At 69.3% G+C, this 57,671-nt stretch carries 49 protein-coding genes and 1 pseudogene; 37 read left to right on the top strand and 13 right to left on the bottom strand.

Annotated elements, in window-relative coordinates:
* Positions 1 to 141 precede the first annotated feature (141 nt).
* Together ODJ79_RS38770 and ODJ79_RS38765 are read left to right on the top strand one after the other, a co-directional pair.
* Positions 142 to 1,767, top strand: coding sequence for a glycoside hydrolase family 27 protein (locus ODJ79_RS38770; protein ID WP_263028684.1), 1,626 nt, complete (start codon positions 142 to 144; stop codon positions 1,765 to 1,767).
* Between the two features lie 69 nt (positions 1,768 to 1,836).
* On the top strand, positions 1,837 to 5,838 hold the full coding sequence (locus ODJ79_RS38765) for a beta-galactosidase (RefSeq protein ID WP_263028683.1): 4,002 nt from the start codon (positions 1,837 to 1,839) through the stop codon (positions 5,836 to 5,838).
* A 1-nt stretch (position 5,839) separates the two neighbouring features.
* On the opposite strand, the gene ODJ79_RS38760 is transcribed toward ODJ79_RS38765, so the two are convergent.
* Positions 5,840 to 7,060, bottom strand: a complete 1,221-nt coding sequence (locus ODJ79_RS38760) for a cytochrome P450 family protein (protein ID WP_263028682.1) — start codon at positions 7,058 to 7,060, stop codon at positions 5,840 to 5,842.
* 536 nt (positions 7,061 to 7,596) lie between these two features.
* Here ODJ79_RS38760 and ODJ79_RS38755 point away from each other — a divergent pair.
* From ODJ79_RS38755 to ODJ79_RS38715, 9 genes are all read left to right on the top strand, one after another.
* Positions 7,597 to 8,973, top strand: a complete 1,377-nt coding sequence (locus ODJ79_RS38755; RefSeq protein ID WP_263028681.1) for an adenylosuccinate synthase — start codon at positions 7,597 to 7,599, stop codon at positions 8,971 to 8,973.
* Between the two features lie 29 nt (positions 8,974 to 9,002).
* On the top strand, positions 9,003 to 10,505 hold the full coding sequence (locus tag ODJ79_RS38750) for an FAD/NAD(P)-binding protein (protein WP_263028680.1): 1,503 nt from the start codon (positions 9,003 to 9,005) through the stop codon (positions 10,503 to 10,505).
* A gap of 72 nt (positions 10,506 to 10,577) precedes the next feature.
* Positions 10,578 to 11,447, top strand: a complete 870-nt coding sequence (locus ODJ79_RS38745; RefSeq protein WP_263028679.1) for a formyltransferase family protein — start codon at positions 10,578 to 10,580, stop codon at positions 11,445 to 11,447.
* Between the two features lie 82 nt (positions 11,448 to 11,529).
* On the top strand, positions 11,530 to 12,597 hold the full coding sequence (locus tag ODJ79_RS38740; protein ID WP_263028678.1) for a thioesterase domain-containing protein: 1,068 nt from the start codon (positions 11,530 to 11,532) through the stop codon (positions 12,595 to 12,597).
* 12 nt (positions 12,598 to 12,609) lie between these two features.
* Positions 12,610 to 13,908 carry an MFS transporter gene (locus ODJ79_RS38735; protein ID WP_263028677.1) on the top strand — a complete coding sequence of 433 codons (1,299 nt, stop codon included), beginning with the start codon at positions 12,610 to 12,612 and terminating at the stop codon, positions 13,906 to 13,908.
* Between the two features lie 9 nt (positions 13,909 to 13,917).
* Positions 13,918 to 16,965, top strand: coding sequence for an amino acid adenylation domain-containing protein (locus ODJ79_RS38730; protein WP_263028676.1), 3,048 nt, complete (start codon positions 13,918 to 13,920; stop codon positions 16,963 to 16,965).
* A gap of 20 nt (positions 16,966 to 16,985) precedes the next feature.
* A complete protein-coding gene (locus tag ODJ79_RS38725; protein WP_263028675.1) occupies positions 16,986 to 18,527 on the top strand; it encodes an amino acid adenylation domain-containing protein in 1,542 nt (513 codons plus the stop codon).
* Between the two features lie 60 nt (positions 18,528 to 18,587).
* Positions 18,588 to 19,379, top strand: coding sequence for a hypothetical protein (locus ODJ79_RS38720; protein ID WP_263028674.1), 792 nt, complete (start codon positions 18,588 to 18,590; stop codon positions 19,377 to 19,379).
* Between the two features lie 106 nt (positions 19,380 to 19,485).
* Positions 19,486 to 20,901, top strand: a complete 1,416-nt coding sequence (locus ODJ79_RS38715) for a GNAT family N-acetyltransferase (protein WP_263028673.1) — start codon at positions 19,486 to 19,488, stop codon at positions 20,899 to 20,901.
* A gap of 184 nt (positions 20,902 to 21,085) precedes the next feature.
* On the opposite strand, the gene ODJ79_RS38710 is transcribed toward ODJ79_RS38715, so the two are convergent.
* Together ODJ79_RS38710 and ODJ79_RS38705 are read right to left on the bottom strand one after the other, a co-directional pair.
* The gene (locus ODJ79_RS38710; protein WP_263028672.1) at positions 21,086 to 21,742 is read right to left on the bottom strand and encodes a response regulator; all 657 of its coding nucleotides are present in this window, start codon (positions 21,740 to 21,742) and stop codon (positions 21,086 to 21,088) included.
* Positions 21,739 to 22,878 (bottom strand): sensor histidine kinase, encoded by a 1,140-nt coding sequence (locus tag ODJ79_RS38705; protein ID WP_263028671.1) that lies wholly within the window; start codon positions 22,876 to 22,878, stop codon positions 21,739 to 21,741. Before ODJ79_RS38705 ends, ODJ79_RS38710 begins: the two co-directional genes overlap by 4 nt.
* A gap of 102 nt (positions 22,879 to 22,980) precedes the next feature.
* Here ODJ79_RS38705 and ODJ79_RS38700 point away from each other — a divergent pair, with 102 nt between their 5' ends.
* The 3 genes from ODJ79_RS38700 to ODJ79_RS38690 all read left to right on the top strand — a co-directional run bounded on the left by ODJ79_RS38700 (position 22,981) and on the right by ODJ79_RS38690 (position 25,529).
* Positions 22,981 to 23,703, top strand: coding sequence for an ABC transporter ATP-binding protein (locus tag ODJ79_RS38700; RefSeq protein ID WP_263028670.1), 723 nt, complete (start codon positions 22,981 to 22,983; stop codon positions 23,701 to 23,703).
* On the top strand, positions 23,700 to 24,467 hold the full coding sequence (locus tag ODJ79_RS38695; protein ID WP_263028669.1) for an ABC transporter permease subunit: 768 nt from the start codon (positions 23,700 to 23,702) through the stop codon (positions 24,465 to 24,467). Before ODJ79_RS38700 ends, ODJ79_RS38695 begins: the two co-directional genes overlap by 4 nt.
* Before the next feature lie 225 nt (positions 24,468 to 24,692).
* A complete protein-coding gene (locus tag ODJ79_RS38690) occupies positions 24,693 to 25,529 on the top strand; it encodes a helix-turn-helix transcriptional regulator (protein ID WP_263028668.1) in 837 nt (278 codons plus the stop codon).
* 37 nt (positions 25,530 to 25,566) lie between these two features.
* Here the strand turns inward: ODJ79_RS38690 and ODJ79_RS38685 are convergent, their stop codons facing one another.
* The gene (locus tag ODJ79_RS38685; protein ID WP_263028667.1) at positions 25,567 to 26,478 is read right to left on the bottom strand and encodes an NAD(P)/FAD-dependent oxidoreductase; all 912 of its coding nucleotides are present in this window, start codon (positions 26,476 to 26,478) and stop codon (positions 25,567 to 25,569) included.
* A gap of 55 nt (positions 26,479 to 26,533) precedes the next feature.
* Here ODJ79_RS38685 and ODJ79_RS38680 point away from each other — a divergent pair, with 55 nt between their 5' ends.
* The 3 genes from ODJ79_RS38680 to ODJ79_RS38670 all read left to right on the top strand — a co-directional run bounded on the left by ODJ79_RS38680 (position 26,534) and on the right by ODJ79_RS38670 (position 28,338).
* Positions 26,534 to 27,439: an AraC family transcriptional regulator gene (locus ODJ79_RS38680; RefSeq protein ID WP_317620742.1), complete on the top strand. Its 906-nt coding sequence runs from the start codon at positions 26,534 to 26,536 to the stop codon at positions 27,437 to 27,439.
* Between the two features lie 344 nt (positions 27,440 to 27,783).
* The gene (locus ODJ79_RS38675) at positions 27,784 to 28,170 is read left to right on the top strand and encodes a cupin domain-containing protein (protein ID WP_263028665.1); all 387 of its coding nucleotides are present in this window, start codon (positions 27,784 to 27,786) and stop codon (positions 28,168 to 28,170) included.
* 27 nt (positions 28,171 to 28,197) lie between these two features.
* A complete protein-coding gene (locus tag ODJ79_RS38670; protein WP_263028664.1) occupies positions 28,198 to 28,338 on the top strand; it encodes a hypothetical protein in 141 nt (46 codons plus the stop codon).
* Between the two features lie 98 nt (positions 28,339 to 28,436).
* Here the strand turns inward: ODJ79_RS38670 and ODJ79_RS38665 are convergent, their stop codons facing one another.
* From ODJ79_RS38665 to ODJ79_RS38650, 4 genes are all read right to left on the bottom strand, one after another.
* Positions 28,437 to 29,408 carry an LLM class flavin-dependent oxidoreductase gene (locus tag ODJ79_RS38665; protein ID WP_263028663.1) on the bottom strand — a complete coding sequence of 324 codons (972 nt, stop codon included), beginning with the start codon at positions 29,406 to 29,408 and terminating at the stop codon, positions 28,437 to 28,439.
* Between the two features lie 13 nt (positions 29,409 to 29,421).
* Complete coding sequence (locus ODJ79_RS38660; RefSeq protein WP_263028662.1) at positions 29,422 to 29,919, bottom strand: hypothetical protein; 498 nt, start codon at positions 29,917 to 29,919, stop codon at positions 29,422 to 29,424.
* Positions 29,916 to 30,704 (bottom strand): alpha/beta hydrolase, encoded by a 789-nt coding sequence (locus tag ODJ79_RS38655; protein WP_263028661.1) that lies wholly within the window; start codon positions 30,702 to 30,704, stop codon positions 29,916 to 29,918. The genes ODJ79_RS38660 and ODJ79_RS38655 overlap by 4 nt, the downstream gene beginning before the upstream one ends.
* Before the next feature lie 100 nt (positions 30,705 to 30,804).
* A complete protein-coding gene (locus ODJ79_RS38650; protein WP_263028660.1) occupies positions 30,805 to 32,187 on the bottom strand; it encodes an MFS transporter in 1,383 nt (460 codons plus the stop codon).
* 241 nt (positions 32,188 to 32,428) lie between these two features.
* Here ODJ79_RS38650 and ODJ79_RS38645 point away from each other — a divergent pair, with 241 nt between their 5' ends.
* From ODJ79_RS38645 to ODJ79_RS38605, 9 genes are all read left to right on the top strand, one after another.
* Positions 32,429 to 33,358: a helix-turn-helix transcriptional regulator gene (locus tag ODJ79_RS38645; protein WP_263028659.1), complete on the top strand. Its 930-nt coding sequence runs from the start codon at positions 32,429 to 32,431 to the stop codon at positions 33,356 to 33,358.
* Positions 33,359 to 33,455: 97 nt separating this feature from the next.
* On the top strand, positions 33,456 to 33,716 hold the full coding sequence (locus ODJ79_RS38640) for an SDR family oxidoreductase (RefSeq protein ID WP_263028658.1): 261 nt from the start codon (positions 33,456 to 33,458) through the stop codon (positions 33,714 to 33,716).
* Positions 33,717 to 34,026: 310 nt separating this feature from the next.
* Positions 34,027 to 35,679: an FAD-dependent oxidoreductase gene (locus tag ODJ79_RS38635; RefSeq protein WP_263028657.1), complete on the top strand. Its 1,653-nt coding sequence runs from the start codon at positions 34,027 to 34,029 to the stop codon at positions 35,677 to 35,679.
* Positions 35,680 to 35,734: 55 nt separating this feature from the next.
* On the top strand, positions 35,735 to 36,934 hold the full coding sequence (gene wecB, locus ODJ79_RS38630; protein ID WP_263028656.1) for a non-hydrolyzing UDP-N-acetylglucosamine 2-epimerase: 1,200 nt from the start codon (positions 35,735 to 35,737) through the stop codon (positions 36,932 to 36,934).
* 40 nt (positions 36,935 to 36,974) lie between these two features.
* Positions 36,975 to 38,234: an FG-GAP repeat domain-containing protein gene (locus tag ODJ79_RS38625; RefSeq protein WP_263028655.1), complete on the top strand. Its 1,260-nt coding sequence runs from the start codon at positions 36,975 to 36,977 to the stop codon at positions 38,232 to 38,234.
* Between the two features lie 64 nt (positions 38,235 to 38,298).
* Positions 38,299 to 39,015 carry a hypothetical protein gene (locus ODJ79_RS38620; protein ID WP_263028654.1) on the top strand — a complete coding sequence of 239 codons (717 nt, stop codon included), beginning with the start codon at positions 38,299 to 38,301 and terminating at the stop codon, positions 39,013 to 39,015.
* 32 nt (positions 39,016 to 39,047) lie between these two features.
* The gene (locus ODJ79_RS38615) at positions 39,048 to 40,244 is read left to right on the top strand and encodes an MFS transporter (protein WP_263028653.1); all 1,197 of its coding nucleotides are present in this window, start codon (positions 39,048 to 39,050) and stop codon (positions 40,242 to 40,244) included.
* 47 nt (positions 40,245 to 40,291) lie between these two features.
* Positions 40,292 to 41,470: an acyltransferase family protein gene (locus ODJ79_RS38610; RefSeq protein ID WP_263028652.1), complete on the top strand. Its 1,179-nt coding sequence runs from the start codon at positions 40,292 to 40,294 to the stop codon at positions 41,468 to 41,470.
* Between the two features lie 361 nt (positions 41,471 to 41,831).
* Positions 41,832 to 43,004, top strand: coding sequence for an RCC1 domain-containing protein (locus ODJ79_RS38605; RefSeq protein WP_263028651.1), 1,173 nt, complete (start codon positions 41,832 to 41,834; stop codon positions 43,002 to 43,004).
* Between the two features lie 24 nt (positions 43,005 to 43,028).
* Here the strand turns inward: ODJ79_RS38605 and ODJ79_RS38600 are convergent, their stop codons facing one another.
* Positions 43,029 to 43,430, bottom strand: a complete 402-nt coding sequence (locus ODJ79_RS38600; RefSeq protein WP_263028650.1) for a PPOX class F420-dependent oxidoreductase — start codon at positions 43,428 to 43,430, stop codon at positions 43,029 to 43,031.
* A 186-nt stretch (positions 43,431 to 43,616) separates the two neighbouring features.
* Positions 43,617 to 43,715 (bottom strand): annotated as a pseudogene (locus tag ODJ79_RS47315) (barstar family protein); the annotation flags it as partial.
* A 298-nt stretch (positions 43,716 to 44,013) separates the two neighbouring features.
* On the opposite strand from ODJ79_RS47315, the gene ODJ79_RS38595 reads away from it, so the two are divergent.
* The 3 genes from ODJ79_RS38595 (at position 44,014) to ODJ79_RS38585 (ending at position 45,094) form a co-directional block, all read left to right on the top strand.
* Positions 44,014 to 44,208, top strand: a complete 195-nt coding sequence (locus tag ODJ79_RS38595) for a hypothetical protein (protein WP_263028649.1) — start codon at positions 44,014 to 44,016, stop codon at positions 44,206 to 44,208.
* Positions 44,205 to 44,477 (top strand): hypothetical protein, encoded by a 273-nt coding sequence (locus ODJ79_RS38590; RefSeq protein ID WP_263028648.1) that lies wholly within the window; start codon positions 44,205 to 44,207, stop codon positions 44,475 to 44,477. Before ODJ79_RS38595 ends, ODJ79_RS38590 begins: the two co-directional genes overlap by 4 nt.
* Positions 44,478 to 44,590: 113 nt before the next feature.
* Complete coding sequence (locus tag ODJ79_RS38585; protein ID WP_263028647.1) at positions 44,591 to 45,094, top strand: hemerythrin domain-containing protein; 504 nt, start codon at positions 44,591 to 44,593, stop codon at positions 45,092 to 45,094.
* A gap of 254 nt (positions 45,095 to 45,348) precedes the next feature.
* On the opposite strand, the gene ODJ79_RS38580 is transcribed toward ODJ79_RS38585, so the two are convergent.
* Positions 45,349 to 46,260, bottom strand: a complete 912-nt coding sequence (locus ODJ79_RS38580; protein WP_263028646.1) for a hypothetical protein — start codon at positions 46,258 to 46,260, stop codon at positions 45,349 to 45,351.
* Positions 46,261 to 46,333: 73 nt separating this feature from the next.
* Here ODJ79_RS38580 and ODJ79_RS38575 point away from each other — a divergent pair, with 73 nt between their 5' ends.
* The 8 genes from ODJ79_RS38575 (at position 46,334) to ODJ79_RS38540 (ending at position 55,035) form a co-directional block, all read left to right on the top strand.
* Complete coding sequence (locus ODJ79_RS38575) at positions 46,334 to 47,011, top strand: hypothetical protein (protein WP_263028645.1); 678 nt, start codon at positions 46,334 to 46,336, stop codon at positions 47,009 to 47,011.
* A gap of 101 nt (positions 47,012 to 47,112) precedes the next feature.
* Positions 47,113 to 47,667: a gamma carbonic anhydrase family protein gene (locus tag ODJ79_RS38570; protein WP_263028644.1), complete on the top strand. Its 555-nt coding sequence runs from the start codon at positions 47,113 to 47,115 to the stop codon at positions 47,665 to 47,667.
* A gap of 263 nt (positions 47,668 to 47,930) precedes the next feature.
* Positions 47,931 to 48,119, top strand: a complete 189-nt coding sequence (locus tag ODJ79_RS38565; protein ID WP_263028643.1) for an AMP-binding enzyme — start codon at positions 47,931 to 47,933, stop codon at positions 48,117 to 48,119.
* 139 nt (positions 48,120 to 48,258) lie between these two features.
* Positions 48,259 to 49,677, top strand: coding sequence for an endo-1,4-beta-xylanase (locus tag ODJ79_RS38560; RefSeq protein WP_263028642.1), 1,419 nt, complete (start codon positions 48,259 to 48,261; stop codon positions 49,675 to 49,677).
* 85 nt (positions 49,678 to 49,762) lie between these two features.
* Positions 49,763 to 51,784: a hypothetical protein gene (locus ODJ79_RS38555; protein ID WP_263028641.1), complete on the top strand. Its 2,022-nt coding sequence runs from the start codon at positions 49,763 to 49,765 to the stop codon at positions 51,782 to 51,784.
* Between the two features lie 134 nt (positions 51,785 to 51,918).
* Entirely contained in the window at positions 51,919 to 53,208 is a 1,290-nt protein-coding gene (locus tag ODJ79_RS38550; RefSeq protein WP_263028640.1) for an ABC transporter substrate-binding protein, read from the top strand.
* 40 nt (positions 53,209 to 53,248) lie between these two features.
* Positions 53,249 to 54,130 (top strand): carbohydrate ABC transporter permease, encoded by an 882-nt coding sequence (locus ODJ79_RS38545; RefSeq protein ID WP_263028639.1) that lies wholly within the window; start codon positions 53,249 to 53,251, stop codon positions 54,128 to 54,130.
* An 11-nt stretch (positions 54,131 to 54,141) separates the two neighbouring features.
* Positions 54,142 to 55,035, top strand: coding sequence for a carbohydrate ABC transporter permease (locus tag ODJ79_RS38540; RefSeq protein WP_263028638.1), 894 nt, complete (start codon positions 54,142 to 54,144; stop codon positions 55,033 to 55,035).
* On the opposite strand, the gene ODJ79_RS38535 is transcribed toward ODJ79_RS38540, so the two are convergent.
* Positions 55,025 to 56,116 carry an ABC transporter ATP-binding protein gene (locus tag ODJ79_RS38535; protein ID WP_263028637.1) on the bottom strand — a complete coding sequence of 364 codons (1,092 nt, stop codon included), beginning with the start codon at positions 56,114 to 56,116 and terminating at the stop codon, positions 55,025 to 55,027. The two genes, ODJ79_RS38540 and ODJ79_RS38535, sit on opposite strands and share 11 nt — an antisense overlap.
* A 157-nt stretch (positions 56,117 to 56,273) precedes the next feature.
* Positions 56,274 to 57,671: non-reducing end alpha-L-arabinofuranosidase family hydrolase (locus ODJ79_RS38530; protein WP_263028636.1), on the bottom strand; the 1,398-nt coding region annotated here is incomplete at its 5' end.

The raw sequence follows: 57,671 nt of genomic DNA, 5'->3' as shown, positions 1-57,671 counted from the left end.
TCGACCCGGCACCCCAGCGCAGCAGCGACACTCGCATCAAGTGAACGTTCACATCGAACGGGTTGAAGTTGTCTGCGGAAGGCCCTAAGTTAACGTTCTCATCGATGGCTGTCGCTCGGTGACGGAGCCGGAGGAGCTGCCATGAACTGGAGACGTGCCGGGAGACTTGCCGCAGCGGTCGTCATCGCGGCGGGGATCGTGTCATCGCCCGGGGCGGCGGCCGCCGCGTCGAACAATGTCGTCACGAAGCCCCCGATGGGCTGGGCGTCATGGAACACCTTCGCCGCGAAGATCAACTACAGCGTGATCAAGGGGCAGGTCGACGCCCTCGTCTCGGCGGGGCTCAAGGACGCCGGCTACCAGTACGTCAACATCGACGAGGGCTGGTGGCAGGGTACCCGCGACGCGTCCGGCGCCATCACCGTCGACGCGGCGGACTGGCCCGGCGGGATGGCCGCGATCGCCGACTACATCCACGGCAAGGGCCTCAAAGCCGGCATCTACACCGACGCCGGCCGGGACGGATGCGGCTACTACTACCCGACCGGCCGGCCCGCCGCGCCCGGATCCGGCAGCGAGGGCCACTACGACCAGGATTTCCTGCAGTTCTCCCGGTGGGGCTTCGACTTCGTCAAGGTGGACTGGTGCGGCGGCAATGCCGAGGGCCTCAACCCGCAGTCGACCTATCAGGCGATCAGCGATTCCGTCGCCCGGGCCAGCGCGCAGACCGGCCGCCCGATGATCCTGTCGATCTGCAGCTGGGGCAACGGAAGCCCGTGGAACTGGGCGCCCGGCATGTCGACCATGTGGCGCACCAGCCAGGACATCATCTATTACGGCGAGAGCGCCTCGATGGACCGGGTGCTGACCAACTTCGACTCGGCGCAGCACCCCGCGGCCCAGAGCGCCGGCCACTACAACGATCCCGACATGCTCATCGTGGGCATGCCGAGCTTCACCGCGGCGCAGAACCGTACGCACATGGGGTTGTGGGCGATCTCCGGCGCGCCGCTGCTGGCCGGCAACAACCTCGCCACGATGAGCGCCGAGACCCGGGCAATCCTGTCCAACCGCGAGGTCATCGCGATCGACCAGGACTCCCTGGGCCGGCAGGGCACCAAGGTGACCGAGGATGCCACCGGTCTGCAGGTGTACAGCAAGACCCTCAGCGGTACGGGTAAGCGGGCAGTCCTGCTGCTCAATCGCACCACCGCCGCCGCGAACATCACCGCCAGGTTCGGCTCCCTCGGCCTGACCGGTTCGGTCGCCGTGCGGGACCCGTGGACCGCCACCGACCGGGGAACCTTCACCACCGGCTACACCGCGAGCGTGCCGGCCAAGTCGGCCGTGCTGGTCACGGTGAGTGGAACGGAGGGACCCCGTACTGCGCCGATCGTGGGCAAGCAGTCCGGCCGCTGCCTCGACATCAACAACTTCAGCCGGGCCAACGGCACGCAGGCGCAGCTGTGGGACTGCAACAGCCAGGGCAACCAGGCATGGGCGTACACCTCGGGCAAGCAACTCATGGTGTACGGCGACAAGTGCCTGGACGCCAACAACCAGGGCACCGTCAACGGTACCGCCGCGGTCATCTGGGACTGCAACGGGCAGGCCAACCAGCAGTGGAACGTCAACAGCAACGGCACGATCACCGGCGTCCAGTCCGGCCTGTGTCTCGACGCGTACGGCGCGGCCACCGCCAACGGCACAAAGATCGTCCTCTGGGCCTGCGGCGCCGGCGACAACCAGAGGTGGACCCTGACGTAGCGTCCGGTACATATCGAAAGATATCGTTTGACTTTGTCGGAGTGTGTTCGCCGGTCGCTGGAGGCACGGATGACTCGATGGCTGCGGGCGTTCGCGGTCCTTTTGCTGATTCTGGTGACGCCCCTGCCGGCGCGGGCCGGAGAGAAGCCGGCGGCGTCGGCCCACGCGGTCACCTTCGACGGCTACTCGTTCCTCGTCGACGGGCACCGGACCTACCTCTGGTCGGGGGAGTTCCACTACTTCCGCCTGCCCAGCCCCAGCCTTTGGCTCGACATCTTCCAGAAAATGAAGGCGGCCGGCTTCAACGCGACGTCGCTCTACTTCGACTGGGGCTACCACTCGCCGCAACCCGGGTCCTACGACTTCACCGGCGTCCGCGACGTCGACCTGCTGCTCGACATGGCCCAGCAGGCCGGCCTCTACGTCATCGCACGGCCCGCGCCCTACATCAACGCCGAGGTCGACGGCGGCGGACTTCCCGGCTGGCTCACCACCAAGGACGAGCAGAACCGCACCGACAACCCCCAATTCCTTGCGTACGCCGATGAATGGCTGACCCACATCGACCGGATCGTCGCCCGCCACCAGCTGACCAGCGGTGCCGGCACGGTCATCGCCTACCAGGTCGAGAACGAGTACTACAACGGCAACGCGGCCGGCCGCCGATACCTGCAGCACCTCGAGGACAAGGCCCGCGCCGACGGCATAACGGTTCCGTTGACCGGCAACAACAACGGCACCTTCAACACGGGCGTCGGCAAACTCGACATCGACGGGCCCGACTCGTACCCCCAAGGTTTCGATTGTTCGAATCCGACCGTGTGGCGGGGCGTGCCGGACATCAGCTACGACCACCCGGCCGGGCGGCCGCTCTACACGCCGGAGTTCCAGGGCGGTGCCTTCGACCCGTGGGGCGGGCCGGGCTACGACAAATGCGCGCAGCTGATCAACGACCAGTTCGCGAATGTGTTCTACAAGAACAACATCGCGGTCGGCGCCACCGCGCAGAGCTTCTACATGACGTACGGCGGCACCAACTGGGGCTGGCTCGGTATGCCGCAGAACTACACGTCCTACGACTACGGCGCGGCCATTCGCGAGACGAGACAGCTGGATTCGAAGTACTACCAGGACAAGCTGATCGGCTATCTGACCCAGTCGATGCCGGATCTGACGAAGACCGACCGCATTTCGGTGACTCCGCCCGACGACGCGGCGATTACCGACACCGCGCGCCGCAATCCCGACACCGGCGCCCAGTTCCACGTGCTGAGGCACCATGACTCGACGTCGACCGCGGTCGACAAGACGCACGTCTCCATTGACTTCAACGCTCGGGCGACGACCGCCTACACCTATGACGACGTCGACCCGGCGCTGCAATACGCCGGCGCGTGGTCGCACGTGGCCGACCAGAGCTACACCGGAAGCGACTACCAGAACACCGAATCGTTCTCCAACGCCGCCGGCGACTCGCTCGCCGTCCCGTTCTCCGGCACCGCGATCCGGTGGATCGGATCGAAGACCGGCAACCACGGGTACGCCGATGTCTACGTCGACGACGTCAAACAGGCCACCGTGGATTGTTCCGGAAGTGCCGCGCAGGCCGTTCTCTTCCAGGCGACCGGTCTCACCGACGGGCCGCACACCCTGAAGATCGTGGTGACCGGCACGCACGCTTCCGGATCGACCGACAACTTCGTCTCGGTCGACGCTATTGACCTGCCACCGCCCGTGGCCACGACGGAACCGGTCTATCCCACCGTGCCGCAGAAACCGGGCACGACGATCACCCTGAACGGCCGGGACTCGAAGCTGATCGTTGCTGACGCCGCGCTCGGGCAGACGCGGTTGCAGTATTCGACCTCCGAGCTCCTCACCCAGGCCACGATCGGGCCACGGGACGTGGCTGTCCTCTACGGCGATCCGGGCACCGACGGAGAGACCGTTCTGCGCTTCGCGTCCAAGCCGGAGGTGCAGGGCGCGGTCGAGCACACCTGGGACCCGGCGACCGGCGACCTGCGACTCAACTACGTGCACGGCGGTCTGGCCCGGGTGTTGATCAAGCCGGGCGGAGGGCAGCGGCCGCTGCTGCTCCTGCTGGCTGACAAGCCGACGGCTGAGACGTTCTGGCGCCAGGACACGGCCGGCGGGCCGGTGCTCGTGCGCGGCACCCACCTGCTGCGGACCGCGACCAGCCGCGCCGGCGGCCGGGTGCTCGAATTGACCGGTGACAACGGGACCGATCCGAACATCGAGGTCTTCAGCAACGCGTCGAAGGTTCTGTGGAACGGTTCTGTCGTCTCCAACGGCACCGTCCCGATCGCCGAACCCATTTCCCTGCCTACCCTGAGCGATTGGAAACACCAAACCGAATCGCCCGAGGCGCAACCCGGATTCGACGACTCAAGCTGGCCGGTGGCCGACAAGACGACCACGTTCAGCATCACCGGCCCCGGATCGCTGCCGATCCGGTACGCCGACGACTACGGATTCCACACCGGCAGCACCTGGTACCGCGGTCGCTTCCCGACGTCGGCCGGCGTCACCGGCGTGCACCTCGCCTCGGCTTCCGGCGGCGACGCGCAAGCGTTCTCGGTCTGGGTCAACGGCGTCTTCCTGGGCAGCTCGACGAACGGCGCCGGCAATTTCACCTTTCCCGCAGGCGCGCTGAGGACCAGCGGCGACAACGTCGTCTCGGTGCTGACCGTCAACATGGGCCACGAGGAGGACTACAACTCCAGCAATGGCAACAAAGCGGCGCGCGGCCTCACCAGCGCCTCGCTGATCGGCGCGCCCACGACGCCGATCACCTGGCGGCTCCAGGGGGTACGCGGGGGAGAGAACCTCATCGACCCGGCGCGGGGGCCGCTCGCCAGCGGTGGTTTGTTCGGCGAGCGGGCCGGCTGGCAGTTGCCCGGATTCGACGATCGCCGTTGGACCACCGCGTCGCTGCCCGATCGGGACACCACACCCGGCGTCTCCTGGTATCGCACCACCGCCGATCTACGCCTGCCGACAGGGCAGGACACGTCGATCGGGCTGACGATCACCGACGACCCGTCGCATCGTTACCGGGCCGAGCTCTACGTGAACGGCTGGATGCTCGGCAACTACGTCAACTATCTGGGACCGCAGCACAGCTTCCCGATTCCGGACGGCATCCTGAAAGCCCACGGGCGCAACACGATCGCCATCGCGGTCTGGAACCTGGACGGCTCGACCGGCGGTCTCGGCCAGGTGTCGCTGACGAACTACGGAAGCTACGTGTCGTCGTTGAAGGTGCACGATGTGGTCAGCCCCGGATATGACGCGCGCACATACGCGATGCCGCCGGCGCCAAAGGTCAGCGTTAATCTTCAAGTGCCGCCCACTGTCCAGCCCGGCATACCGTTCACCGCCACGGCGAGGGTGACCGGACCGCGCGGCCTCCGAGACGTCACCGCCACCCTGACCGCGCCGGACGGCTGGGTCATCAGCGAGCCCACGGTGTCGCCTACCGTTTTCACGTGGACGGTGACGCCACCGACCGGCGCTCAACCGTCGACGGCCGCGCTCACGGCTACCGTCTCCTACCACGGAGGGACCGTGCGAGACGAGCGCATCGTCGGTTCCTATGCGCCGCCACCCGCCGGGTCGGTCGCGGTGAGCGATCTGCCGTTCCTCTCGGCGACCAACGGCTGGGGCCCGGTCGAGCGCGACACGAGCAACGGCGAGCAGGCGGCCGGCGACGGCAAAGCGATCACCATCGCCGGCCAGGCCTACCCCAAGGGACTGGGCACCAACTCGGTCAGCGACGTGCTGGTCTATCTGGGCGGAAAGTGCACCCGCTTCACCGCGGACGTCGGCGTCGACGACGAGCAGAACGGCGCGGGCACCGTGACCTTCCAGGTGCTCGCCGACGGCAGATCGCTGGCCACGACGCCGGTCCTCAAGGGGCGTCAGCCGGTCATGACGATCGACGTGGATGTCACCGGCGCACAGGCCCTGGAACTGCTCGTAGGCGACGGCGGAGACGGGAACGGCAACGACCACGGCGATTGGGCGGCGCCTACGCTGACGTGCGGTTGAGTCACTCGTCAGCCTGGACCGGGCTGATGACGACCGGCAGGGACAGCAGACCCCGGGATCGGAAGGACGGCTGCCAGCGGAGCGAGTCCACGGGCACGGCCAAGCGGATCCGGCGGAAGCGGGACAGGACCGTACCGATGGCGATCTGTGCTTCGAGACGGGCCAGCGGGGCACCGAGACAGTGGTGAATGCCGTAGCCGAAGCCCAGGTGAGGGTTGTCTTCTCGGGCGATGTCGAAATCGTCCGGTGAGGTGACGCGACGCGGGTCACGGTGGGCCGCTGCCAGCAACAGCAGCACGGTGTCGCCGGCTGGAATCCGGACGCCTGCGAGGTCGAGGTCTTCGCGGGCGAAGCGGCGGATCGCGTACGGATTCGGTCCGGCGAAACGCATCACCTCCTCGACGGACGCAGGCAGCAGGCCTGGGTCACGGCGGAGCCGGTCCATCTGGTCGGGGTGGCGCAGCAGCGTCAGTAGGCCGTTGCCGATGAGGTGGACGGTCGTCTCGTAACCCGCCCACAGGAGCAGAAACGCCAGCGAGGTCAACTCGTCCTCGGTGAGGGCGTCGCCGCCGTCGCGAACGCCGACCAGGTCGGACAGCAGCGTGTCGTCGGGTACGTCCCGGTGCCCGGCGATCAGCTCGCGCAGGAAGTCCTCGAGGTGGCCGAGCGCCTCGGCGGGGGTGAACGGACTGCCGGCCGAGGGTGCCAGCAGCGTGTTCGTCCAGGTTCGGAACACTTCCCGGCGCTCCGGCGGGACGCCCAGCAGGTCACCGATGACGATCATGGGGAGGGGTGCTGCCAGGACTCTGATCAGGTCCAGCGTGCCGTCATGCGGTACGGCCTGATCGAGGAGCCGGTCGGTGACGCGCTGGATCTGTGGGCGCATGGCGTCGACCCGGCGCGCGGTGAACGCCTTGGCGACCAGTCGGCGAAGACGGGTGTGATCGGGCGGGTCCAGGTTGAGAAGATTGGCATCCAGCGCCGGCGGCAGGGAGAACCCGCGGTAGCCGGTAGTAGCCAGGGCCTTGTTCAAGGAGAGCCGTCGGTCGCTCAGGGCGGCCCGGACGTCGTCGTACCGGGTCACGAGCCACACGGGTGCACCGTCGGGCGTGTGGGTGCGGTGTACCGTGCTCGCTTCCCGCCAGGCTGAGTAGGCGGGGATGGGATGGGCCATGAACGCCGCGTCGTCGGTCAGGGTCAGCGGCTCGTTCTGCGTGTCCATTTCGGATTACCTTAGCTCGGGATGCGCCGCTACCGCGCCGTTGCCAGTGCGTGTCAACCCCGGGGACATGCACGTGCTAGCAGACAGGCCGTCGCCAGGCCGCATCTGAGGTGCACTCCGGAGGTACGAGCCTGCGTTGGCGAGGTATGCACAACTCTCTGGTGCAGGGCAAGGGCAGCACGGGGTGGAACCCGCAGCCGTGCTACTCACGGTGATCGTCGCGGCCGTTTTCGTACTCCGCGTAAATCGCGTGCCAGCGGCAGGTTGCGGTTGCGCCGCCTTCCGGGTGGCACATCGCGGTTTCCTTTGTCCCAATGTGGATCGACGAAGGCGGTAATCGATTACTGTATGTGAGATCTGTGATTCTGGGCACGGCAATTCTGGATGCTGGGGCCAGGTGCGGTGGTTGGGAAATTTTGCGGAAGTTGCTATCGACGCAGGTCAAGGGTCGTCCGCGCGTTTTCGGGCTGGCCTGACTTGTCCTAAATTGAAGCCTTATCTGCGCCCCTGTTGACCTTGCGGGCGCTGACCAAGTCGTGCAAACTCCCCTTCGGCCAACGGGGGCCGGCCAGCGCGTCGCCTACGGGCAACGCATCACGAGCGCATTTCGCGCATCTTCCACGGGGTTCTTTTTGGCAACGGAAATGCACGCTGTCGTCGGCATCAACTGGGGCGACGAGGGCAAGGGCCGGATGATTGATTACCTGGCCCAGCAAGCCGATATGGTCATTCGTTATCAGGGCGGAAACAACGCCGGTCATACCGTTATCAACGACCTGGGCGAGTTCAAGCTCCGGCTGGTGCCATCCGGCATTTTCTCGCCACGCACCGTCAACATCGTTGGGCCGGGCGCCGTGGTCGACCTCGAGCGGCTCAACGAAGAGATCGATGAGCTGAACGTCGCGGGCATCGACACCTCCCGCCTGTTCGTCTCGGACCGGGTGACCGTCTGCTTCCCGTTCCATCGAGATCAGGACAGCTGGGAGGAGGATCGGCTCGCCGAGCACTCGTTCGGCAGCACCCGCCGCGGGATCGCCCCGGTCTACGGTGACCGTTACCTCAAGAAGGTCATTCAGATCGGCGAGGTCTTCGACGCCGATCACTTGGCGGCCCGGCTGAAGCCGATCGTGGAGTGGAAGAACCTCAGCAACCGGGGCCTGTACCCCGGCGTACCGGAGATCAGCCTGGACGCCATGGTGCAGTGGGCGGTCGAGCACGGCAGGCGGCTGCGGGACCGGGTTTGCGACATCAGCGAGCTGACGGCGACCGCGGCCGAGGCTGACCAGCACGTGATCTTCGAGGCGCAGCTGGGCGCGCTCCGCGACGTCTATTACGGCATCTTCCCGTTCACGACGTCGTCCAGCACGCTTGCCGGATATGCGCCGGTCGGCGGCGGTCTCCCCGGCCGCGCGTTGACCCGGGTGACGGGCGTGGTGAAGGCGTTCTCCACGTGTGTCGGCGAGGGGCCTTTCGTCACCGAGGAGCATGGCGCGTGGTCGGACACGCTGCGTACGGCTGCCGGCGAATTCGGTGTCAACACCGGCCGGCCTCGCCGGATCGGGCACTTCGACGCGGTGGCCTCCCGGTACGGCGCGACGGTGCAGGGCGCGACCGAGCTGGCGCTCACCAAGCTGGACTGCCTCAGCGGCCTGCCCGAGTTGAAGATCTGCGTCGGCTACCGCGTCGACGGCGAGGTGCTCGATCGGTTCCCGATGACGCACCTGGTGGAGCGCGCGACGCCGGTCTACGAGTCGTTGCCCGGATGGGACGCCGACCTGCGTGACGTGCGCGAGTTCGCTCAGCTGCCACCGGCAGCCGCAGCGTATGTCCGGCGTATCGAGGAGCTTCTCGGCGCGCGCCTGCGGTACGTCTCGGTGGGGCCGGAGCGGCATCAGCTTATCGACCTGGGCTGACCCGCCAAAAGCGAGTAGAAGGCGATGAGATGTCATCATTCCTGAAAGGCCCTCAGGTCGGTGTGGTCGGCATGGGCGCCACCGGCGTCGGGGTCTTCGTCGAACTGACCCGGTCCCTGATCGCCAACGGGCAGGCGGCCGGCGCGACGATCCACCTTTTCGAACCGCGGGACGAGATCGGCGCCGGGGTCGCGTACAGCACGCCGGAGGATTGTCACCTGCTCAACATGCGTGCGGTGACGATGAGCCTCGATCCGGCTGACCCGGACGACTTCGTCCGGTGGATGCAGGCGCGGCCGGACCGCCCGGACTCCGACGAGTACGTACCCCGGCGGTTGTTCTCCGTATATCTGCGGGAGCACTTCGACGCGGCCGTTGCCGCCGCCCGGGCGGCGCGGATCAAGGTCGAGGTGCACCACTCGGTGGTCAGCGACTGCTGGGAGGGCGGCGGGCAGGTGCACCTGATCGCCGGTGTCGACCGCTTCGCACTCGACTACGCGGTGCTCGGCGTGGGCGACCTGCCCTCGACCGACTACCTCGAGTTCTGCAAGCTGCCGAACTACGTGCACTCGCCGTGGCAAGGATCGGGCCTGCGGGACGTGCCACGCGATGCTCGAGTCGGCATCATCGGCACCAGCCTGACCGCGGTCGATGTCCTGTTGCTGCTGCGGAAACGCGGCCACCGTGGCCCGATCACGGCGGTGGCCCGGCGCCGCTCCCTGCCGAAGGTGCAGGGGCCGCGCATGACACACGAGCTGCGGCACGTCACCCGCGAACGGCTCGCGGAACTGACCTGCGGCTGGTCCCGCCGTTTGTCGTTGCCGCAGGTGGCCGGCCTGTTCCGGGCGGAACTCGAGGACGCGCTCGGACCACTCGACTGGGATGCCGTGTTCACCGAAGCGCAGCAGCCGTTCCACCAGGCATTGCGCCACGACGTCGCCCGCGCCGAGCAGGGGGAAACCGCCTGGTACTACATCCTGGACGCCACCTCGGAGATCATCCCGGAGCTCTGGCACTGGATGACGCCGCTGGCCCGGGCACACTTCCTGGAGGAGCACCTCTCAACCTGGGCGATGTTCCGGCACTGCATCCCGTTGCTGAGCGGCCGCCGCCTGCTGGCGATGGCCGACGCCGGTGGCTTCGAGGCGTTCAGCGGCCTGCAAACGGTCAGTCACGATCCCGGGCGTGAGGTCTTCGAACTGGCCGGCTCACACGGCGCCGGGCCGTACCGGCACGACGTCGACTACTTGATCAACGCCACTGGAACCGGGTTCGCGCTCGAACGCAGCGACTCGGCGCTGCTGCAGAACATGTTGATGCGCGGCGACGTCCGGCCGCATCGGCTGGGCGGCATCGACGTCGACTTCGACGCCATGCAGGTGGTCCGCCGGGACGGGTCGACGGCCGAACGCACGTTCTTCGTCGGACCGCTCACCCGGGGCGTGCATTTCTACACCAATTCGCTGGAAACCAATCTGGCGAACTCGCGGCGAGCCGCAACCGCGCTCACCGCACATCTCCAACAGGTCTGACAAACCGACCTTCTGCACACGGGGCGAAACATGCGAATCGGTTTTTTCGTAGGAAACGATGCAACATCACATTTGATCGTCAGCAGGCTGTCCGATGAACTGCTGACCCAGGGCCACACGCCGTACCTCTTCTTCACCAACCAGCGTCCCAACCCGGCCGCCGAGCCGGAACTGAGTGAGCTCTTCAAGTACGAACGGGCCTTGCTCAACGACTATATCTACCCGTATCTGGACGCCCAGCCGCACCTTCAGGTGGGCAGGCTGCTGTCCCCGGCCGGCATCGCCCGGCTGCATCAGGGCCGCGTCGTCGTCCGTGTCATCCCGGACGTCAACGACGCATCGTTCGTGACCTACCTGGCCGAGGAGCAGGTCCGCATCGGATTCTCGGTGCGCTGCTACCAGAAGTTCCGGCGCCCGCTGATCGACCACTTCCGTCCGGGGCCGCAGCAGGCGCCGCTGTTCGCGAACCTGCATCCGGGCCTTCTGCCGCGCTACCGAGGCGTGCTCACCTTCGCCCGGTCGATGCTGCACGGCGAGACGGCTGCGGGGTTCACCCTGCACCGGGTGAACGAGGCCTGGGACGCCGGCGACATCATCAGCATGGCCGCGCGGCCCCTGGACTACGGCCGATCGGTGCTGGAGAACATGTGCGATCAGCGTGACCTGGCCCGGGATCTGCTGCGTACCGCGATCGAGACCGCCGCCGCGGACGGACAGTGGCCGTCGAACCCGCAGGTCGAGGCGGACGCCCGCTACTTCTCCCACCTGACCCGTGCCGACCTCGACGAACTGGGCCTGCGCGGCATCGACCTGGTCCACCCGCGCCGGCTGGCGCGGCTGCTGGCCGACGAGTTCACCCACCCGGACACCCGGGAGCGGTACGAGCTGACCGGAATGCTGGCCGCCTTGACGAGCCGCAGAGCCCAGCCGGCCCTGATCTGACCGTCACCCACCTCGCATCATCCCTGTCCTGATCCGGTTTCGGTCGGCAGGCCGGTTTCTGCTGTCCTCGAAAGGATTTTCCATGCCTGAGAACGTCGATGCCGTCGCGATCCTCTGCGACATCTGGTCCGAGCTGCTCGATGTCGACGTCGAGCCCGACGACGACTTCTTCGACCTCGGTGGCTACTCGCTGCTGATCGTCAACGTGGTCGCCGACGCGCGCCGGCACGGCCTCGAGCTGACCGCCGACCAGATCTACAACCACAAGACCCCGGCCGCGATCGCCGCCGCGCTCCAGCCCGGAGCCGGCGCCCGAGCCGGCAGCGATACGGAATTCGGCGAGGTGTGGGCCACCGGCCTGAGCGCCGACGCCGCGCCGGGCGCCTCGACGCTGGTGACGCTGGCCGCCGAGGGCCAGGGCACCCCCGTGTTCTGCTTCCACTGGGGAACCGGCAACGTCGGGTTCCTGAGCCCGCTGGTCGACGCGTTCCGTGGGCAGCGGCCGGTTTACGGCATCCAGTCGGTCGGCCTGGCCGACCGCGAACGGCCGCCGCTGTCGCTGGTCGAGATGGCCGCCCGCTACCTGCGCGACATCCGCACCGTCCAGCCGGAAGGCCCGTATCTGTTCGTCGGGCCGTGCGCCGGGGGCCGGATCGCCTACGAGATCGCTCGCCAGCTCGACGCGGACGGCGACCAGGTCGCCGCGCTTGTCATCGCCAACACCATGCCGCCGGGCTCTACGGAGATGGACCCGGGCTGGGGTCTGCGGGAGCTGTACAACTTCCGCCTCGCCGCCCTGCGCGGCCGCTTCGAGCTGACCGACCTGCAGGAGCAGCAGGCCGCCCTGATGCGGGGAATGGTCGAGGTGGCCTGGCTCGACGACGACCAGCAGCCCGAGGAGCTGTACTGGCGGCAGGCGGTGTGGGCGGCCGGAATCTTCGCACAGGAGCACTACGAGCCGCGGCCGTACCAGGGTGACCTGACCGTGTTCCAGCTCGCCGAGAACGCCGACAACGAGGCTGCCCGCTGGGACCGGGTGGCGCCGCGTGCCGAGGTGCACACGGTCGATGTCCCCAACACGCTCTCGCTGCTCAAGCACGAGACGTTCGCCGACATCGTGGCGAAGAAGCTCGCCGCCTACCAGGGCTGAGACCGGCGACCGATGACTGACGAGGAGCACGCCAGCGTGAACGACCGCCGAGCCGGGAACGCCATCCGGGACTGGGCACGCGATCTCGTACCCGAGCCGGGGCCGGCCCGGCGCCTGGCGGTCCTGACCACCGTCCAAGCACTCGGATTCGGGCTCTTCCTCAGCTCGGGCGCGATCTTCTTCAGCCGCGAGGTCGGGCTCAGCGCCGGGCGGATCGGCCTCGGCCTGTCGGTGGCGGGCCTGGCCGGCCTGGTGTGCACGGTACCGATCGGCCGCGCCGCGGACCGGTTCGGTGCCCGCCTGCCGCTGCTGGTCACGTACGTTGCCCTGGCGGTGCTGTTCGCCTCGTACAGTGTGGTCACGAATTTCGCCGGGTTCGTGGTCGTGGCTTCGCTGATCTCGGTGTTCGAGACCTCGTCGCACCCCCTGCGGATGACGCTCACGCACGCGCTGTTCGAGACCGATCAGCGGGTCCGGGTGGCGGCGCAAATGCGCAGCCTGTTCAACGTCGGCTTCATGGCCGGCGCCGGCATCGCCGGCGCCGCGCTGGCGGTCGGCACCAGGACGGCGTTCCTCGCGGTGCTGCTGCTCACCGCGGTCGCCCACGCCGGCTGCGCCGCCATCACCTGGCGCACACCTGGCACCCGACCGGCGGCGGTGGCCACGAAGCCCTCGGAGAAGCCATCGCGGTCGGGCCTGCGCGACGCGCGGTTCGTCGGACTCGCCCTGCTCAGTGGTGTGGTCGAGCTCTATCAGCCGATCCTCACCGTGGCGCTGCCACTGTGGATCGTGCACGGTACGTCCGCGCCGCGCTGGGTCACCGCGGCCCTGCTCGTTCTGGACACCGTCCTGGTCATCGCCTTCCAGGTCGCGATGAGCCGGGGCGCCGAGACCGCGACCGGGTCCGCGCGGATGCTGCGCCGGGCCGGCGCGCTGCTGGCCGCCTGCTGCGCGATCTTCGCGTTCACCGGGCACCTGGCGCCGGTCCCGGCCACGATCATCCTGCTGATCGGGACGGTCGTGCTGGTCATGGGCGAGCTCGGCCAGTCCGCCGGCTCCTGGGGCCTGTCGTTGCATCTGCCGCCGCCCGGCCGGCAGGGCGAGTACCAGGGCGTCTTCGCGCTCGGGCGGGGTCTGCAACAGACCGCCGGCCCATACTTGGTCACCATCCTGGCGATCAACCACGGACGCTCGGGCTGGCTGCTGCTCGCCGCCGTCCTGCTGATTGCGGGGCTGCTCTGCCCGCCGCTCACCGCAGCAGCACTGCGGCGGACCGCGGCCACACCGTCGACCGCGGATTCCTTCGCCTAGGAGATCAGAATGCCGGAAACACTGCATGGCGTGGTGGAAGCCATCGCGGCCTCGGCGGGCTCGTCGGTGGCACTGATCCACGGAGATCGGCGCATCACCTACCGCCAACTCGACCGCGCCGCCACCACCTACGCCCACCATCTGCGCAAGTACGAGGTCGGACCGGGCGACCTGGTACCCGTGCTGCTGCCCCGCAGCCCGGAGCTGATCGCCGCGATGCTGGGCGTACTCAAGACCGGCGCCGCCTACGCCAACCTCGACGTCGACTGGCCCGCCGCCCGGATCACCGACGTGCTCGATCAACTGCGCCCGAAGGCGGCGGTCACCAGCCGGCCGGCACCCCTGGGCGTTCCCACCTGGATCGCGCCCGCCTGCGAACAAGCAGCCGCGGACGCCGCCGGCGACGAAGCAGCGGCGGCGGAGCCGGGCGCAGCTGACGCGGTGGCCTGTGTCTTCTTCACCTCGGGCACCACCGGCCGCCCCAAGGGCGTGCTCAGCCCGCACCAGGGCACGCTGCGACTGTTCGCCGCGGACACCTTCGCCGCCTTCGACGCCGGCACCGTCATCCCGGTCGCGGCACCGACCCCGTGGGACGGTTTCTCGCTGGAGATCTGGGCGGCGCTGGTCAACGGCGGATGCGCGGTCCTCGTCGAGGAACCGTTCCTGACACCGCAGGCGCTGCGCGACGGCGTCGGCCGGCACGGCGTCAACACCGTCTGGCTGACCAGCGGGCTGTTCAACACCATCGTCGACGAGGACCTGGGCGCCTTCGGCGGCATCGGCCAACTGATGATCGGCGGAGAACGGCTGTCGCCGCCGCACGTACGCCGATTCCTCGCCGCCTACCCGCAGACCGCCCTCATCAACGGGTACGGCCCGGTGGAGAGCACCGTCTTCGCCACCACACACCGCATCCGGCCGCAGGACTGTGACTTGCCCGCCGGCATCCCGATCGGGCGAGCGGTACCGCGCACCGGCCTGCACATCCTCGACGGTGACCGGCCGTGCGCGCCCGGCGAGCCAGGCGAGCTGTGCATCTCCGGCGACGGCCTGGCGGCGGGATACCTCGGATTGCCCGAGCAGACCGCGGAGAAGTTCCCCGACATCGTCCTGAACGGAATCGCCGTCCGCGTCTACCGCACCGGCGACATCGCCGTCCGCGACGAGACCGGGCTGCTGCACTATCGAGGCCGCGCCGACCGGCAGGTGAAGATCCGTGGACACCGGATCGAACCCGCCGAGGTGGAGCGTCAGATCGAAGCGTGCCTGCCGGTCCGCCGATGCGCCGTCGTCGCGCAGAGCGACGACCAGGGCGCCGTGCAGGGCCTGCTCGCCTTCTGCATTCCGCTGCAGGCAGGCGACCCGTTGTCCGATGCGGCAGAGATCCTGGCACGCGAGCTGGTCACCTACCACCGGCCTGCCATGGTGGTCAGCGTCGACGGCTTCCCACTGACCGCGAACGGCAAGCTCGACGAGCGTGCCCTGCTCGAACTGGCCCCGCGCGGCCCGCTTGCCGAGCCGGTCGCCGCGCCCCCGACCGGCCCGGTGGACGCCCTGACCCAGCAGGTAATGGACACCTTCGCCGACGTGCTCGGCCACCAGGGGCCACCGGATCACACCTTCGCCGACCTCGGTGGCTCCTCACTCGCCGCGGTGCGCGTGTGCGCCCGCCTCGCGGCCCGGCTGGACCGGCCCGTCCCGGTGACCGCACTGACCGAGCACCCGACGGCCCGCGCGCTGGCTGCCCACCTGCGAGCCACCGCCGGCGACCAGACCAGCGTGCCTGAGCCGGCTCCGGACCGGTTCCCGCTGTCGGCCACCGAAAGCTCCTTCCTCACCCAGTCTCTGCTCGATCCCGCGAGCCGCGGCGCACACTGCCTGGGTACCTGGATCATCACCGGCGACCTCGACCCGGCGGCACTGAGCGCGGCGATTGCCGATGTTCACGCCCGGCACCCGGCGCTGCACGCCGAATACGGGCACCAGCGCGGCCGGCTGTTCCGGGTTCCCGGCCAGGCACCACCGCCGGAGCCGATCATGCTGCCCTCGGCCGACAGCACAGAAGCAGCGGTGACCTCGCTGCGGGCGGCACTGGCTGGCCCGTTCTCACCGGTCGACGGCCTGCTCTGGCGCGCCGTGCTCGCCCCGGTCGCCGGCACCCGGACCACGATTTTCGGGTACGTCGTGCACCACATCGCCTTCGACGGCTGGTCCGAGTCTGTGCTCGCGACCGACCTGGCAACCGCGTACAACGCCCGCCTGACCGGCCAGAAGCCCCGCTGGGCACCAGGAGCCGACCTGGCCACGGTGCATCTCCTGCGGTCGGCGCACCGCGCCGCGGTGGACCTGGAGGCCCAGGTCGAGCGCCGGGTGACCGCGCTACGAGGGCTGCCCGACATGCCCTTCCCGGCGGGGGCCACCGCGCCGGGCGGCGAGCTGACCCACCTCGTCCGCGAGATCGGTCCGGACGACGCGGCCGCGGTGGAGAAGACCGCCGATCGGCTCGGGCGGACGCCGTTCCAGCTGCTGCTCTGGCTCTACGGGCGGGCCCTGGCGACCCGGACCGGCAGCCGTGACTTCGGCGTCGGCGTACCCGTCGCCCAGCGGATCGACGCTCGTCTGGAGGATGCGGTCGGCTGCCACATCACCATGGCCTGTGTCCGGCTACGGGGCGCGGCGCTGGGCAGCGACCACGCCGCGCTGGCCGCGGCCACCGACCTGATCGGCGAAGCCCTGCGCGATCAGGACGCCAGCATCCCGGACCTGGTACGCGAGCTCAACCCACCCCGTACGGCCCGCGCCCCGCTGTTCCAGACGATCTTCGCCGTCCAGAACAACGACGCCCCGCACCTTGCGCTGCACGGTGCGGACGCCACCTTCGTCCGCCAGCCCTACCTCGGCGTACCGACCGAACTGCAGACCGAAGTGTGGCCGCACGAGACAGGCCTGCGGCTCGTGCTCACCGCCAACCCTGCCGCGATCGCCGACACCTTCACCCATGCCCTCGCCGACACCTTCACCGACCTGATCCGCCACGTCGCTGACCTGACCGCCTGAACGCAGCTCGAAGGACACCCATGATTGCGAACGCCAACAGCCTCACCCACCTGTTCCAGGAGGTGGCTCGACAGCGCCCGGACCACGTCGCCATCACCGACGGCGACACCACCCTGAGCTATCGGGAACTCGACGCCGCCTCGGACCGGCTGGCCGCCCGCCTGCAAGCGACCGGTGTGCGACCCGGTGACCGCGTCGGCCTGCTCCTGGGCCGCTCCGCACAGATCCCGGTCGGAATCCTCGCCGTGCTCAAGGCCGGCGCGGCGTACGTGCCGCTCGACCCCGGCTACCCCGCCGACCGGCTGCGCTACATCGTCGGCGACGCCGAGATCCGTACCGTTGTCGGCCGCCCCGAGGACGCCGACCTGGTCGGCTTCGCGCCCGGCGCCCTGCTGGACCCCACCGCCGACGCCGATGGTGGCGAACCGGCTGTCGTGTCCGCCGGACCGGCCGACGTCGCCTACGTCATCTACACCTCCGGATCGACCGGCCGGCCCAAGGGCTGCCTCGTGTCACACGGCAATGTGCTCTCCCTGCTGCGGGCCGCACTGCCACTGTTCGAGGTCGGACCGCTGGACCGGTGGGCGCTGTTCCACTCCTTCAGCTTCGACGTGTCGGTGTGGGAGTTCTGGGCGTCCATGAGCACTGGCGCCACCGCGGTGGTCGTGCCGCAGGAAGCCGCCCAGTCGCCGGCCGAATTCCTGAACCTGCTGCGCACCAGCGAAGTCACCGTTCTCGGCCAGGTACCGTCGGTCTTCCGATCCCTCGCGCTCGCCTACGAGGACGCCGGCCGTCCCGCACTGGCACTGCGCTACCTGGTCTTCGCCGGCGAGAGCGTCGACCTGGACGTGATCGCCGGCTTCCGCAAGGCCTTCACCGGCGGGCCGATCATCCCGGTCAACATGTACGGCCCGACCGAGACCACCGTGTACGCCACCCACCGGATCCTGACCGACGCGGACTTCGAGGGCAGCGTCCGATCGCCGATCGGGCACGGTCTGGCCAACACCACCATCGAGCTCTGCGACGAGAACCTGGCGCCGGTGCCCGAGGGTGAAGCCGGCGAGATGCTGATCGGCGGCGAGGCGGTGGCTGTCGGCTACCTGAACCGGCCGGAACTCACCGGCGAGCGGTTCGTCACCCGCGACACCGCGGCGGGCCCGCGCCGCTACTACCGGACCGGCGACCTGGCCCGCCGCCTCCCGGACGGCTCACTCGAGTTCCTCGGCCGCAACGACGCACAGATCAAGCTGCGGGGATTCCGGATCGAACTGGGGGAGATCGAAGCCGCGCTGCGTACCCACCCGGCAGTCCGGGACGTTGCCGTCACGGTGACCACCACCTCCGGCGGCGCGCAGTTCCTGGTGGCGTGCGTGGTTCCGACGGAGCCGGTGCCGGCCAAACTCGCCGACGAACTGCGCCCCCATGCCATGACCACCTTGCCGCGGTACATGGTTCCGGACCGCTACAAGCAGGTCGACCAGCTACCGCTCACCGGCTCCGGCAAGCTCGACCGCAACGCAGTACGCCAACTCGCGGCCGCCCGAGCACCGCGACGCTGATCACCGATGCCGCCGCCCTCAACGCGACGGCGCCACTGCGGGTTTCACTAAGATGCTGCGGTGACGATCGCGCTCAAGCTGTTGCTGGCTCCGGCTTTGGTGGTCGCGTCGTCGCTGGCGGGGCGCCGGTGGGGCCAGCAGGTCTCGGGCATGCTGGTGGCCCTGCCGATCGTGGCCGGGCCGATCCTGCTGATCACCTGTCTGGAGCAGGGCGCCCGGTTCGGGTCGCGGGCGGCGGCCGCCGCCCTGCTCGGCCTGGTGTCGCTGGCGTGGTTCGCGCTGGCGTACGCGTGGCTGTCGCGCCGGCTCGGCTGGATGCCGACGCTGCTGATCGCCTGGGCGAGTTGCCTGCTGCTGGATCTCGCTCTGTCCCGGCTGCCGCTCGGCCCGCGGCGGGGTCTAGCGGTGGTGCTGGTGGTGGGCTGGGCGGTGACCAGGTTGCTGCCCGCCGACCCGCCCGACGCCGACGGCGGGGTCGTCTGGCCGTGGTGGGATCTGCCGGCGCGGGCCGCTGCGACGGCGGTACTGGTGCTGGCCGTGACCGCGGCCGCCACGGCGGTGGGGCCGGGCCTGACCGGGGTGCTGGCACCGTTCCCGATCGCGACCAGCGTGGTCGCCGCGTTCGCGCACGCCCAGCTCGGCGCCGCCGGGGCGGTGCGGGTGCTGCACGGGGTACCGCGCGGGCTTCTTGGTTTCTCGGTCTTCTGCTTCCTGGTGGCCGTCCTGGTCGTGCCGCTCGGCACCGGCGCCGCGTTCGTCATCGCACTGGTCGCGACGCTCGTGGTGCAGCTGGTCCGGGGAGCAGCGACCGCCCGCCGGGCCGCCGAGCCGGTCGGCGCCCGAACGCCGTAGCCGGCCGGCCCTCCGAGTTTGCGCCTCGTCATCGCTGCTCGCGCCGTTGTTGTTCGGGCGGGAAAACCGGTACGCGGCGGCCATACCCGTACGCAATCATGCCGGGGTGACCGATGACGCTCTGTGGTATGCGATGCCGGTGTTGTCCGGACGGCTCGTGCAGCTGGAACCTCTGCGGATCGAGCACGCGCCCGGGTACCTCGCCGCGGCCGGCAGCCCGGCGCAGAGCGCGGAGATCTTCCGCTGGCAGAGCCCGCCCGGCGGGGCGCTCACCGCACCCGTCACGGTCGAGGACGCGGGCCGGCACATCACCGCCGCGCTGGCTGCCCGAGCGCGCGGCCAGCGGCTGGCGTACGCGCAACTCGACGCGCGCACCGGAGAGTTCGTCGGCACCACCTCGCTGGCCGACCTCGACCCGGTGCAGCGGTCGGTGACGATCGGCTACACCTGGCTCGGGCGACGCTGGTGGGGCAGCGGCCTGAACGCCGAAGCCAAGCTGCTGCTCATGAGCTACGCGTTCGAGACCCTCGGCGCGGTCCGGGTCGCCTGGGTCACCGATATCCGCAACACCCGGGCGCAGGCGGCGATCGAGCGGCTCGGCGCCGTCCGCGAGGGCGTGCTGCGCAAGCACCGGCGCCGCGCCGACGGCTCCTGGCGGGACACCGTGCTGTACGCGATGCTCGACGACGACTGGCCCGCGGCGAAGAAATCCCTCGCCGGCCGCCTCGACGGCCAGGGCCGGGAAGGTCGCGTGCCGCCGGCGTCCGGCAGCACCGCGCGGGTGTCCGTCGGAAACGGGGATGATCGCGAGTCCTTGGCCGGCGGGATCAACGAGGTGGTGCGTATCGGAAACCGGGTGCGCCGCCCGACCGGGCCTTGGTCACCCCAGGTCCACGACCTGCTCCGGTATCTCGAGGCCGCCGGGTTCCGCGGCGCGCCGCGGGTGCACGAGGTGACGCCGGACGGCTTCGAGATCCTCGACTTCCTGCCCGGCGAGGTGTCGAACTATCCGGCCACACCGGCCGCCGCCTCGCCCGAGGCGCTGGAGAGCGCTGCCGCGCTGTTGCGGGACTATCACGACGCCACGGCTGCGTACGCCACCACTGCGCCGCGCGATGGATGGCAGGCACCGGCCCGCGAGCCGGTCGAGGTCATCTGCCACGGCGACTTCGCACCGCACAACTGCGTGCTCGACGGCAACCGGGTAGCCGGCATCATCGACTTCGACTTCGCGCACCCCGGCCCCCGGCTGTGGGATGTGGCGTACGCGGCGTACCGGTGGGTGCCGCTGACCGTGCCCGGCAACGCGGACGGTTTCGGCGCGACTCAGGAGCAGGCCGCGCGGCTGCGGATCTTCTGCGACCGGTACGGCCTGGACGACGCGGGCCGGGCGGGCCTGATCGACGCCGTGGCAGCACGACTGAACGCCCTGGTCGACTTCATGCACGCCGGCGGCCGCCGCCGGGAACGCGGCGTTCGCCGGCCACATCGCCGACGGGCACGATCGTTTCTATCTCGGTGACGTGGCTTACGTCCGCGACCAGCGCGCTCTGTTCGAGACGGACCTCCGCCGCTGAGACCCGGCAGATCGCGTTCGCCTGGCCATCGTGGCGTTCCGCGCTGTTGCGGTGGGCGATGGGGCGCGGGGACGGTGGCCAGATGTTCAGCATGGTTGACCGGTGAGGTCCGTGCACACCGGATGCGGCTCAGATGGTTGGTGGCAGCCCGGCCCGGTGGGCGATGATGACGAGCTGGACGCGGTCCCGGGCGCCGAGCTTGTACAGCAGCCGCGCGACGTGGACCTTGGCCGTGCCGGGCGTGATGAACAGGCGTTCGCCGATCTCCGCGTTGGTGAGCCCGTCGGCGACCAGCCCTAGCACCTGCCGCTCCCGGCCGGTCAGCACGTCCAGCTCCCGCGCTGGGGGCGTGCCGGGGACAGCGCCGCCGGTGAAGGCGGCGATCAGCCGGCGGGTGATCTTGGGGGCCAGGAGGGCATCGCCGGCGGCGACGACCCGGATGGCGGTGTGCAGGTCGGCCGGTGGCGCGTCTTTGAGCAGGAAGCCGCTGGCCCCGGCGCGCAGCGCCCCGTACACGTACTCGTCGAGATCGAAGGTGGTCAGGATCAGCACCCGGGATGCGCATCCGGTGGCGGTGAGCCGTTCGGTGGCGGCGATGCCGTCGAGCTCGGGCATGCGGATGTCCATCAGCACGACGTCGGGCTCCAGCCGCAGCACCTCGTCGACGGCGCTCGCGCCGGTCGCCGCCTCGCCGACGACGGTGAGATCGTCGGCGGTCTCGACGATGCCGCGCAGGCCGGTACGGATGAGCGCCTGGTCGTCGGCGATGACGACGCGGATGGTCACGACGCTTCGTCCGTGCGTGTCGGCAGCGTGGCGCGGACCCGGAAGCCGCCGCCCGGCAGGGGGCCCGCCATCAGGGTGCCGCCGTAGAGCGCGACGCGTTCCCGCATCCCGGTGAGCCCGTGTCCCTCCTGCCGGATGTCGCCGCCGCGCCCACCGTCGACGATGTCCACGACGACGGCGTCCGGCCGGTGTTCCACGGTGACGCGGGCAGTGTCGGTGCCGGCGTGCTTGACGACGTTGGTCAACGCCTCCTGCACGATGCGATACGCGCACAGGTCCAATCCCGGACCGAGCTCGTACGCGTCGCCGGTCACCGAGACGTCGACCCGCACTCCCGCCTGCTCCGTGTGCGCCACCAACCGCGGCAGATCGGCCAGGCCCGGAGCCGGTTCACCGTCGACCGGGCCGGGCTCGGCGGCGCGCAGCACCCCCAGCAGCCGGCGCAGCTCGGCCAGGGACTGCCGGCTGGTCGTCTCGATGGCCGCCAGCGCGGCGGCCGCCTCGGTCGGGCGCTCCCGCACGACGAGCCGCCCGTAGGTGGCCTGCACCGTGATGACGGTCATGCCGTGCGCGACGACATCGTGCAACTCGCGGGCGATGCGGGATCGCTCGCGCGCGGCGCGGTCCTCGGCGCGCCGCGCTTCTTGCCGCACCAACTCCTCGCCGTAGCGGCGCCGCTGGCGCAGGGCAACGCCCACCGTCCAGGCGACCGTGAGCACGAGCGCGAACGGCACGATTCCGCCCGGATGCCGCAACGACGGCAGCGCGCTCGCCATCGGCCCGGTCAAACCGGCCGCGAGCGCGGCGCCGGCGACCGTCGGACGGTGCCGTTCCGCGCACCGCAGCAGCGCGTACGCGAGCGGGACGAGCGCGATCCAGGCGTATCGCGGGGAGATCGGTGACAGCCAGAACACCGCGAGCGCGCCGGCGGCCGCTACCAACGGCCACCGGCGGGCGGCGGGTAACGCCGCAGCGGCGAGACCGGTCGCCGCGACGGCAAGTGCGTGGTTGCTTTCCCGGGCGCCGAGGATGCCGAAGGTGAACAGGCCGAAGGCGGCGGCGACGAGCCCGTCGAGCAGCAGCCAGTGCGCCGGACTGATCCGGTGCCACAGCGGGGCGCGAGGTTCGGTCGGCACGATGGTCAAGCGTACGGGCGGCCGGCCCGCACGTCGTCTGCCTGCAGGCATATGCCCGCGGCCGGACGCGGCCGCCGGCCCTGCGGCCGCACAGTCGACGACATGATCGAAGTGCATCGGCTCACGAAGCGGTACGGCGCCCGGAACGCCGTCGAAGACCTGACCTTCGCCGTACGGCCCGGCAGCGTCACCGGTTTCCTCGGCCCGAACGGCGCCGGCAAGTCCACCACCATCCGCATGCTGCTCGCCCTGACCACGCCGACCGCTGGGCGTGCGTTGGTGAACGGCCGGCCCTACCACGACCTGCGGGAGCCACTGCGCGAGGTCGGCGCGCTCGTCGATGCGGCCGGCCTGCACGGTGGGCGCACCGCGTACCGCCACCTGCACTGGCTCGCGGCTGCCAACGGTCTTGGACGGCGCAGAATCGACGCGGTTCTCGAGACGGCCGGCTTGACCACGGTCGCGCACCGGCGGGTGCGCGGTTTCTCCCTCGGCATGCGGCAACGGCTGGCGATCGCGGCCGCGCTGCTTGGCGATCCCGCGACGCTGGTGCTCGACGAGCCGGTCAACGGCTTGGACCCGGAGGGCGTGCACTGGATCCGCGGGCTGATGCGAGGGCTGGCCGGTGAGGGCCGCACCGTGCTGGTGTCCAGTCACCTCATCAGCGAACTCGCGCTGGTCGCCGACCGGCTGCTGGTCATCGGCGGCGGACGGCTGCTCGCCGACGACACGGTGCAGGCGTTCAGCCGCGGCCACGCCAGCCTCGAGGACGCCTACTTCGCCTGCACGGCGGGCGTCGTGACCTACCGCGGCGGTGTGCGATGAGGGCGGTACGCGCGGAATGGAGCAAGCTGTGGTCGGTGCGCTCGACGTGGGTGGCGCTAGGCGTCGCCGTCACCCTGACGTTCGGGCTGGGCCTCGCCGACACGATCAGCACCGTACGCGGCTGGGCAACCATGCCCGCCGCCGACCGGGCCGCGTTCGACCCGCTCGCCAGCGCGTTCGCCGGGCTGACCTTCGCCCAACTGGCTCTCGGCGTCCTCGGCGTGCTCGCGGTGACCTCGGAGTACAGCAGCGGCACCATTGTCGCGGCCCTTACCGCGCAGCCCCGCCGGGCCGTCGTGTTCGCGGCGAAGGCGGCCACCGTGTACGCCGTGTCGTTGCTCGCCGGCGAGGCGCTGGCCTTCGGCAGCTACCTGCTCGGTCAGGCGATCCTGCACGGCAAGCACCTGGACGTCGGTCTGGGCGCTCCCGGCGTGCTGCGATCGGTGGCCGGCGCCGGCCTGTACCTGTGCGTCGTCACGATGGTCGGCCTCGGACTCGGCGCGTTTCTGCGCAACCCGGCTGCCGCCACGGCGGCACTGATCGCGGTGGTGTTTCTCGCCTACGGCGCCGCCAAGGCCGTGGAGGGCTGGTCCTACCTGCCGTCGCGGCTGCTGCTGTCCAACGCCGGCGACGTGGTGGCCCAGGTCCACGCCGTCGCCGCCAAGCCGCGATTGCCGTCGCTCGGCCTGGCGTACCTGGACCTCGCGCTGTACCTCGCGGCCGCGGTCGGCCTGGGCATCTGGCGCTCCACCCGGGACGTATGACAGAAACATCCGGCTGATCAGCCGCGGACCGGTACGAGCCGTTCCGGCGGTCCCGGACGTCGGCCTGCCCGATCGCCTGGCGGCTGCAGCACCTGTGCGTCAAACGCGCACCTGTCTGCGCCGCCGCAGCATGGCGGTGACGCCTGAGCGGCGGTTGGCTGCATCCATAAGGGACTGGGTCGTCACTGCTGCGTACCGGCTTCTGACTTAGGCGGAGGGGTCACGATGACACTTGTTGCTGCGGGGGCGGTCGCTTTCCGGGAGTGGAGGTGGCGGCCGAAGGAACTCCCGTGGATCGAGCTCCTGTCGGTACATGGGGTCGGCTACCGGCACCCTGAGTTCGTCCTGAGCCGGGGGTACACCTTCACCGTTGCCTACGGTGGCGCGCTGCCGCCCGTACGATATCGGGGTCTTGAGCATCCGCCGGCCGCCGCCGGAACGATCATGGTGGTGGAGCCGGATGAGGTTGTCCAGTCGTTGTCGCTCGAAGCGGGCTGCGCGGATTTCACGACCTTCACCTTGCTCGACTCGCAGGTGTTGCAGGATGTCGCCGCCGGTGGGCGTATGCCTCGATTCGATTGCCTTCGATACGTCGACAAGGAGCTGTGCACCGAGTTCAAGGCACTGCATCTCGGCTTGACCAGTGGGCTGGGCGCCGGGATGCTGCGATCGATGGTTGCCGATCTGCTGGGCACGATGGTGAGCCGGTACGGGAACGCCGCCGGTGCCGCCATCGATGAGCATCGCCCCGCCGGCCTGCGGAAGGTTCGTCAGATCCTCGCTGATCGGCTGGACAGCAATGTCGGCTTGGACGAGTTGGCGGCGGTGGCCGGGTGCGGCCGGCATCATCTGGTCCGCAGCTTCCGCCGGTCTTACGGGGTTCCACCGCATCGCTACCGCACCATGTTGCGGCTGGCCAGTGCCCGGTCGCTGCTGGCCCAGGGTCTGCCGGTGGCCGACGTGGCGGCGCGTCTGGGGTATTTCGATCAGAGTCAGCTCAACCGGCACTTCCGGAACGCCTTCGGCTTCAGCGCGGGCGTATACGCCCGTACCGTGTCGTGATGGCGCCGCGGCACCGGCACAACCGCTGCCGTGCCCGTCAGTATCCGGCGGCCAGCTGCACGGCGGCGCCCGCGCCCGCCAGGTAGCCCGAGGCCACGGCCGCCGCCATCGACGGCGGAACGGAGGTGGCGGCGTCGCCGGCCGCGAAGAGCCCCGGAACCCCGGTGCGGAACATCGGGTCGACGGCGATCGCCTCGACGCCGAGGTTCTCGTCCGACATGGACACCGTGGCGCCGAGGTCACGGGCCAGGGTCGACCGCTGGTGGAGGAAGGCCTTGACCAGCATGGCCGAGACGGCGAGTTCGGTGCCGTCGGCGAAGGTGACCGCGCGCAGCCGGGAGCCGGCGCCCTCGACAGTGGCGAGGGGGCGCTCGTTCCACTTGACACCGGCAGCGGCCAACTGGTCCCGCTGGGCCCCGGAAAGCTCGGCGCCGTTGGTCAGCAACGTGATGTCGTCGGTGTAGGCGCGCAGGTTCAGAGCGCCGTGCAGGCCGACCGCCCCCGCGGCCAGGACGGCCATCGGCCGGTCGCGCACCTCCCATCCGTGGCAGAACGGGCAGTGGAACACGTCGCCGCCCCACCGTTCGGCCAGCCCCGGAACGGGCGGATACCGATAGTCCATCCCGGCTGCCAGCAGGAGGGTGCGGGTCTGCTCCCGGCGCCCGTCGGCGAGGATCACCGCGTACGTGCCGTCGGGTTGCCGGTCCGCCGCCGTGATTTCCCCGTCGGCAAGCTCGACCGAGGGGTAGGCAGCCAGTTCCGCACGGGTCAGGGCGTAGTACTCCAGCGGTGGTCGCCCGTCGTGCCCGAGCAGGCCGCCGATGGCGCGGGCGACCACATTGCTCGGTCGGCCTGAGTCGACGACCAGGGTCGTACGCCGAGCCCGCCCGAGTGTCAGCCCGGCGCTGAGCCCGGCCGCGCCCGCCCCGATGATTACGCAGTCCCACATGCCGCCAGCCAATCGCCTCCCCGGCGAGGCGAATATGCTTCCGTGGCGCGGGTAGATGCGTGTTTGTAGCATGACGCCGGTGGATGGGATAAGCCAGGCAATCGCCGCGCTACGGGTGGGCCGTGGCACGGTGCGACGCTTTCGGATGGCCGACCCGTGGGGCTTGAGCTACGCAGGGCTGACCGGCAGCGGTTTTCACGTCGTGCTCCGGGGCACCGGCTGGCTTCTGACCGAGGCCCGGCCGCCGGTCGAGCTCAATCCGGGCGACGTCGTGCTGATCACCTCCGGCGTTGACCATGGGCTCGCCTCCCGCCCCCGACCGCTGCGGGGCCTGCCGCCGGTCGCGCTGGGGACCGACGAGCCGGCACCCGCGGCCGACGGCTTCGAGTTCCTCTGCGGCGCGTACCGCCTGCACCCGGGCCAGGACGTGCACCCCTATCTGGCCGCCCTGCCCGACCCGATCGTGGTTCCGGCGGCCGGCCCGCTCGACCCGGTGGCTGCCCTGCTCGACGAGCAGCAGGCGGCGGGACTGGTCGTTGACGCAGCCCGCCATGCGCTGCTCGACCTCATGCTCGCGAGTGCCCTCGGCCGGTGGCTGGCGGCGACGGACCAGGTCCCGACCCCCGACCCGAAGATCACCGCGGCCGTACGGGCGATCGACGCCAACCCGGACACCCGCTGGACGGTGCAGGAGTTGAGCCGGGCGGCCGGCATGTCCCGGGCCACCTTCACGCGCCGCTTCACGTCGGCGGTCGGCCGCCCCCCGGCGGACTACCTGCTCACCCACCGGCTCGGCCACGCCGCCCGCCTGCTCCGGGAGACCGACGCGCCGCTCGCGGCGATCGCCCGCCGCACCGGGTACTCCACCGAGTCGGCGCTGGCCGGCGCCTTCCGCCGGAAGTACGGCATGGCACCCGGTGCCTTCCGCCGGGCTCAGTCCGCGCGCGGGCCAGCGTCGTAGAAGCCCGGCTCGACGGCGGCTCGCGCTCACATGGGCCCAAGACGCGTGGCGCTGGGTGGTGGCAAGCTCGGCGCGCCCGGGCATCCCGGCGCCCGGTTTCACGTCGGCGCTGGTGGAACACCGGGACTGCCCCATCAGCTGCGATGATGTCAACTTCGCCCTAGCCGGCTCCGGGTAGTCACCAAATATGATGCTCTGCGCGACGGCACAGTCCTAAATGGAAGAGGCGGCTCTCCCGGCAGGGTTATAGACCCTTTGCCATATCAGGCACTCATTGAAAGGGAATTGGTGCGTTGAGAACAAAGCACATTTTCCGTACGGCCGCGGTGGTCATGGGTGTGGCCGTGTCCCTCGTGGGGACCGCCGCCAACGCCACCCCGCCCAGCCCCGGTGTGGTCGGCACAATCATCTGGCAGAAGACGGTCGGTAACACCGACTACACCCTGCGGGAGATCACCCTCCCGCCGCACACGTCCACCGGCTGGCACCACCACGACGGCAACCTGTACGCCACGGTCAAGTCCGGCACGCTCAGCCGCTTCGGCGCGGATTGCCAGCGTATTGGCGTCCATCCGGCCGGATCCTTCGTGTTCGAGCCCGCCGGCGCGGACCACGTCCACATCGGACGCAATCTCGGCGACACCAAGGTCGTGCTCGACGTGCTCTACGTCCTGCCCAAGGGAAGCCCGTTCTCCGAGGACGATCCCAACCCGGGCTGCGACTTCGAGTGATCGGTCAGGTCTGATCATCGCCATCAGATGGGCTTGCCTGGATTCGGCCTGGAGGCACTGGCCGACGTCACTCACGAGGGCGCCTGGCACATCGGCGTGCTCGCCGCCCCGGGCATCCCCGAACTGCTGCCGGCGGGCCGCGAACAGCAGTTCCTCGGCCAATACTGAGTTTCGTCGACAGCGTCGACGAGCCCTCACCCCAGGCGTGACCTGACAGAAGCCCATCAACCCGACAACACCTGACTTCAGCCGCCACCCTGCCGGCGTCAGCGTGTTCTGGACCCGTACTCATCCTGTAGTCGGCCGTCGATGTCATCAGCGCTGCGGTGGCGCAGGCGGAACGCCCCGGCCAGCAGCTCATAGGTCTGCACACGGTCAGCGAGATCCGGGAGCAGGGTGTTGACCATGACCTCGTCGACGCCGAGTCTGTCGGCCAATCCCGTGAGCTGGTGGCTAACCTCGTCGGGGTCGCCCACGACTATCGCCCGACGATTCTGCTCGGCACGCTCGCATTCCGCGGCGCTCCACCGGTGCCGCGCGGCTTGGCCCGAACGCGGGAGCGGCTCCTGCGCGCCCAGGTCCTTGCGGCTGCGCCAGAGCAGGTAGTCCGCGGCCTGCGCCTGCGCGCGGTCGGTGGTCGTCGCCACGAAGACGCGCACCGCGAGGATCAGCGGCGCGGCGCTGTTCGCGGCCCGGACACCGGCCAGCGCCGGGCCGCTCGCCTCGGGACTGAGGAAATGACCGGCGCAGTAGCCGATGCCGTGCTGCCCGGCCAGCTTCGCCGCTGTGGTCCCACTGCCCAGCAGCCAGAGGCCGGGCCCGGTGCCGGTCCCACGGGCGCGCCGCAGCAGGGCGAGGCTGCGGCGGAGCAGTTCCACCTTCTCGGGAAACGTGAACGCCGGGCCGCCGGCACGGCCGAGGCCGAGGTCGACCCGACCCGGGTGGAGATCGGCGAGCAGGTGGAACGTCTCGGCGACCTGGACGGGGTCGTGGCGGGGCAGTAACACGCCCCCCGTGCCGATCCGCAAATGTCGGGTGTGCTGCAGCAGCACGGCGGCCTGTACGGCGGGCGACGTGCCGGCGAAGGTCGCGCTGCCGTGATGTTCGGCCACCCAGTACCGGCGGTAGCCCAGTGGATCGACGGCACGGGCCAGCCGGACCGTGTCGCGGACTGCCTGGGCGGCGTCGGTGCCGTCCGCGACGGGGGACTGGTCCAGGACGGAGAGGGTGAGGGTCACGGTCTGCTCCCGGTCATCCGCGGGTGGTGGCCGGCACGATACGGAAGTCGCGCTGGAACACCAGGTTGTGCAGGTCTGCCGCGACGATGGCACGCAGGGTCGGGATCTGGTCGGACGCGTCGGCGGCGGAGAACACGTTCATCGGCCAGTCGCGTACCGTGACGCCGCGCAGGTGGGGATGGTGGAAGCCGCGGCCGTAGTGGGCGACGAGGCCCAGAGCGGGCAGCCCGGTGGCTCGTTGTTGCGGCCAGCTCAGCGTCCATTGTGCGGACAGGCCGTCGGCATCGGTCCGTACGCCGGTCGCCGCGACCAGGCCGCTGCCGAGCAGCAGGAACCGGTTGGCCTCGTCGAGCACCTGCCGGGCGGCGGGATCGAGCAGCTCCACCGCCGTGGTGAATAACCGCTCCTTTCCGGCCCGGTCGACAGCTGTGCCGTGGGTTCCGTCCCGCAGGTCGGCGAAGTGGCGCAGCAACGCCTCGTAGGGGTGGGTGCGTGCATGCGTTCCGGTCATGAGAATGTCCTTTGCTGTGGTGGGCGAGTGACACCGGTCCGCTTCGCGAACGCCTGGGCCAGGGCCCGACCCAGACAGAACCGCAGCGAGGGAACGCCGCGCCGGGTCAGGCGGGCCGGGACGGCTTCCAGGAACGCGCCGTGCGCCCTCCGGGGAAGCTCGAGGTAGCGCACGGGCACGCCGGCGGCCTGCAGCCTGCACCGGTAGTCGCGGACGTCGTCGATGACGGGATCCAGTTCGCCGACCGCGATTATGGCCGGGGCGGCGCCCGCGAAGTCGGCGGCCGCCATCGGGGTGCTGTACAGCCCGCCGGAATCGTCCGGGCGGTCCCCCCGGTAGCCACGCCAGGCGGCGGTGAGCGCACCGGCCGAGGGGAACGCGCAGGGATCACGATGGTAGGAGTCCGCCCGGCACTGCGGGTCGATCGGCGGATACGCGAGGACCTGGGCCGCGAGGTGCGCGCCCCGGTCCCGCAGGACCAAGGCGGCACACGCGGCGATGGTGCCGCCCGCGCTGTCGCCGCCGACGGCAACCTCGGTGGCTTCACTCGCGGCCTGCTCCTGCGCCCAGGCCACGGCGGCGAGGAAGTCCTCGAGAGCCGCGGGATGCGGGTGCTCGGGGGCGAGCCGGTAGTCCACGCTGACCACGGTGGTTCTCGCGACGACGGCGAGGTCAGCGCAGGCATGATGCCAGGCCAGTGCGGACCCGTGATGCCAGCTTCCGCCGTGGGCCCACACCGTCCAGCCGTTGCGAGGGCCGGTGGGCCGCAGGATGCGGACGGGCACGTCCGCTCCTGGGCCACTCACCTGTGTCGTGTACCAGCTGACGTCACACGTGCCGGACCTGCGCGGTTCGCGGCGGACGGAGTGGTCGGACATGGCCATGTCAATTCCCGGTCGCCGGCGCGGTGACCGGCCGGGGGGAGCGCAGGAAGATCGACACGGCGATCGCGGTGGCCGCGCAGAGCGCCGCGTTGGCGCCGATGGCGGTCCGGATGGCGGTGAGGATGGTCTCGGGGGTCTCGGCGCCCAGCGAGGCGAGCCTGGCTCCCACGATCGCGGACATCACGGGGATGCCCATGGTGATGCCGATCTGCTGACTCATGGTCGCCAGCCCGGCCGCGAGACCCTGCTCGTGGTCGGGCAGCCCGGAAGTCGCGGTGACCATGAACCCCACGATGGCGACGAGGTTGGCGACGCCGCCGACGAACGTGGCGACCAGCAGCAGCGGCATCCAGCCCCGGGAGTCGCCGAGCAAGACCAGCACCAGCGTCGCGGCGGTCTGCACGGCCATGCCGAGCGCCAGGGCACGCGGCGGGTTGCCGAGGCGGGCGATCACCTTGGGCCCGAGGATGCCACCGAGCACGGTGCCGAGGCCGAGTACCGCGAACGACAGCCCGGCGGCCAACGGGGAGAACCCGAGGACTTTCTGCAGGTAGAGGGTGAGCAGGAAGACGAGGGACGTTTCGGTGGCGAACGCCAGGACGCCGGCGCCGTTGCCCCAGGAGACGCTGCGTTTGCGCAGGATGCGTACCGGCACCAGCGGCTCGGCGACGCGGCGCTCGATGCCGACGAACGCCAGCAGCAGCACGATGCCGGCAACCAGGCCGGCCCAGGTGCGAATGTCCGTCCAGCCGTGTTCGCCGGCGCTGGTGAGGCCGTACACGACGGCCAGCAGCCCGGCGGAGACCGTCACCGCGCCCGGCACGTCCAAGCGGGGCCGCTGTTCGGTCCGGTTCTCGCGCAGCACCGCGGGCGCGACCACCAGCACGGCGACGGCAACGGCGACGTTGATGAAGAACGCCCAGCGCCAGCTCAGCAGATCGGTGACGACGCCGCCCAGGATGGCGCCGGTGGTGAAGCCGGCCGCCATCAGCGCGCCGTTGAGGCCGAGTGCCCGCTCCCGCAGTGATCCTTCCGGGAACGACGTGGTCAGCAACGACAGCGCGGCGGGGGTGACCGCGGCGGTGGCCAGCCCTTGCGCCACCCGGGCGGTGAGCAGGACGGCCGGGTCGGTGGCCAGGCCGCCGGCCAGCGAGGAGATACCGAGCAGGGCGATCCCGGCCAGGAACAGCCGACGCCGGCCGAAGATGTCGGCGACGCGGCCGAACAGCAGGGTGAACCCGGCCGCGCAGAGCGCGAAGGAGGTGGCGATCCACTGCAGGTCGGACAGGGCGAAGCCGACCTCCGCGCCGATCACCGGCAGCGCGACGTTGAGAATGGAGAAGTCCACGGCCAGGGTGAAGCTCGCCGTCAGCAGTACGGCCAAGATGAGGCGGTCACGGCCGCTTATACTGGTGGTCCGCCTCTGGTCGCCGTCCTCGGTGACCGAGTCCATGCGTGTCAACGTGATGACCTCCACATCGTCCAGGGGGTGGCGGTGACCTCCGCCGGAGAACACTGTCGACCTGCGCGTGTAGGGACAGCCATACCTCTGCGCGGACTACGCGGCGCCAGACTGGTACTGGCAGGGACAGGCAGCGGACGGCACCGATGGGCATGCTGGGGCCATGCACAGTGACCACGGGGGTCGGGGCGAGCTGGCAGACTTTCTTCGAAGTCGTCGTGCCCGGTTGCGGCCAGAGGATGTCGGATTGGTTTCGTACGGGGCACGCCGGGTGCCCGGGCTGCGGCGGGAGGAGCTCGCGCAGCTGGCCGGCGTCAGTCCCATCTACTACACCCGCCTGGAGCAGGGGCAGAGCACCAACGCGTCCGAATCGGTGATCGAGGCCATCGCCCGTGCACTCGCCCTCTCGGAGGATGAGCGCACCTATCTGCATGAGCTGGCCCGGCCTCGCCCGGCGAAGCGGCGCCGCGCGCAACGGGCCGAGACGGCGCGCCCCGGCATCGAGAAGCTGATCACCGCCATGAAGGACGTACCAGCCATCGTGCTGGGGCGACGCAGCGAGGTGCTGGCCTGGAACGAGCTCGGCCACCTGCTTTTCGCGGGCCACTACGACCGAGGCGCCCCGCGCCGCGCGGCGGACCGGCCGAATCTGACGCGCATGCTCTTCCTCGATCCGCACACCCGGGAGCTCTACCGGCGCTGGGACGAGGAAGCCAGCCGCGCGGTCGCGTCCCTGCGGGTCGCCGCCGGGCGGTATTCCGACGACGCTTTCCTCACCGCTCTCATCGGTGAGCTGATCGTCAAGAGTCCGGAGTTCGCGGCCTGCTGGGCGAAGCACCCGGTGCAGGTCTGCGGCGCCGGCACCAAGTACCTGCACCATCCGGTGATCGGTGACCTGGAGTTGGACTACGAGGTTCTGCACCTGCCGGAGGACGACGGGCACCGGCTGCTGACCTACACCGCCGTGCCCGGTTCGAGTCATGCAGCTGCGCTGGAGCTGCTGAAGGCGTCGGCCCAACGGGGCGCCCCGGGCGGCACTCGCCCGGTGAAAGGTGCCACCTCCGCGCGCTCGGGCGCCCCGGCCGCCAGCTGAGCCCGCGCGACCGCCGCGGGCCCGGCCGGGGATGGGCCCGGCCAGCTGACTCCTAATTATCCGCATGTACGGGGCAGGAATGCGTCTTGGATCTCCAGTGCAATTTCTCGACATCGCCGAGAAAAAATGGCAGGCGACGTTCGACCTCAATTGCCATGCTCTGGTGAGGATGTCCAGGGCGGCCCTCCCGTCGTTGTTGCATAACGGTGGAAGCCAGGGGGTCCGTTCCAACGCAATCCTGCCGGGACCGACGCGGACCCGTCTGTGGGACGCTCCGGGTGGTTTCGCCGATCAGCTCGCGGTGCAGTTCTCGCTCCCCGAGTGGTCGGTGGACGGCGGCGCACTTCGTCAGTTGTAACGACCACCGGACAATCGATTCGGGCAATTCGTCACTGGCGGCCGGCGGCCCACCAGTGACGATTTCGTTCGCCGAAATCCGGCCCGCGTGACCAGGCAACAAGTAATACGATCATTTCCATTTGTGGCCTTCCTCACCGATCTTCACCGATATATCAATTGACCACAGTGGACAGACTCTGTCAGTCTTTCAACGGTCAGCCCATACCGCAATTTCCCACGCGTTCTGGGCGCCGTCAACCGGCAGGTCCGCGATGTGGTGGCGCAGTTCGAAACCGCAGAAACCGCATATCGATGGGGGAAGAGCTATCGTGATCGAATCGAATCGGCGTGTATTTCTGACCGGGACCGCAGCGGTCGGCGCGGCCGTGCTGGGCGGTGAACTGCTCACCCAGGCGCCCGCCACCGCAGCGGGTGCGACGGCGCCGCGCGGCGCCGTCATCACCGCTCGGGATCCCCGCTACGCCGACCTGACCACCGGCAACAACCAGCGCTTCGTCGCCCGGCCGGACTACGTCAAGATGATCCGGTCGACACCGGACGCCGTCCGCGCCGTGCAGGACGCCGTGGACAGCGGTAAGCGCATCTCGGTCCGCAGCGGCGGCCACTGCTTCTCCGACTTCGTCTGCAACGACCAGGTGGAGGTCATCCTCGACCTGTCCGAGCTGGTCGCGGTGGGATACGACCCGGCCCTGCGGGCCTTCTTCGTCGATCCCGGGGCTCGGCTGATGAACGTCTACGAGTCCCTCTACAAAGGCTGGGGGGTGACGGTCCCCGGCGGCATCTGCTACAGCGTCGGCGCCGGAGGGCACATCGCCGGCGGTGGATACGGCCTGCTGTCGCGAGCGCACGGGCTGGTGGTCGACCATCTCTACGCCGTCGAGGTCGTCGTCGTCGACCGCGCCGGTAAGGCCCGGGCGGTCCGCGCCACGCGGGAGGCCGACGACCCCAACCGCGAACTGTGGTGGGCGCACACCGGTGGCGGGGGCGGCAACTTCGGCGTGGTCACCCGGTACTGGTTCCGGTCCCCGGGTGCCAAGGGCCACGAGCCGTCGGCACAGCTGGTGGCCGCACCGTCCGAAGTATTGGTCAGCGCGGTGGAGTTCCCCTGGGACCAGCTCGACGAGAGCAAGTTCGTCCGCCTCCTGCGCAACTTCGGCGAATGGCATGCCCGCAACAGCGCCCCGGACTCGCCGTACGCGCCGCTGAGCAGCCTGTTCAACGTGAGCCACCGGGCGCACGGCAGCCTCGGCATGTTCACCCAGATCGACGCCGCCGTCCCGCGCGCCGCCGAGCTGCTGGACGACTACCTGCGCGCCATCACCGCCGGGGTCGGCGTGACCCCCCAGCCCGCGGCGCGGCCGATGGGCGAGCTGCCCGCGCTGCCGGAGTTCGCCACACCGCGCCGGTTGCCCTGGCTGCAGGCCACGCGCCTGGTCGGCACCAACAATCCGACCATCACCAACCCGACCTCGCGGGGCGTGCACAAGTCGGCGTACATGAAGCAGAACTTCACCGATGCGCAGGCCCGCACGCTCTTCCGGCACATGACCCGCGACGATTTCCACAATCCCGACACCATGCTGGTGCTGTTCTCGTTCGGCGGGAAGGTGAATGCGGTCGATGCGGGCGCGACCGCGAACGCTCAGCGCAGCTCGATCTTCAAGATGTGCTTCCAGACGTTCTGGCCGGACCCGGCCGACGACGACTTCTACGTCGGCTGGGCACGGGACATCTACCAGGAGTTCTTCGCCACCACGGGTGGGGTTCCGGTCCCGGGCGACGCCTACGAGGGCTGCTACATCAACTACCCGGACAACGACGTCGCCGACCCGGCGCACAACTCCTCGGGTGTGCCGTGGCCGCTGCTCTACTACCGCGGCAACTACCCGCGCCTGCAGCAGGCGAAGCGGCGGTGGGACCCGCGGAACATCTTCCGCCACACGCTGTCCGTCCAGCCGTGACGACATGTCGTGGCGCCCGTCCACCCATCAGTTGCTCGCCCTGACGGGAGAAACCATGCAGAAGAAAAAAGTCGCCGTCGTTCTCGGAACGCGGCCCGAAGCCATCAAGGTCGCCCCGGTGATCCGCGCCATGCGCGACGACCCACGGTTCCACCCGGTCGTGGTGTCCACCGGCCAGCACCGGCAGATGCTCGACGAAACCTTGCAGGTCTTCGGGATCACCCCGGACGTGGACCTGGACATCATGGCGCCGAGGCAGTCGTTGTCCGAGGTGACCTACCGCGTCATCCAGGGACTGGTGGGGCTGCTGCCCGACCTCGCCCCGGACGCGGTCATGGTGCACGGGGACACCGCCACCACGCTCGCCGGGGCGATCTCCGGGCACCAGCACCGGATCCCCGTCATCCATGTGGAGGCGGGACTGCGCAGCGGTGACGCCCACTCGCCCTTTCCGGAGGAGTCCAACCGGCGGCTCGTCGGCCAGATCGCCGCGCTGCACCTGGCACCGACTCCCGGCAACGCCGCCAACCTGATCCGCGAAGGCATCGACGAGTCCACGATCGTGGTCACCGGCAACACTGTCATCGACGCCCTCCGCTGGTCCGCCGAACTCGGTCCGGCCGAGGAGACGGACGAACCGCTGCTCGACCTCGACCGTGAGCCGGGTTGGGTGGTGCTGGCCTCGGCGCACCGACGGGAGTCCTGGGGCAAACCGCTGCCCGAGATCGCCAAAGCCCTGTGCGATGTGGCGGATCTCGAGGACGTACGGGTCGTCGTGCCGCTGCACCGCAATCCGGCGGTGCGCGACGTGATGCTGCCCATCATCGGCGAACACCCGCACATCACGGTCGTGGACCCGTTGCCGTACCTGCAGTTCTGCCGCCTCATGCGGCGCAGCGACATCATCGTCTCGGACAGCAGCGGCGCGGAGGAGGAGGGGCCGGCTCTAGGCAAGCCCACCCTCGTGCTGCGGGACGTCACCGAGCGGCCGGAGGCTGTCCGAGCGGGCACGGCCCGGCTGGTGGGACGTACCCGGGCCGGAATCGTGCGCGAGGTGACGCGGCTGATCAACGACCCGGTCGCCTACGCCGGGATGGCGGAGGCCGTCAACCCCTACGGCGACGGCTACGCCACCGAGCGGGTGCTGGACGCCATGGGGCACTTCTTCGGCGTGGGGCCGGCCGCCTCTCCGTTCATCTCGGGGCTGCACCGCGCCGCGCTGAGCCCGGTCAGCTCCCTGGCCCACGTCGCCTGACCTCGACCCCACCGCACACCACGAGACAGGAGAATCGTTCATGACCGCTTCGGTCGCCGGACATTTCCCGAAGCCGCAGTTCACTGCAGAGGTCGTCGCCGATCAGTTGCGCGACGGGTACTGGCTCGAGGCCGCCGACGTCGACGGTGACGGGCTGCCGGACCTCATCGGATGCGGTCTCACCCTCGGCGAGATCGCCTGGTACCGCAACGACGACTGGGCCCGCAACCTCGCCGTCAACAAGGTGCACATGCCGGTCGGGCTGGACGTCGCCGACCTCACCGGCACCGGCACCCCCGACATCATCGCCTGCTACGAGCTGTACGGGCCCGGTGGGACGATCCACCACCCCAATGCCGAGGGCGGCAAGATCGACTGGTTGGAGCATCCCGGCCCCGAGGGACTGCGGGAGGGCAGGACCTGGCAGCGGCACTACATCGGCAACACGGTCGGTATGCACCGGCTGCGCGTCGGCCACTTCAGCCGGACGGACCGGTGGGAGATCATCGGCTTGCCCATCGTCGCCATGGAGGGCGTCCACGCGCTGCTGCCGGTGGTGATGTTCACGCAGCCGGAGGATCCCCGCTCTACCGGGCCGTGGCCGATGACCGTCATCGACGACACACATTTCCGGATGATCCACGGCGCGACCCGCAAGTCCGGGCTCATTCCGGACTCGGACCTGGACTCGCTGCTGCTCGCCTCGGACGAGGGCGTGACGTGGCTCTACTTCGACCAGACCACGCAGGCCTGGCGGCGTGAGCTCATCGGCGCGGGCGAGCTCGGCGTGTTCGAGCGGACCGGGTTCAAGGGCAGCGGTGACGTCGACTCCGGGCGGATCGGCGACGACCCGATGGCCTACGTCGCCGCGATCGAGCCGTACCACGGCAACAGCGTGGCGGTATACGTACGCGACGGCGCTGCGGAAGAAGCCAGCGGCTGGCGCCGGGTGCTGCTCGACGTCTTCGGTGAACCGAATGAGAACGGCGAAGGCACCGGTCATTCCGTGCTGTGCGCCGATTTCGACGGCGACGGCGATGACGAGTTCCTTATCGGACTGCGCGGTCCGGCGCCCTGGCAAGGCGTCTTCCTGTACAAGGCGATCGACGTCCGTAACGGCGCCTTCCTGAAATGGCGGGTCGCCACCGAATCCGCGGCACGGGTCATCGCCGCGGACTTCAACGGCGACGGGACGCTCGACTTCGCGACGATCGCCTACAAGGTGCCGCACTACTACGAGGCGCCCGACGCGAAGCTCATGGTCTATCGCAACGGGCTCGGCAAGCCGACGCAGAGGTAGCCGGACCGGTGGCGGTGCCGTACCCGCCCGCGGCCACCGCCACCTCCGGCGCGAAAGGATCGACATGTCCCCCCACAACCGGGTCACCACCCTGCCCTTTTCCGGCCGTCACCTCGAAGCGCGGGTCGTCACCGCCGTGCGCGACCTGCCGCTCACCGGCCGGGTCATCGTGGTCAACCTCGACACGACGCCCGCCTACCTCGACCGCCTGCCGCGGACGCCGATTCCCGCGTTCTCGTCGACCATCGCGGTCGACAGCACGCTCGCACATGCGGGAGCGGTGGCCCTGCTTCGGGGGCTCGACGAGCAGCCGGTCGCCGGCATCACGGACGAGCCCGGCTGGCAGCACTTCACCGACATCGCCGGACCGGACGTCTTTCCCCGTACGACGCCGCTCTACCGCTCGGCGCAGGCCGACGTGGGCACCGTCCGGTTCGACCCGCACGTCACCCTAGGCGTGACCCACCCGGGCAGCCGCCTCCGCGACTTCACAGTGCGGCTGATGCTCTGGTACGCCCCGCCGGACACCGGCTGCGGCATCCACAACAGGCACGACTTCATCGAGACGCACGCTCAGATCATCGGCAATGGGCGCATGCAGAAGTTCGCCGACCGGGAACCCGGAAGCCTCTACGAGGACGTGCTCATGAGTCCCGGATACGCGACACCCGTGCCGTTCTGCGGGATCGGGCCGGACACCACCTTCACCTACCCGTGGCACCAATACCACGCGGACACCGACTGCGTCTGGCTCGCCGTCGAGTACCACCTTGCCGACTGAGCACGTCGATCATCCGCCGAGGAGAAGCACCCATGCCCCTGGCCCTGCTGGCGTTGGCGATCAGCGCGTTCGGCATCGGTACCACCGAGTTCGTCATCATGGGCCTGCTGCCCGAGGTGGCCACGGATCTGCACGTCAGCATCCCGGTCGCGGGCAGCCTGGTGTCCGGGTACGCGCTGGGTGTCGTCGCCGGGGCCCCCGTTCTCGCGCTGGCGGCGTCCCGCGTCAACCGGCGTCACGCCCTGGCCGGGCTGATGCTGCTGTTCGTCGCGGGCAACCTGCTGTGTGCGGTGGCGTCGAACTATCCGATGCTGATGACCGGCCGGGTGGTGGCGGCGCTGTGCCACGGCGCGTTCTTCGGCATCGGCTCGGTACTCGCGGCCGACCTGGTCGCGCCACACCGGCGGGCCAGCGCCATCGCCCTGATGTTCAGCGGGCTGACGCTGGCCAACGTGCTCGGCGTGCCGCTCGGCACGGCGCTCGGGCAGCGGTTCGGCTGGCGCTCCACGTTCTGGGCGGTCACCGCCATCGGGGTGGTCAGCCTGGTCGGCCTGCTCCTGTTCGTCCCGGCTGACGCGGTGTCGCGCCGGGAGACCGTACGCGCGCAGCTGGCGCCGCTCCGTCGGGTCGAGGTCTGGCTCGCCCTGGCCACCACCGTGCTCGGGTTCGGCGGGCTGTTCGCGTCATTCACTTACGTGGCGCCGATGATGACCGAGATCGCGGGCTTCGCGCCGGGCACGGTGACGTGGCTGCTCGTCCTGTTCGGCGCGGGTCTGTGCATCGGCAACGCGGCGGGCGGCCGGCTCGCCGACCGCTTCCCGGCCCGGTCGTTGCTGGTGCTGCTCGCACTGCTCTGCGGGGTGCTCCTCGCGTACCGGTTCACCGTCGCCTCCCAGGCGGGTGCGGCGGTCACGCTGTTCCTGCTCGGAGTGGTCGGCTTCGCGACGGTCCCGGGCCTGCAGATGCGAGTGATCGCGGAGGCCGGTGGTGCGACGACGCTCGCGGCCGCCGTCAACATCGCGGCCTTCAACCTCGGCAACGCCGTCGGCGCGTACCTCGGTGGTGTGGTCATCGACGCCCGTCTCGGCTATGCCGCCCCCAACCTCGCCGGCGCCGCGCTCGCCGCCGGCGGCCTGATCCTGTGTGCCGTCGGCATCCAGCGCGGCACGCGCCGCGCGGTACGGGCCGCCGCGGCGGACCCGGCCGCGCACCCGACGGTTGCCGCCTGACTGTCGTCCCGTACCCCCGGATCGTTCACTCGGAAAGGCCATCACCCATGCCCGAAAACCGCCCACCGGCGGAGCAGCTCCGGTCACGCCTGCCATCGCTCACCGGCTTGCGCTTCTTCGCGGCGCTGCTCGTCTTCTGCTTCCACGTCACGTTGGCCAACTCGCCCATCCCGCCGAACAAGCCGATCAACCCCTTCGCGGATCCGGCCCTTGCCGACGCCACGGCGTGGCTGTTCAGCAAGGCGGGCTACGTTGGTGTCTCGTTCTTCTTCGTGCTCAGCGGCTTCGTGCTGACCTGGTCGTCGCGCGAGGGGGAGGGTGTCGGACCGTTTTGGCGACGCCGGCTCCTGAAGATCTTCCCCAACCACCTGGTCCTGTGGTCCGCCTCGATGCTGTTATTCGCCGCGGCCATCACGCCGTGGAGCGCCTGGCTGCCCAACATCTTCCTGGTGCACTCGTTCTTCCCGCAGGCGGACATCTACGTCGGCGTCAACCCGCCCAGCTGGACGCTCTGCTCCGAGCTGCTCTTCTATCTCGCGTTTCCGTTCCTGATCCGGCCGATCCGTCGCATCCCGGTCCGGAGTCTGTGGTTCTGGGTGGCGGTCGCGGTCGCGGCCATGGTGGCGGTGGAACTCGTCACCCAGTTCCTGATCCCCGACACCCCGCGTTCGCCGATCACGCCGGTATCCACCACGCAGTTCTGGTTCGGATACATCTTCCCGCCGTCACGGCTGTTCGAATTCATCATCGGCGTCCTGCTAGCGCGCATCATCATGGCGGGAAAGTGGCCCGCGGTGACCATTCCGCAGGCCCTGCTGGCCACGGCGGCCGGCTACGTGGCGGCGCTGTACGTGCCGTTCCTCTACGGCTTCACCGTGGCCACCATCGTGCCGATCGCCGCCCTGATCGGCGCGGTCGCCACCGCGGACCTGCGCGGGACGTCGCGCATGCTGGCCCGTCCCACCATGCGGTGGCTCGGGGAGGTCTCCTTCGGCTTCTATCTCTGCCAGGGTGTCACCGTGTTCTATGTGCGGCGGCTGCTCGGGCATGAGGACGGCTTCGGTACTCCGGCGGCGCTCGCGGTCGCCGTGCTGTTCCTCATCGTCACCCTGGCCGGTGGATGGCTGCTGTATGCACTGGTCGAACGGCCTGCCATGCGGCGCTGGGCGCGAAGCCGGAAACCGCGGGAGGTGACCGAGCCGGCTGCGCCCACGCCGGTCCGCTGACCCCTGCGGGATCCTGGTTGATCATTGGCTTCCTTGCCTGCGTCGATTCTTCACCGCCCAGAAAGATTGCCCGCGCACCCCATGGCGCAGACGCCGAACATCACCGGTGGCCACCAGGCTGCGCGCAGGCGTCGGGATCACAGCCCAGCGCAACTGCCTGCGCGGCGGCTCGAATGTTGCATATGCCGCGAAACGTGTCCGCAGCGGCTGCGCATGTTTGGCCATTTGGTGCAGTATCGGATCCGGCCGTTGGTCGACGACCTGGCCGGTGCGCACAGCACAGCCCAGCGCGCACACGACAGCTGAGCCCGGTTCGGTGTCACTATCCCGGCGCGTACGAGAAGACCGCGTAGGAGAAGCGATGAGCCGAAGAGGTGTCCGCACGCTCGTGGGTAGGGTCGCCCTGGCCACTGCCATGGCGATGATCGCAGCTATCTCGTCGGCGACGCCGGCCGCCTTCGCGCAGGCTTCGGCCGGGCAGACGCGGTGGCGGGCGGTGTCCGCCGGTTGGAATCACACCTGCGCCACGACGGTCCATCGTGCCCTGTGGTGCTGGGGCGACAATACGTTCGGGCAGCTCGGTGACGGCACGAACACCAACCGGCTACGCCCGGTCCAGGTCCAGGCCGCCACGCGGTGGTCCGCGGTAGCGTCAGGCGCCGCTCATACCTGCGCGATCGATACGAGCGCAGGGTTGTGGTGCTGGGGCGGCAATGGATCCGGTCGGATCGGTGACGGCAGCACAACCGACCGGCGGACCCCGGTGCGGGTGCAGGCCGGCACCCGGTGGTCGGCGGTCGCGGCGGGCGGCAACCATACCTGCGCGATCGACGCCATCGGCGGACTGTGGTGCTGGGGCGAGAACACGGTCGGCCAGCTCGGCGATGGCACGACCGAGGACCGCCACGTGCCGGTCGCGGTCGGGACGGGCGTCAGGTGGTCGGCGGTGGCGACTGGAGCCAGCCACAGCTGCGCGGTCGATGCGACCGGTTGGATGTGGTGCTGGGGCGGCCCCGGCTCGGGTCGACTCGGCCCCAACGTCACCGATTACCGCCTGCCCAACCAGGTCAGCTCCGACACCACCTGGTCCACCGCCGCCGCCGGCGATTACCACAGCTGTGGCACCCGCACCGACGGCACGCTGTGGTGCTGGGGCGGCGACATCTACGGTCAGCTCGGCGACGGCCAGGCGCCGCAGGAGAGTCAGCCAACGCCGCAGGCCATCGGGTCCACCGTCACCTGGACCGGCGTTTCCACCGCCTGGTTGCACACCTGCGGAACAGGCCGTCAAGGGGCGCTGTTCTGCTGGGGCGACAACGAGGCCGGCCAGCTCGGCGACGGCACCACCGTGAACCGCAGCGTACCCACCAGCGTCCGCGCAGACGTGCGATGGCGAGCGGTGTCGGCGGGCGGCAAGCATACCTGCGCGGTCGATTCATTCCACCGGCTTTGGTGCTGGGGCGCCAACTACGATGGCCAGCTCGGCGACGGTACGACCTCCGGCCGCCTGCTGCCGGCGCCGCTGCGCCGGTGATCTGGCCGCGGCTGGCCTGTGAGGTCAGCGACGCGGCGCGTGGACGATCTTGTCGGCTGCGATGGTCATGATGAGGCGCACCTGATCGCGGCCTCCGAACCATGGGTACGTCCGGCCGAGATACTTGTGTGCCAGCTGGTCGATGTGCTCGGCGCCGTTCTTCGGGGTCACGTCGATGACGTGGCCCTTCACGGAGTAGTAGTCGGTCACCTTGTCCGGGTCGGTCACGATGATCGAGACACGCGGGTCCCGTTCGATGTTGCGTACCTTCCGGAAGCCCTCCACCGTGTTGATCACGATGTGCTCACCGTCCGTGTCGACCCAGGTCTCGGTCAACTGCGGCGAACCGTCCGGGTCGACGGTGGCGATGAAGCACGGGCTCGGCCGGCGTAGCAGGTCGAGGAGGCCCTCGGGCAAGGTCATCATGAGGCAAACGTACCCCGCCGCTCCGGCCGGTCAGCGATCAACCGCCGACGATGACCGGGTTCGGTGCGCTGCACTCGATCATGATGCGATTGCCGATCAGGAATGCGCTGCGGGCCTGGTCAGCGAAGATGTCGAGCATGCCCTGAGCCGTTTTACGATCCACCGTCGCGAAGTCGTCGAAGGCCCTCAGATTACCAATCCGGTCGCGTCGGCATTCCAGCCGTACTCGCAGGACGCGACGTCTCTCATGCAGTCGTTCAGCGGGTCGAGGTTCTGCCCGAAGTAGTCGGGGAACTGAACTCGACCGTCTCATCGAGGATCGACGACCGCCAGAACATGGTGACGAAAGTGTTGTGCACCAGTCGGAAGTCAACGGGGTGCTTGGTTTCGGCATCCGCATCCCATGAAGCCATCCGCCGTCGCCCTCAACGTGGTCGCCGTCGACCGGCGCCTCGGTGGTGAACCTGGCGGCAGTACGCCAGCGGTTCCCTGAAGTGCAACGCGCTTCGGCCGATGGACTGGTTGCGGTATCCAGGGTCTCCCTGTGCCCGTCCCATCTGCATCAAGATTGTCAAGGAGCGACATGCTCACCATCAGCCTCACCGACCGCTTCCATCCACCGGCCGGGATCTCCGGCGCGATCGCCGAGAGCGGTGGGCGTGGGTTCGTCAACGTCAAGATCGGGTACGACCGCGAAGGCCTGTTCGACGGCCTTGAGGCGGGGACCGGGGCGCGCAGGTACGACGCCGGCATCGTCAGCGCGGGTGAGATCGCGTGAGCACGTTGACGATCGGCCGGCTCTCTGTCGAGATGTACAGCAAATGGGCCGAATTCTTTCTCGACGGCGAGAGCGTGGTCGATGTGCCGTTCGGCATCTTCGGTCCGCCCAACCGGTTCCTCGTGGCCACCTTGTTGCTCACGGCAGCCAGCATTCAGGGGTCCGCCCCGATGATTCACCCAGCGATCGACGCGTGGGCCATCGCGCATCGGCCGGACATCGAGTCGGCCATGACTGTGCTCGCTACCTGGCCAGAACAGCTGTCATGATTCGGCCGTCGGGTTGAGTGCGGGCCTCTGACGTCGGCTTGGTCTCAGCGGTTGTCCACAGGTTCCAGCTTGTCGGCGGGCGTGGGCCCGCGGCCGGCCGTACCGTGCTTGTCATGGATGACATCACCGCGCTGATTCTTGAGGACCACCACCGGTTCCGGGTCGGGTTTGCCCGGCTGGACGACGCGCAGTCGCCGGAGGATCTGGAGGCGATCTGGACGCCGCTGGCACTGCACCTCGACATCCACGCCGATGCGGAGGAGGAGATCCTTTACCCGCACCTGCTGCAGGACGCGGGCGGCGACGAGGCCGAGGAGGAGACCGACGACGCGATCCGCGACCACAACAAGATCCGGGACGGGATCGAGGAGGCGCGTAAGCACCCGGTGGGCTCGGACGCGTGGTGGAAGGGGGTGTGGAGGGCGCGCACCGAGAACAGCGAGCACCTGGCCGAGGAGGAGGACGAGGTGCTGCCCGACTTCCGCAAGCACGCGAGCCGGGAACTGCGCTTCGAGCTCGGGGCGCGCTGGCTGCGCTTCTTCGCGGAGCACCCGCGAGGCAAGGGCCTGTCATTCGCCGACAAGGATCCGGCCAAATACATCGAAGAGAACAGCTAGCAGCGTACGGCAGCTCGGCGCGGGCGGGAGCCTTTGCGGCCTCGACGGCGTGGGGGAGGGAGGGCATGACACCGCCGCAGCGTTTCTGCCGCGCCGGGATCGCCGTCACGCGTCGCTGGCGCCGACGATGCTGACCGCGGCTCGTACCGACGCCGGGACGAAGACCTTTCTGGACCGCTTTGAGCGGCAGGGTGATCCCAAAGATCGGTCGGCTGTGTGGCCTGACTCTTGCTGATCTGACCGCGTGGCCTGGTTCAGGTCGCGGACAGGTCGGCCATTTGCCGTGGGGTGGCCGGTCGGAGACTCTGCATCATCTCGCGTTGTACGGCCGGCTGCACCGGCTGGTCCGACGACTCGGGCGAGGCGAGTACCAGCAGTTCACCCTGGACGTCCAGCAGATCTACCTCGCTCGGGTGGATCCGCTGCCATCCGCCGCCCGGATAGGCCGTACAGCTGCCGCCGCGGACCTCGGTACCCAAGAACAGGGCGATGGCCAGGGAATTATGGTTGGGGCCGCAGGACTTCGGCGGTTGCCAGGTCGGCGGGGTGGGCAGCTCGAGCAGGACGGTGGTCGGGCCGCCCGAGATCGCTGCGACGTGCAGTTCGATCGTGCGGTAACGGGGGTACGCCTCCGCCGAGGTGACTCGCCAGCGGCTCTGATCGGGCAGCCGGGACACCGCCGCGAGCTCGGTGAAGCGGTGCAGCCGATCGCGGCGCGGGCTGGTCACATCGCCCGCGACCACGGCGGCCACGAGCGCGACCACGATGCTGCCGCCGATCAGCCGGGCGGGCCGGGCGACTCGGGTCGCGGCCGCGCCGAGGAACGACGCCACGCCTACGGCGGCGAGAAAGGGGTACGGCGGGCGGGGCGTTCCGTACGCGAAGCCGTCGTAGGCCCCGATCGCGAGGCCGACGCCGAGCGAGCCGATCGCCGCCACCGACGCCGCCCAGAGGCCGCGCCGGCCGGCGAACAGCAGCAGCAGGCCGGAGCCCGCCAGGAGCAACATCGCTCCCGCCGTCCAGCCGAACGGATAGACCGGGAACCAGCAGATGTGCTCCTCGCAGGGCCGGCTCATCCGCTCGGCCCAGGTCCAGTAGGCGCCCAGGCCGAGCCCGGCGGCCAGACCTACGGCCGGCGGGACGACCCACTGTCGTGCGTTGCCCACGGATCACCTCGCTTGTCCGGTCGCCAGTAGGATATCGATTAACGTCATATCGATATGTGTCAGAGGTGCTCAGGTGCTGACGGGTGGCCGCATCGGGATCGTGGCGTTGCTGGTCTGCCTGGCCGGCTGCTCCGCCGACCCTCCTGCATCGCCCGGCCGATCCTCCGGTCCGGCCCCGAGCACGCCGGCCGCGGCATCGCCCGAGGCGTCCGTCCCGTCCGAGGCGTCCGTCCCGTCCGAGGCGTCCGTCCCGTCCGAGGCGTCCGTCCCGTCCGGGCCGCCCGACTGGCCCTACGCGTCCGACTCGACAAAGGTTTGGGACTTCGTTCCGCTCGCCGGTGCGTCGGCCGAGGCGATCGCCGCCGGGTTGCAGCAGACGTGGCATCTGACCCGCACCAGCCCGCAGCGGCGAGGGGAGCTGCGGGAGACCGTGTATCGGGCGGGCGTTCAGCCGGCGAAGGGCCGCATGATCGACGCGGTCTTCGAGGTCGACACGGCCGGGCGGCTGCGCCATCTCGAGTGCGCGGGTGGCGGTGCCAAGGTCCGCGTGGTTGCGGACGCGCCGTTGCGCGATTACGTCTTCGACTGCGCCCGGCGAGCCGTTCCGGCCGCATCGTGGGCGGCGGTGAGTCAATGGCTGGACCAGTCGTACCAGGTGCATGACCGGCAGTGGGAGTTTTCGGGCACCGGCTTTGTCACGATGCTGCTGGTCTCTGACGACTGGGTGCGGGTGCAGATTACCGGCCGCTGACCGGTCTGCCGTATTGGACCAGCGTGCCGGGGCGACCAGGCCGGCGTGGTGTGGTGCTGATCGCGGTGCGTCGGGCCGGGATCCGGCGCAGACTGGCGGGCATGGTCAACATGCACCCGGACGCCTGGATCTCACCGCATGCCATCGTGACCGGGGACGTGACCATCGGTGCCGGGTCGAGGGTTCTCGACCTCGCGGTGATCCACGCCGTGCACGGCCCGGTGGTCATCGGGAGCGACGTCGTGGTGATGGAGCACGCCCTGCTGCGCGGCCGGGCCCAGCACCCGCTCGTGATCGGCGACTCGGTGCTGGTCGGTCCGCACACCCACCTCAACGGCACCCACGTCGAGGACGAGGTCTTCATCGCGACCGGCGCGTCGATGTTTCCCGGCTCCCGCGCCGGTACCGGCAGCGAGCTGCGGATCAACAGCGTGCTGCAGGTGAACTCGCGCCTGCGGCCCGGAACGGTGGTACCGATCGGCTGGATCGCGGCCGGCGATCCAGCCGAATTGTTCTCGCCCGACCGGCACGACGACCTGTGGTCCGTGCAGCAGGGTCTCGACTTCCCCAACACGGTCTACGGCGTCAGCCGCGAGACGTCGATGCGCGAGATCATGCGACGCCAGTCGCAGCACTACGCACCGGACGAGGCATAGCCATTCCCGTCCTCACTCGTGCGCCCATTGCTGGCACTATCACGGCGTGCTTCAACAACAAGATCTCGACCGGCTCGCCGCGGCGTGGCGAGCTCAGGGCGCGCCGACGCCCGGCTCGCTCGCGCCCGGCTTGAGCGAGGCGGAGTTGGACGCGTACGCCGCCGAGGTGGGCTTCGATCTGCCGGGCGACCTGCGCGTCTGGTGGGGATGGCACAACGGCGCGGTCGACGGGGTGCACAGCCTGGGCGCCCAGGTGGGCGTACGTGGTGGGCCGCCCCGACGACGAGACCGGCGAGGCCGTGCACGCCTTCGTGGTGCCCGCGACCGGCCGCCGCCCCGACGCGGCGACGCTGCGCGGGCTGCTCACCGGGCCGGCCGTCCCGAAGACGATCACCGTCATCGACCGGGTTCCGCTCACCGCCGCCGGTAAGCCGGACAAGTCCGCACTCTGACCGACGACGGCTCCCATTGAAGTACATAACTGTGATGTGCTTCAATTTCCATAACGTTGGGAGCGCTCCCAGCGCGGTGCCGTCAAGGGCCGCGACCGCCCCTCGCAAGCCGCCAGGACCTCGAGGAGGAAGCGCACCGATGAACGACATTTCCGTCCGCCCGGGCCGCCTCGGACCGCTTCTCGGCGGCGCCTGCGCCGCCCTGGTCGCCTCGGCGGTGGTCCTGGTCACCGTCGCCCACGCCGATGCCGCAAGCGCGGCCGGTACCACGTTGAAAGCGGCGGCCGAGCAGAGCGGCCGCTATTTCGGAGCGGCCATGGGGCAGGACCGCCTCAGTGACTCCGGCTTCCTCACGATCGCCAACCGTGAGTTCGACATGATGACCGCGGTCAACGAAATGAAGCCGGACGCGACCGAGCCCTACAGCGGCCAGTTCACGTTCACCGCCGGTGACGCGATCTACAACTGGGCGACCCAGCACGGTATGCGGGTCCGCGGCCACACCCTCGCCTGGCACGGTCAGCAACCCGGCTTCTGGCGCAACCTCAGCGGCAGCGCGCTGCGGTCGGCGATGATCGAGCACATCAACGGGGTGATGACCCACTACAAAGGCAAGCTCGCCTACTGGGACGTCGTCAACGAGGCCTTCGCCGAGGACGGCAGCCGGCGGCAGTCCAATCTGCAAGCGACCGGCAACGACTGGATCGAGGCGGCGTTCCGGACCGCGCGTGCCGCCGATCCCAGCGTGAAGCTGTGCTACAACGACTACAACATCGAGAACTGGTCGTACGGCAAGACGCAGGGCGTCTACCGCATGATCCAGGACTTCAAGTCCCGCGGCGTCCCGGTCGACTGCGTCGGCTTCCAGACGCACTTCACCGGCGGCAGTTCGCTGCCGAGCACGTTCCAGCAGACGCTGTCCAGCTTCGCCGCTCTCGGCGTCGACGTGGCCCTGACCGAGGTCGACGTCACCAACGCCGCCACATCGCAGTACGCCGGACTGACCCAGGCCTGCATGAACGTCCCCCGCTGCGTCGGCATCACCACGTGGGGCATCCGCGACAGCGACTCCTGGCGCGGCAGCGAGAACCCGCTGCTCTTCGACCGCAACAGCAGTCCCAAGGCCGCGTACACGGCCGTGCTCAACGCGCTCAACGCCGCGCCCACCACCGAGCCGCCTACCACGCCGCCCACGACGCCGCCCACCACGCCTCCCACGACACCGCCCACCACGCCCCCCACCACCGCGCCGACGGGGGCCTGCACCGCGACGTTCCGCATGGTCAATACGTGGCCGGGTGGCTTCCAGGGCGAGGTGACGGTGGCCAACACCGGCTCCGCGACCTTCAGCGGCTGGACCGCCCAAATGACACTGGCCAGTGGACAGACCGTCGCCAGCCTGTGGAACGGAACCAACTCCGGCACCAGCGGAACGGTCAGCGTCCGCAACGCCGGCTACAACGGTTCCGTCGCCGCGAACGCCTCGACCACCTTCGGTTTCACGGTCACCGGCAGCAGCAGCACCGCGCCCAGCGACGTCTCCTGCACCAGCCCCTGACCGGTTCCCCGCCGGCCGGTGCCAATTCTGTAATGATTGGTGGAGTATGGGTAGATAGGCCCGGCTTGCGCTGGAGGGGCTCGCGATGATCCGTCCCCGGTCACTCGGGGTGCTCGTCCTGGTCACGCTGATCGTGGGGTCGCTGCCGTCATCGGTCGCCACCGGCACCGTGATGGCCGCCCCCACGGCGCCGCTCACCAACACCGCGCACCTGGACTTCCTGCGCGTACAGGTGACTCCGCCTCAACAACCGGGCCACACGACGTATCAGATCGCTGCGCGGCCGAGCGTCGGTGAGCTGTGGACGTATTCGGCGCCGGGGCCGAACGGGACCTGGAGCCGGCTGGGCGGCGGAGCCTACGATCCCGCCACCGACACCTGGGAGCAGGGCGCCTTCAACGCCGACGACGTGTCCCGGGCGGCCGTCGTCTACCTGCGCCACTGGCGGCAGACCGGATCCGCCGCGAGCCGCTACGCCGCGTTCGAGCTGTTGCGTGGCCTGACCTACATGCAGACGGTGACCGGACTCAACCGGGGCAACGTCGTGTTGTGGATGCAGCCCGACGGCACCCTGAACGCCAGCCCGGTGCCGGTCGAGCCGCCCGACCCCTCCGACAGCGGCCCGTCCTACTGGTTGGCCCGCACCATCTGGGCGCTCGGCGAGGGCTGTGCGGCGTTCCGCGACACCGACCCGTCCTTCGCCGCGTTCCTGCGCCGGCGCATGGAGCTGGCCGTCGACGCCGTCGAGCGTCAGGTGCTCGGGCGTTACGGCACGTACCAGATCATCGACGGCCGGCGCACCCCCGCGTGGCTGATCGTCGACGGCGCGGACGCCACCGCCGAGGCGGTTCTGGGCCTGGCGGCGTACGTCAGGGCAGGCGGGAGCGACCGGGCGCGTACGGTCATGCGGCAGCTCGCCGAAGGCATCGCGCAAATGTCCGGAGGCAACGCCCGGCACTGGCCCTTCGGCGCCGTCCGCCCCTGGGCGCTGTCCCGCTCGGTCTGGCACGCCTGGGCCTCGCAGATGCCGGCCGCCCTGGCGCGCGCCGGCACGCAACTGCACGCCCCGTCGCTGATCGGCCCCGCGGTGGAGGACGCCGCGGTCTTCACCCCGTGGCTGATGACCTCGGGAGGGCCGGACAACGGCCGCCAACCCACGGCCGACGACCGGAACCAGATCGCGTACGGGGTGGACTCCCGGGTGCAGTCGCTGCTGGCCGTGGCCGAGGCGACGGGCCGGGCCGGCTTCCGCCGGCTCGCGGGCATGACCGCGGCCTGGTTCTTCGGGGCCAACGCCGCCGGCGTCCGGGCCTACGACCCGGCGGCCGGCACCACCGTCGACACGATCGAGGCGAACGGCACGGTCAACCGCAACTCCGGCGCCGAGTCGACGATCCATGCGCTGCTGACGATGCTGGTGCTCGACGCCAACCCGGACATCGCGGCCGTGGCACGAACCGCCGGCATCGTCGAGCGGGTGGGCACGACGACGGTCGAGGCGGAGGCCGGCAGGCTGGCCGACGGCGCCACGGTCGTGACCCCGTCCTCGAGCTGGACCGGCGAAGCGGCCTGGAGCGGGGCGGCCTACGCGAGTGTCCCGGCCGGCGGGCGGGTCTCGTGGCGGCTGGCGGCGTCCGACCAGGCGCGGCTGGTGCTCCCGGTCGTCGACCTGCAATCGGGCAATGGCGCCGCCACGGTGTGGATGTCAGGGGAGCGGAGCCTGGGCCGCGTACGCAGCGGCGACATCGGTCCGCAGGGCGCCTCACCGGCGCCGGGCGCGCTGCTGCCGGTCGCCCTCCCCGCCGTCCTGCCGGCGGCCGCGACCAGGCTGTCGACCCGCGGCACGCGGGGTACCACCTCGGTCGACGCGGTGATGCTCGAACCGATGGTCTCCCGGCTCCTGCTCGGCGCCGGCGCGCACGGCACGGCGCTGTTGCGGAGCGCGGCACAGTCGCCGCGCCGGGTCGCGGTGGCCGTGCCGGGGAGCGGACCGTCGGTCACCGAGGTCTACGACGCCGCGGGACGGCTCCGGGCCCGCTACGACGACCCCGGAGACGACGTGTCGGCACCGGTCTTGCCGAGCGGCTTCACCGTGATTCGGCGGTGAGATCCGTTGGTATGTCCCTCTAACCGACTATGTGCTTAGTAATTGGCGATCCGCGGCAAAGCGCTGCAAGTATGCTGGTATCGCCAATATCCGCTGCTGTTCCTATTGAGTCATCAGGGGGCTAGAGGACGGGTATGGGAAGGCGCCTGATTTCGGTTCTCGGGGCCGCCGCTGCGTCGGTCTTGCTCGCGGCCTGCATTTCCGACGGCGGTGGACCGCCGGAGTCCGCGAACACCTCGCGCGGTCCGATCGAGGTCTGGCTTTCGACGAACCCCGAAGAGGTGGCCTGGGGCGAGAAGGTGGTCGCCGCCTGGAACAGCCAGCACCCGGATGAGAAGGTCACCGCGCAGCAGATCCCCGCCGGTAAGACCTCGGAGGAGGTGATCTACGCCTCCATCGTGGCGGGCAACGCACCGTGCGTGGTGATGAATACCGCTCCCTCGGCGGTGCCGCAGTTTCAGAAGGCGGGCGGCCTGGTGCCCCTTGACGTCTTTCCGGATGGCAACTCGTATGTCGAGGCGCGGACCGGCAAGCAGCTGGCCGACCAGTACCGGTCACCGGACGGGCGCTTCTACCAGATTCCATGGAAGGTCAATCCAGTGATGATCTTCTACAACAAGAAGCTCTTCGCCGAGGCGGGACTCGACCCGGCGCACCCGCAGCTGACGACGTGGGCCGAGTTTCTGCAGACCTCCCGGACTCTCGTGCAGAAGGGCGTTGCGCACGCGGCGATCTGGCCGGCGCCGTCGAGCGAGTTCTTCCAGTCCTGGTTCGACTTCTATCCGCTGTTCGCCGCGCGAACCGGGCAGCAGCTCGTCGAGGACGGACGACCGACGTTCGATTCCCCCGACGGAGTGGCGGTGGGGCAGTTCTGGCGGACCATGTACGCGGAGAAGCTCGCCCCGCAGGAGAGCTACAACGGTGACTCGTTCAAGGACGGCCAAGCCGCGATGGCGATCGTCGGGCCCTGGGCGATCTCCGTCTACCAGGCCGCCATCGATTGGGGTGTCGTTCCCGTTCCGACCGAGGACGGGACACCCGCTGATCAGATCCACACGTTCAGCGACGAGAAGTCGCTGGCCATCTACTTCGCCTGCGAACACCGCCTCACCGCCTGGGACTTCGTGAAGTTCGCGACGAGCCAGGACTCGGACGGCCGGCTCCTCGAGCTGACCGGCCAGATGCCCATGCGGCAGAACCTACCCACGGTCTACGCGAGCTATTTCGTCAAGCATCCGGACTACCAGCAGTTCGCGGACCAGGCGGGTCGCGTCGTGGAGGTGCCGAACGTGCCCAACTCCACCGAGATCTGGCAGACGTTCCGAAATGCCTGGACCGCGTCGGTGGTGTTCGACGACGAGCCGATCGACAAGGCCTTCGCCGACGCGGCCGCACGAGCCGACGACCTCTTGGCCAAAGGTTGATGTCATGCCATCAGTACCTGGCGCGCCGTCCGAACCTCCGATGGAGAAGGAGAGATGGCTGGGTGAACAGCCCGTCGGTCTGCTCTTCATTCTCCCCTACGTGGTGTTCCTGGCAGCCATCTTTGTCTACCCGCTCATCGTGCAGTTCTTCATCTCCTTCAAGGACTACTTCTTCGCGGCGCCGGGGGCCACCGTCGACCGGCCGTGGGTGGGCCTGCAAAACTATGCCGAGGCCGTCCAGGACCCGACGTTCCAGCGTTCGCTGTTCAACGTTTTCGAGTTCATGATCGTCAACGTGCCCGCAACGGTTTTGCTCTCGCTCGTGCTGGCATACGCATTGAATGCGAAGATGCGCGGGCTGTCGTTCTTCCGCGGCGCCTACTACGCGCCCTACGTCACGGCCAGCGTGGCGATCGTGACGGTCTGGCTCTTCATGTTCGGCGAGACCGGCCTGGTCAACACGATCCTCGGGCCGCTCGCCCCCGACCCCTCGTGGCTGATCAACAAGTATTGGGCCATGCCCATGATCGCGATATTCGTTACCTGGAAGCAGCTCGGGTTCTTCATCCTCCTCTACCTCGCGGCGCTGCAGAACGTACCCAAGGAGCGCTATGAGGCCGCCGATGTGGATGGAGCGGGCACGGTTCAGAAATTCTGGTCGGTCACGGTTCCGGGCGTCCGGCCGGCGACGACACTGGTCGTCATCCTCGCGACCATCACCGGGATGAACCTGTTCACGGAGCCCTACCTGCTCACCAATGGAGGGGGGCCCAACGGCGCGTCGGTCACGCCGGTTTTCTACATGTACCAGAAGGGTGTCGAGCAGGGTCAGGCCGGATATGCGGCGGCCATCGGCATGATCCTGCTGGTTGTCACGCTGGGAATCGCGCTCGTCCAGCGGCGACTGCTCGAACGGGACTGACGGAGGGCATGATGAGCACACCGGCGACGACCTCATCGAAGGGTGAGCCGACCGAGCAGCAGCTTTCCGTCGAGCCGACCCCGCGTAACCGGCTGAGGATGCTGATCCTGGCCGTCGGCGCGGTCGTGTTCATCTTTCCGTTCTATTACATGGTGATCGGCTCCCTTCAGGCGGAGGCCGACAAGTCGTTCGCCGGCGTCCTGCCACAGCCGGACAACATGACGGTAAGGAACTACCAGGAGATCAACGAGGCGATCGACGCGCCCCGGGCGCTGGTGAACTCGACCGTATTCACGATCGGCGTGCTGTTGTGCACGGTCGTGTTCGGCATACTCGCCGGCTACGCCCTCGCGGTCATGCATTTCCGGGGACGGACAACCGTGCTCTCCGCCGTGCTCCTGGTCCTGGTCATCCCGTTCCAGCTGCTGCAGATCCCGCTGTACGTCCTGATCGTCCGTGCCTACGGTCTGGGCGACACATACCTCGGAATGATCATCCCGTTCGCCATCAACTCGACGGCCGTTTTCATCTTCCGGCAGTTCTTCCTCCAGTTGCCCAGGGAACTGTTCGAGGCCGCCCGTATCGACGGTGCGAGCGAACTGAAGACGATGCTGCGCATCGCTATCCCGTTGGCACGCCCGGCCATCCTCAACGCCGTCCTGCTTACCTTCATCGGCCCATGGAACGAGTTCCTGTGGCCGTTCCTGGTGACCAAGCAGCAGAACATGCAACCGTTCGCGGTGGCGTTGGCCAACTACATGAACAACGTCGCCGGCCGGGCAACCAACCCCGACGGCGCGAACATGGCCGGGGGAGTTCTGCTGGCGATCCCGCCGGTTGTCCTGTTCCTGATCTTCCAGAAGCGCTTCACCTCGACGAACATCGGGTCAGGGGTCAAAGGCTGAACAGGCGCTCGCCGGTCTCCGGGTCGAACAAGTACGCCTCGTCCGTCGTCGGCATCAGATGCACCGTGTCGCCCTTGCGCGGCGGCCGCCGGGGGTCAACCCGCGCGACCACGATCCGACCATTCTCGGCGCCGGCAATCGTGCCGTACACGAAGGCATCGGAGCCAAGCGCCTCGACGACGGTGACCGTAACCGGCAGACCCTGGCCGTCGGCAAGCCGGAAGGATTCCGGCCGCACCCCGTACGTGGCTTGATCGAGCCCGCGGGCATGCGCCGCTGCCAGGATCTCAGGAGACACGGGCAGGACCGTCTCGCCCAGTCGGCCGCCCTCGGCCACCAGGTCAACGGGGAACAGGTTCATTGCGGGCGAGCCGATGAACCCCGCCACGAACACGTTCGCGGGCACCTGGTACAGGCGGAGCGGCGTGTCCACCTGCTGCAGGATCCCGTCCTTCAGCACCGCGACCCGGTCGCCCATCGTCATGGCTTCCACCTGGTCGTGGGTGACGTACACGGTGGTGATGCCCAGCCGGGCCTGCAGCGCGGCGATCTGGGTCCGGGTCGACACTCGCAGCTTCGCGTCCAGGTTGGACAGCGGCTCGTCCATGAGGAACACCTGAGGCTCGCGCACGATCGCCCGGCCCATCGCGACGCGCTGCCGCTGGCCTCCGGACATCGCCGCCGGCTTGCGGCCGAGGAGGTCTTCCATGTCGAGCAGTCGTGCTGCCTCCTGGACGCGGCGGTCCCGCTCCTGCTTCGGGACGCCCGCCATCTTCAGCGCGAACCCCATGTTTTCCGCAACCGTCATGTGCGGGTACAGGGCGTAGTTCTGGAAGACCATCGCGATGTCGCGTTCCTTGGGCGCCAGCCGGGTCACGTCACGGTCGCCGATGAGGATCCGGCCCCCGTTGACGAACTCCAAGCCGGCGAGCATCCGAAGGCTGGTGGACTTCCCGCAGCCCGACGGGCCCACCAGCACCAGGAACTCGCCGTCCTCGATTGTCAGATCGAGTCGGCTGACCGCCGGTCGGGTGGCGCCCGGAAACATGCGAGTCGCCGTTTCGTACGTCACGGTCGCCATCGGAAGTCTCCGTTCGCGCGCCTGTTCTGCACCTATTGTACGAGTTCGTGCCAGGCGGCGAGACGTTCTCTCCATCCGCGGTCAGCCGACCTGCCTGCCGGGGAGCCCGGCCGGCTTACCGGTGGCGTACGCCCGGTAGGCCGGCCGGACAAAACGGCTAGCGCTGCAGGGTCAGCACACCCGGCCGCCATGGCAGCAGGTTGTAGTCGCCTCCCGCGCTGGGGTTCTTTCCCTGGTAGAGGAACTGGAGGTTGCACGGATCGATGGTCTTGGTCTGGTCGGGGTTGCTGCGGACCAGGTCACCGTGGCTGATGTCGTTGGTCCACGTGGCGCCGCTGTTGGCCTTGCCGGCGAAGGGGTTGCTCTCGCTGGCGGCCTGCGGAGTCCACGAACCGCTCAGACTGCTGGACGTGAACGAGCGGAAGTAGCGGCCCTGGCTCCCGAGCGCCTCCACGATCATCAGGTACTGGTTCTGGCCCTGGACCTTGTAGACCTCGACCGCCTCGAACAGGTTCGCCTGCGAGTCGCTCATGACGGTCGTGTAGCTGGAGCCGAAGCTGCCGGGGAAGTTCCCGATCGGCATGCTGGCCCGATAGATGTTGCCGTTGTCACCGGCGAAGAACAGATACATGTTCTGGTCGTCGCCGATGAGCGTCTGGTCGATCACGCCGGTGCTGGAGTTGGAGATGCTCCCGGTGAACAGCGCCTGCGCCCCGGACCAGCCGTTGGCGTTGGTCGGGTCGCTGGAGGTCTTGTAGTTGAACGCGTTGGGACCCCACTGGTAGGCCAGCACCCAGACGTTCTTCGGGGCGAAGTACAGGAGCGTGGGCGCCACCGTGGCCTGCCCCATCCCGGTCTGGCCGGCCGAGGCCATGTCGGACCAGTTCGTGAAGAGGCTGAAGTTCATCGAGCCGTACGATCCGCCGCTCGACACGTTCGACCCGTAGACCAGGTGCTGCCCGTTGTAGACGACGTTGGTGAAGTCCTTGAGCGACACCCACCCGTTCTGCGGGTTCGCCAGCGCACCCGTCGACGACCAGCGGTACGACGACGGAAGCGAGCATGATCCGGTCGGGGGCGGGGAGGTCGTCGGCGGCGGGGTGGGGTTGTTGCCGAAATTCGTCCGCCACTGCTGGTTGGACTGGCCGTGGCAGTCGTAGATCTGGACCTGCTGGCCGTTGCCGGTGCCCCAGACGTCCAGGCAGCGTCCGGACTGCACGCCGCTGATCGTGCCGTTGGAGTTGACGTTCCACTGCTGGTTCGTCTGGTTGTTGCAGTCCCAGATGATCACCGCGGTGCCGTTGGCCGTGCCCTGCCCGTTGGCGTCGAGGCACTTGCTGCCGTACACCTGCAGTTGCTTGCCGGAGGTGTAGGTCCACTGCTGGTTGGACTGGCCGTGGCAGTCGTAGAGCTGGACGCGGGTGCCGTTGGTCTGCGTCGCGTTGGGCACGTCGATGCACCGGCCCGACTGCACACCGACGATCGTGCCCGAGCCGCCCGGCGGGTTCGGTGAGGTGCTCGTCGGCGGGGTCGTGGTCGGCGAGGTGGTCGGCGG

Source organism: Actinoplanes sp. KI2, assembly GCF_025630775.1.
In the GTDB taxonomy this organism is placed as follows: Bacteria; Actinomycetota; Actinomycetes; order Mycobacteriales; family Micromonosporaceae; genus Actinoplanes.
Note: the sequence above shows the minus strand (reverse complement) of the source record. Positions and strands in the feature narration are given on the sequence as shown.

What these genes read in the sequence shown, in the direction of transcription:
- ODJ79_RS38625 (WP_263028655.1), top strand. Translation starts at nt 36,975, where the DNA reads ATGACCGCTTCGGTCGCCGGACATTTCCCGAAGCCGCAGTTCACTGCA.
- ODJ79_RS38610 (WP_263028652.1), top strand. Translation starts at nt 40,292, where the DNA reads ATGCCCGAAAACCGCCCACCGGCGGAGCAGCTCCGGTCACGCCTGCCA.
- ODJ79_RS38700 (WP_263028670.1), top strand. Translation starts at nt 22,981, where the DNA reads ATGATCGAAGTGCATCGGCTCACGAAGCGGTACGGCGCCCGGAACGCC.
- ODJ79_RS38660 (WP_263028662.1), bottom strand. Translation starts at nt 29,919, where the DNA reads ATGACCGGAACGCATGCACGCACCCACCCCTACGAGGCGTTGCTGCGC.
- ODJ79_RS38550 (WP_263028640.1), top strand. Translation starts at nt 51,919, where the DNA reads ATGGGAAGGCGCCTGATTTCGGTTCTCGGGGCCGCCGCTGCGTCGGTC.
- ODJ79_RS38605 (WP_263028651.1), top strand. Translation starts at nt 41,832, where the DNA reads ATGAGCCGAAGAGGTGTCCGCACGCTCGTGGGTAGGGTCGCCCTGGCC.
- ODJ79_RS38730 (WP_263028676.1), top strand. Translation starts at nt 13,918, where the DNA reads ATGCCGGAAACACTGCATGGCGTGGTGGAAGCCATCGCGGCCTCGGCG.
- ODJ79_RS38670 (WP_263028664.1), top strand. Translation starts at nt 28,198, where the DNA reads ATGGGCTTGCCTGGATTCGGCCTGGAGGCACTGGCCGACGTCACTCAC.
- ODJ79_RS38645 (WP_263028659.1), top strand. Translation starts at nt 32,429, where the DNA reads ATGCACAGTGACCACGGGGGTCGGGGCGAGCTGGCAGACTTTCTTCGA.
- ODJ79_RS38690 (WP_263028668.1), top strand. Translation starts at nt 24,693, where the DNA reads ATGACACTTGTTGCTGCGGGGGCGGTCGCTTTCCGGGAGTGGAGGTGG.
- ODJ79_RS38680 (WP_317620742.1), top strand. Translation starts at nt 26,534, where the DNA reads ATGCGTGTTTGTAGCATGACGCCGGTGGATGGGATAAGCCAGGCAATC.
- ODJ79_RS38555 (WP_263028641.1), top strand. Translation starts at nt 49,763, where the DNA reads ATGATCCGTCCCCGGTCACTCGGGGTGCTCGTCCTGGTCACGCTGATC.
- ODJ79_RS38615 (WP_263028653.1), top strand. Translation starts at nt 39,048, where the DNA reads ATGCCCCTGGCCCTGCTGGCGTTGGCGATCAGCGCGTTCGGCATCGGT.
- ODJ79_RS38770 (WP_263028684.1), top strand. Translation starts at nt 142, where the DNA reads ATGAACTGGAGACGTGCCGGGAGACTTGCCGCAGCGGTCGTCATCGCG.
- ODJ79_RS38600 (WP_263028650.1), bottom strand. Translation starts at nt 43,430, where the DNA reads ATGATGACCTTGCCCGAGGGCCTCCTCGACCTGCTACGCCGGCCGAGC.
- ODJ79_RS38540 (WP_263028638.1), top strand. Translation starts at nt 54,142, where the DNA reads ATGAGCACACCGGCGACGACCTCATCGAAGGGTGAGCCGACCGAGCAG.
- ODJ79_RS38585 (WP_263028647.1), top strand. Translation starts at nt 44,591, where the DNA reads ATGGATGACATCACCGCGCTGATTCTTGAGGACCACCACCGGTTCCGG.
- ODJ79_RS38595 (WP_263028649.1), top strand. Translation starts at nt 44,014, where the DNA reads ATGCTCACCATCAGCCTCACCGACCGCTTCCATCCACCGGCCGGGATC.
- ODJ79_RS38725 (WP_263028675.1), top strand. Translation starts at nt 16,986, where the DNA reads ATGATTGCGAACGCCAACAGCCTCACCCACCTGTTCCAGGAGGTGGCT.
- ODJ79_RS38740 (WP_263028678.1), top strand. Translation starts at nt 11,530, where the DNA reads ATGCCTGAGAACGTCGATGCCGTCGCGATCCTCTGCGACATCTGGTCC.
- ODJ79_RS38765 (WP_263028683.1), top strand. Translation starts at nt 1,837, where the DNA reads ATGACTCGATGGCTGCGGGCGTTCGCGGTCCTTTTGCTGATTCTGGTG.
- ODJ79_RS38750 (WP_263028680.1), top strand. Translation starts at nt 9,003, where the DNA reads ATGTCATCATTCCTGAAAGGCCCTCAGGTCGGTGTGGTCGGCATGGGC.
- ODJ79_RS38735 (WP_263028677.1), top strand. Translation starts at nt 12,610, where the DNA reads ATGACTGACGAGGAGCACGCCAGCGTGAACGACCGCCGAGCCGGGAAC.
- ODJ79_RS38760 (WP_263028682.1), bottom strand. Translation starts at nt 7,060, where the DNA reads ATGGACACGCAGAACGAGCCGCTGACCCTGACCGACGACGCGGCGTTC.
- ODJ79_RS38685 (WP_263028667.1), bottom strand. Translation starts at nt 26,478, where the DNA reads ATGTGGGACTGCGTAATCATCGGGGCGGGCGCGGCCGGGCTCAGCGCC.
- ODJ79_RS38560 (WP_263028642.1), top strand. Translation starts at nt 48,259, where the DNA reads ATGAACGACATTTCCGTCCGCCCGGGCCGCCTCGGACCGCTTCTCGGC.
- ODJ79_RS38535 (WP_263028637.1), bottom strand. Translation starts at nt 56,116, where the DNA reads ATGGCGACCGTGACGTACGAAACGGCGACTCGCATGTTTCCGGGCGCC.
- ODJ79_RS38695 (WP_263028669.1), top strand. Translation starts at nt 23,700, where the DNA reads ATGAGGGCGGTACGCGCGGAATGGAGCAAGCTGTGGTCGGTGCGCTCG.
- ODJ79_RS38570 (WP_263028644.1), top strand. Translation starts at nt 47,113, where the DNA reads ATGGTCAACATGCACCCGGACGCCTGGATCTCACCGCATGCCATCGTG.
- ODJ79_RS38545 (WP_263028639.1), top strand. Translation starts at nt 53,249, where the DNA reads ATGGAGAAGGAGAGATGGCTGGGTGAACAGCCCGTCGGTCTGCTCTTC.
- ODJ79_RS38620 (WP_263028654.1), top strand. Translation starts at nt 38,299, where the DNA reads ATGTCCCCCCACAACCGGGTCACCACCCTGCCCTTTTCCGGCCGTCAC.
- wecB (WP_263028656.1), top strand. Translation starts at nt 35,735, where the DNA reads ATGCAGAAGAAAAAAGTCGCCGTCGTTCTCGGAACGCGGCCCGAAGCC.